This window comes from Carboxydocella sp. ULO1 (genome assembly GCF_002049255.1).
GTDB lineage: Bacteria > Bacillota.
The window spans coordinates 1-57,671 of the sequence record NZ_BDLQ01000031.1 but is presented as its reverse complement, the minus strand read 5'-3'; the positions used below and the strand labels follow the sequence as shown (position 1 = coordinate 57,671).

Genomic DNA, 57,671 nt, shown 5'->3' with positions numbered 1-57,671 from the left:
CTCCTCCCGTTATCGGACCAACAATACTTCCTATCCCATACAAACTGGTAAACAAAGCGTTGCCTGTGCCCATGTGGCTTCTGTCAACTCGGTCACCTATTATAGACAAGGCCGTTACATACAAAAGCCCCGCACTGCCACCGAGAATCAAGGTTCCCCCGTTCAATAATAGAGAAGTTTTAAACCAGGGGAAGGCCAGAGTACATGCCGTCAAACTTAAACCCGCAGCCAAAAGTATAATAAACTTGTTTAAACCCTTGACAAAGAATCCCACTAAGGGAGGTACTGCAATTCCCCCCAGCACAAAGATGGTAATAATTGTCCCCGTCTCAACACTGTTAAGACCTAGTTCACGGAGATAAAGGGACAGAAAAGAGGTTACCGTTGTTTCGGTTACTCCATAAAGAAAAGCAGCCAGTAAGGGAAGTTGGATTAACCCTAAAATTAAATAACTATCCACCTGTTTTTCTTTCTTATAGCTCGCCTTAATGTTCTCCACAAAAAAGAGGACCATCAACATGGCCAGGAGGGAAATGACAAAGGCTATTATAAATGGAAAATAATTACCGAACCTTTCCAATCCAGTCATTCCCAGGAGAGGCCCTACACCGATTCCCAAACCGGTAAATACCCCATATAAACCAAGGTTACGAATCCGGTCTTCCGGACTACTCAACAAGTTAATTATAGTTTCGGTTCCTACCCATATAGCAGCCCAGCCAATACCTTCAATAGCTCTTATTATATAATAAGAAATTATTGTTTTCGCAAAGGGAAAAATCAGCATACAAACCCCGTAGATAGCCAAACCTGTCAGCAGAACAACCTTGCTGCCGAACTTATCTACCAGTTTTCCGATGGGTACTGCAAACAGAGCTCCGCTCACCGACATAGTGGTTGCGATTAGCCCGATAGTTGTTGTACTTATGCCCTGGTCCCGCAGGGTCAGAGGGATAAGAGGAATAACTACTCCCATACCTATCCCCCCCACTGCTATACATAGATAGAGAGTTAACAATTGTTTCTGGATGTTAAAAAAGCTTTTATCCCCCACCTTGCCTCACTCCAATTAACCTTTATTTTACTGCACAAACAAATACCTTATCATAAAGAAAACCCGATCTTTTAAGTTTTAACTCAGTTATAGTAAGTCCAGTCTTACTATATAAGTCCTTGATTTCTTTTACAGAAAATCTCCTCTCACAAAGGCCTTTAGATTCCATCCAGTTACGTATGATATAGTCTAAATAGGCTGATCCCAAATTTTCTGCCGGAGTTACAAAAGTAATGATTGATTCCCCACCGGGTTTTAGAAGTTTCACAACATTTTCAAGGAAAACAAACTCCTTTCCCTCGGGAATATGACGGGTGGCTCCCACACTAAAAATGAAATCAGCCCTTTCTTCTAGTTTAGGAATATTTTCTGTAAAATCAGCCTTGAGCAACTTTACTTTAGTGGAATCTATCCGTTTACGAGCTTTAGCTAACATGTTATTGCTAATGTCCAAACCAATAACAAAATCGGCAATATTTAACAAAGCCTGCGTTGATAACCCAGTTCCACAGCCTAGATCAATAGCCAGAGAGTACCTCTTGTTATGCTTGATAAGAGTCAGACTTTCCATTATGTGCTTACGCTCTGAAAATGCCGCTTCGTAATATTGGGCGATACTGTCGTACATTTTTTCCACTGTAAATTCACTTTGCTGGGCAATAATACTCATAACCCTAAGTAATGGTTGACCTTTAATGTTGTTAATAAACTGCTTTATTAAAATCTCTGCTTCCTTCCTAGTTATTCCCTGGGGAATAAACGTAACCAATTGGTTAAACAAAACTTCATAATCCACATTCTCACCCGCTTCTTTTATTCTTTAAATAAATATCTATCGCCGCCAATAAAGTATCCATCTCATTTTGGGGACCAACAGTTATCCGTAACCATCCTTCCAATTCGCCGTTAAACCTACGAACAAATATCTCTTTTTCACAAAGAAAATTCCACAGCGCAATTGAATTTACAGGCGGTTTTACTAAAAGAAAATTAGCATATGAAGGAATCACGACAAACTGACGCGATATGAGTTCCCGGGCTAGATAATCCCTCATTTCTTTTGTCCAAGCAATTACTTTTTTAAGATGTTCCTGGTCTTCTAAGGCAATGTTAGCCGCTATTAAAGCCATACTGTTAACACTATAAGGAATTTTGAAGGAACGTAACCTATTGATTAGTTCACTGCAACCAATTATGTAACCAACACGTAAACCTGCTAAACCGTATGCTTTTGAAAAAGTCTTAATTACTATCAGATTAGAATAATTTTGGATAAAGTCCGTAACCGTAGTCTCGGAATATTCTCCGTATGCTTCATCAATTATAAAAAGAACATCCTTAAAACACTCAAGCAGTTTCCTGAGTTTGTTACGTGAAAACAACCTACCCGAAGGATTAACCGGATTGCTTAATAGGAAAACATTACTCCCTTTAATCATCTCGGTAAGATTTTCATCGTCTCGATCAACCAGGTCAAGAACTGGCTGTTTAAAAACTATTCCGTGGAGTTGTGATAAAATTCTATAGCCAGAAAAACAAGGTTTTGGAACCACAACGTATCTGTATGATTTAATAAAGCGAAAAAGGAGTTCCAAAGCCTCGGAGGAACCATTTGTCACCAAAATATTTTCGGTACGTACACTGTAGAATGATGACAGACTCTCAATCAAATCGATTGTTTCATTACTTGGGTATCTGTTTAATATTACTGGAAATGATAAATTCAATAATTTTGGTGAAAAGCCAAAGCGATTTTCGTTTTTGTCGAGTTTTACACTACCGATTTTCAATTGTTTCTCACCCTCTTAAACCAGTTAATGTATAGGACTCCCGTTATCTTCGGTTATTAAAAAGTTTTCTATTCCATAGTAATTTAAAGCGGTTTCACAACGAAATTCAAGGAGGATGTCTTTGTATGGCGATGGAGGTAAAATTTCGAGGTGGGTTAATGCTTCATCTATCAGCTTCTTTGCTCTATAAAAGTTGTATTCGAGAGCACCAGAAGATTTAATTTCATGTAGGGCTTTCTCTAAAGCAAATCTGTCTGGATTATTGCAACCAATTACTTTTGCTAGAAAAACCGGCTTAGAAAACGTACGAAGACAAAAAAGTACTGCCAGATTCATTCTACCTTCTTTGAGTTCTCTTCCTGACGGCTTGCCTCCCAGGTCTTTTCCATCAATAAAATCCAGTCCGTCATCAACCAGTTGAAATCCCGTACCAAGTTTTACACCATACTGGTATACTTCTTCTTGACAAGTGTTAGATGCCCCAGCCGCCAAAGCTCCCAGCCTAGCCGCCGCACCAAAAATTTCGCCTGTCCTGATCCGGGCTGTTTCTAGATAATCCTGTTCACTAAAAATCTCAAGAAGTGCTTTACATTTCTCAGCAGGGTCATTTAATTCTGCTAATATCAGGAAATTTTCTTTCTGCCTCTTTAGATACCCGGCCACGCCACCAAAACATGTTACGCTGTATTGAGAAAGTACTTGCAACATTGCCAGAACGGTTTCAGATGAAAATCCTTTGGCATGCAAGAGTGTTTTGAAGGCCAATGAGTGAAGAGTATCAGCAACCAGCATACCGATCGCTGCTCCAAATTTGCTGTATACAGATGGCTTGTTTCTTCTTATTTCGTTTTTGCAAATAATATCATCATAAACAATAGTAGAATTGTGTAGCAAAACTATAGCTGCAGCCGGGTATAACCCGTCTTCCGTTCTTCCGCCAAGACCTTTACAAATATTTAACAAAATAGCGGGTCTTATATTTTTGCTACCTGACATAACAGCGTAATAGCAGGCCTCTGTTATCGATCCTGGAAGATTTGCATCCCTGATTTCTTTTGTTAACAGATTTTCTACCGCCTCAATATCTTCGGTTAACCGCTGCAAAATTAACATCTTTCAAACCTCCTCCCTAAATAGGATTTTAATTTCTCCATACTTCATCATAGAATTTCACTTTGCTCGTATCCTAATTTATAAACTTAACCAGAACCGTAAAATAACCCTTCATTTTTGTACTAAATTGGTCTTTAAAAACTGGATATTAGACTTCCTTTTTGCTGCTTTTCCAGGCACAATGTAATCATGAGATTGCTTCTAGACAGATATTCTCCTCCTTGAGGCTTGACCCTTTATATAGAGTGACCTACAGCTCATGGTTTGCACTTTTTTCGCGTAATTTGCACATCCTATTGTTTCCCCTCCCATGTGCAGCAGAACGGGCGAAAGCGGCACTTTAGGTTTAGTGCTCATTCCCAGCGAAGTTGCTGACCGGCCATGATGCCTGGACCCCAGCAGCAATTTTCAGTACATCTGATAGATGATGCCACGTTTAAAAAATTATCGCTGCGCATTGGTTCTCTCCACGCAAATTAGTGTGTATGGTTGATGCTCTTCAGCGCAGCAACCAACTTTACATGCCCAGGGACAAAGGAGGGAATTCAAACTAGTAATCATCAAAAGCCCAGTTACATTTTTGCAACTTGTTTCCAGGTACTTTGGAAACAGGGTGGATTTATGTTATCTTTTTAAAAAACTGAATTAGAAAATTTCGACCTTATTGTCTTGAGATATTACCGTATGTCTAAACCCTAAACCCAAAAGTAAGTAATTTCTCCAAATATTCTTCTGGTGAGGCAGATTCCTGATAAAGTCTTTTAAAATATTTGGGATCAAGTATGTAATCATTGTTGTTTTTAATAAGGGTACAGATACTAGAATCTGTTGCACGCCCTAAATAAGTTAACACAATTCCCTGTGAAAAGCATGCATCGAGCAACTGTCTTCTTTTTTCTTCGGAAACTGTAAAAAGAAGTTCGTACTCCCCTGCTTCCCCAACCAGAAGTAATTCTGAAGGATAGCGTAATTTTTGACATAACTGTAAGGCTTGAGGCAGATATATTTCAGGTCTGTCTTCCAGACAAAAACCCACCTTGTTCACCATCATCAAATTATTAATAGCACTTAAGACACCATCACTGGTATCGGTGCAAGCAGAAGCATATTTTTTTATAAGCTTACCTGCTTCTACCCGCGCTCTAATCCTAATACCCCGAAAGGGTGAGAAATCAAGGTTTTTGATGGTACAGATGGCGGCGCCGTTAAATCCCCCTACATGCCCAGTCATATAGACATAATCTCCAGGCTTTACTCCTATTCTTGTTATGGCACCTCCCTGTTCTACTAAACCGAAAGCACACCCGGTAAGTTGCAGTTCCGCACCATAATTCAAGTCTCCCCCCATAATGTATGCTCCGAATTCCCTAACAGCGTCATTTGCTCCCTGGCTTATTTTTACAATATTATCAGCTGGAAAGTCCCTGGGTACTACAAGGGAGATAAGGATACCTGCAGGCTGGGCTCCTACTGCCGCCAAATCGCTGAAGTTGGCATTTACAACATGCCACCCTGCATTATAAGAATCAAATCCTGCCACAAAATCCTCTTTTCCTAACGTATCTATTGTTAATGCCAGTACTATTCCTTTACTAAGTTCAAGAATTTCAGCATCAGCACCAAAAGGTTTGTTATACTGATTAGGATATCTGTCCATATAATTCAGCATTCTGGTAATGGTATCAATCTCGCCTATTTTCCCAATTGTTTCATTTTTTTTCACACCAGCTCTGATACCTCCTTATTAATCAACTCTGTTCCGAAAGTTCGGTTTTTCCTCTGACAGTACCCTTCCCACATGGCCGCTCTAAATTTAGCTATTATCGCCGCCACATTTTCAGTTTTTTCCAATAATGAGCCAATTTGTACTCCTGCGGCTCCTGATTCTACTACTTTTTTTGCCTGTTCAATGCTTTTTATGCCTCCCGCATAAATAAGCGGTTTGGAAACATTAGCGACTATATCACTTATAGCCTCTACAGGAATATCCATGTGGCTGTTGGAACCCGAATCAAGAAGAATTATGTCCGAACCTGAATATTCCCCCGCTAATGCACAAAGAGTTGCCAAATACGATTTTCTTCTAGGTATAACTCTAGCACATGAAACCCAGCCAGCTGTTTCTCCATCTTCCATTAGTATGTAAGCTACCGATATGCTTTCAACATTCCATCTTTTTACATAGGGAGCCATTAGAACTCGGTACTGTACTGCCCAGTATGCATCGTTCGTATTCATAATAGACAGAAAATACGTTGCATCTGCATACTTTGTTATTGCCCCAGCATTACCCGGGAAAAGGATAAGCGGTATTTTTATCCGGGAATCCTTTATAGTTTTAGCCACTTCCGCTATTACCTCACCATCCGCTCCCGTAGAACCACCCAATAAGATAGCATCAGCTCCTCCTTCCTCAAGACCTTTGACGAAAGGTACTATACTCCTTTTATCAACATTGTCAGGATCCATAAGGCCCAAAAGCACAAACCCATTTTTTTTATCTGCTCTTTTAAATAATTTAACACCTTGCCTTCGCCCATATTTAACAACTCCCTGTATGCTTATTAAACATATCATAACAAAGCAGAAATAATTACTAACCCGGCCACTTCAAGATATGTAGCTAATCCCGTTAGAAAATAAAATAGTCTAAAATCTTCTCTTTTAGCATTAAGCATAGCCAAAGCAAAAGATACTACTGTATAGATGTGAATAGCTGATAAAGCTAAGCCGTAATTAAGTGGATGCCTAACATAGGGTACAGATAAATAAGTAACGAGCACAGTAAATATTGCAAGAATAAAAGCATATTTTCCCGCCGCAGCAACTCCTTTTGTAACAGCAAATGTTTTACTGCATTTTAATGAATCACCCTTAACATCAGGAATAGTGGCTAACCATGTAAAAGCGAGAAAAAAACCCAACATCACCACATATAAAAATATTGTTGAGAACCTGATTGTGTTGTTTACAGCATAATCCCCTAGGAAAAGGCCCAACCCGTTACTTGCGCTAATAATTGCTTCTCCAAAAGTACCTGTCAGTTTTAAATGTTTGGAGTAAAGAAAATTCAGGATACTTGTGGCGACTGCAATTAATCCTTCTACAGTGCCAAACACAATCCATAATGTCAATACGGCCGCAGTTGTAAGCAAGGTGGCAGCTATTATTACAGTCTGTGGAGTTATTTTCTCACTTGCTAGGGGACGGTTTGGCCTGTTTATTTTATCTATGTCTACATCAAAAAAATCATTTATCATAGCAGTAGCAACCATTAGGGCTAGGAAAGACACGGTTAGGAAAAAAAAACATTGCCAGGATATATACTGTCCAACTTGTATAACATTTTTGAAAGCGATCGCCCCCATGAATGGAACGAATGCGAGTGGAATTGTATTATGCAATCGTGATATCTTCAATAAAGCCCATAAAGTCTGCAACTTGGTAACCCTCCATTAAGTATACAATTGTCTGTCTTTACTATCATATATAAATTGTGCTCGACTCTCTTCATGAATCTTGTTAACCAATGTTTTAAAATTGGAATACCTGCGGATAATTTCTTGTATGTTAAATACCTGACGATTAGTCCCAGGATAGAAATACCAGTCATCTAGTTCCCGAAGCCTGGCAACCCCTTGAGGTGGAATACGCATGAAGGGGGCCATTTTAAATAAAGTCTCCTTACAGGTTTTGGTGTATTTACTGTAAGAAAATATCTCTTGTGCATATTTTCGTATCTGATCCCTGTGAAGTCCTGGTGAAGCAGATACAATTTGGTTATAGCCGTAGATCCCTTCATCTTCAAATGTTACACCCTCTTCTGGGGGCATTGCTTTTACTTGATCATAGAACTTAGTATTGGGTGGTATCCTTACGTCATAAGTTAGAAAAATATAACCTCCGGGGTTTCCGAGTGCCTTGGCCTCTTCATTCAGTTCCCAAATGAATTTACGTGTAATCTCTAAGTCTTCCTCAGTGTCACCAGGATAGCCCATCATCATGCTGAGGAATATGGGTAAATCATTTTTAGTTGCTTCTAAGAAAAGTTTGCGGGTGTTATTTATGTAATAATCGTAGTGATGCTTATTTTTTACTTTATTCATTCTCCTCAAAGTATCAAAACTGGCCGATTCAAACCCTAGCGCAAACCCTATAGCTCCGTTTTCCTTTAACATCGGTACATAAGACGCCTTTAACACGTCACTTCTAGTTTCAAAGATAAATTTAAGGCCCAATTCCCGGAAAATAGAAGAAAACTCAAATACCTCCCGATCTGTCCCTCCAAAAAGAGGATCAAACAGAAAAAGTGTATTCTTTCCACTTATTTCTTTGAGTCTCCTTATTTCTTCTCTTACATAGTCAGGTTTTAATAATCTACGGTGCGGCCTTATGTATTCTTCCACACAATATGAGCACTTATAACTACATCCTCGGCTCGAAATATAGCTCAGCAATGAATAAGCTTCAGGATGTCTTAGCAAAGATAAATCAATATAGGGCTTGATATTTAAATCAAAAAAAGGTGCCCTTTTTGTCTCAACAATTTTATCTCCTTCCCGCCACGCTAAATTTACATTTGATTTTTTACGGGGATCTTCCCCTGCCATAAGGCACTGTACAATTTGGGTACAAGCCTCTTCTCCTTCACCAACTACAATTAAATCTACCGGCCAGTCATAAAGTAACTCACGGTAATGAAGAGTAGGCATATATCCGCCAGCAAAAAGAAATAAATCAGGAAATTCCTGCCTAATTCTCCGGAGCATGTCCCTTGTATTTTCCATTAATACTACTCCTGTACAAGATATTCCTACTGCCATAGGAGACCATACCTTCAAATCCTCTATGAGTTTTGAGAAAACAATTTCTTTACCCTCACTGGTGACAGGAAATCCGTAGTCAACAGGCACGTCCACCACTCTAACCTCAACACCAAGTCTATCTTTGACCCAAGAGGCAAGTTCCAATATCGCTAACGGTGGTGCAGATGTATACGTATCTATCTTTTTATTTACAGGTTCAATAAAAACTATCACTTACATTCCTCCCTCATAAACTTTGCAATTTTTCCATTACATTTTGTTACTTTAATAAATGTATTTTACCTCCCCCAGAAAATATATGACTTTTTTAATAACTTATACCTGAATCCATGATTTATAATGCGTTTTCCAAGGCAGAAAAGGCGAAAAAGAAAGTTTAATTAAGACATGGTAGAATATTTTTTTAATCAAATTTCACCCCGGAGAACCTCGTAAAATTTCAGCAAAAATAAACAAATATCCATCGAGCCCTACATAACCCAAATTTTGGATATAGCAGAAGACCTGTGGAATGGCTTTATTCCGGAATGTTCCGCCCTTATGATTAAAAAATTGCTGTATCTGTTAGCACCGTTTAATTCCATAAATTTGTTCCTATGGATGATATAGACGTTTCACCATTTCGATAATTTCAGCACCAAAAAGGAAGGTGTTTCCTAGTGTCGTAAAGGTAATGATGGTTATACTAAACATTATAGAAAGATATTTATAACTATTTCACGGATTCAGGTTATGGATATTATACAATGATTTGGTTAAATTGTAAATATATGTGACAAAATGTGACAAAATATTACATATTCATTCTAGTGCTACTGATTATTTTAAAGTTCCCTAAAGACCCATTAAAACATTCCAAAATACCTTCAGTATCGTTGCATTAATTTCATGAATGGTAGTCAACTACGTTCTGGTCATCAAACATTATGGTATATATACCATTTATGTAATTATATATAATTCAAATCTCCTGTTCTTTGGCTAAAACGGCTAGTGGTAATAAGGGTAGCTCTATTCCACATTTTGTCAGCCATTTTCTTTTACAACACAATTAGGTCATAACTCAGGTTATTCAGAAGGTCTGTTTCTCCGTCCATTACTTACCTTACTGTTAACTCATATATTACTTCGTAATTTAGTCTTCGTCGTCCTTTGGACGTTCGCTTCTTCTGTTTACTTAGTTTTTTCCTAAATACCTCGTAGGGCTCATAAAGACAGGCGCAAACAAGCCTTTTTACAGTCAGCAGTGGGCCTTCACACCCTGTCCTTATTTGGATCATCTTCAATAAACAGTATGTTGCCAATGCGATATATAACTGATTTTCTACTGCCTGCTGACTAAGACCATATAAATGTTTGACGTGCAGGTGTTGCTTGAGCCACTTGAAGAAAATTTCAATCTGCCAGCGGTAGCGATATAACTGCCCGATTTCTTCGGCAGTCTTTTCAAAGACATTCGTTACAATTGTAATTTGATTCCCTTCTGTATCCGTTGTTTCAATCAGACGTACAGGGTGCTTCATTCTTGATGAACCCCAGCCCAGGATAGCTATGTAATCCCTGCTAATTTCGCTTTCCGGCGAAAGTGGCAATTCTTTTTGCACATACACCACAGCATTTGATTTGAGACGAGTTACGAAACCTATTCCTTTTTCACAGTAGTGACCGAATTTCTTGTAATCAACATAACCGCGGTCAAAAATATTAATTGCATCCTTCTTCAACTACCAGATTGTCCATTTCTGTCTTATCACTATGTTTTGCTGTGGTAATTGTTGCGCAATCCGGCAGGACCCCTTGCCCAAACAAATTAAGCCTGAGATGAAGTTTTATACCGCCTATCTCTTTACGGAATTCTGCCCAGCGATAACGGCTTAGACACAAGCTAATAACTGAGACATCAATTAGATAAATACGTCCCAATGAATTACGGATTTTCTGGAAACCAACTTTCTCTCCAATTTGCCATGTAAGATCTTGAAAGATTGTTTTAAAAATGCTTACTGGCAATGCGTTCAGCCTGCGGGATATCTGAGAATGACTTATAGAGTCAAGATCAATGCTTATACTTTAAAGATCGTTATTTAAGCTATTGCTAATATCCCGCAAACCTTTTAATTGTTCTAACTGGGCATAGGCCAGAAGATAGAATAGCTTAAGTGCTGTCAGTTTTTTAACGTATTTGTCAACACCTGCGTTATTAATAAGCTGAAAAATTTTTTCGTGAAAAATTGGCTGAAACAATGTCAATAACTTGTGAAAATGTCACCCCAAAATAGGGTTAATTATCGTCACAAAATGTCACCCCCTGCTAAGAACCTAACCTGGCTTTGGCAATTGTAGTTATTACGTTCGGTTAAGTCAAGGGTAAAGTGAACGGGCTTCGCCCGCCCTTGACTTAACCTCACTTCATAACTTTTGGCAAATCAAGCCCGGTTAAGGTTCCTAAAAATTAGATCCAGGCAAAGCTAAGCATACTTTCGGAGAAATATCTCTTCAAGCATTTTTAAAATATCCCTGTCACTGTCTTCGTAGGTAAGTCTTTTAACCAAATTGTGTCCATACTTAAAGTAATGCGTATCTGGAGGTATATAGGGCTTTCTCTCAGTAGCTTCAGTTTTTGGTTTTTGAGTCTTTTGCGGCTTAACATAGGGGATCGTTTCAAATACAGTGTTTTTGTATTGCACTTTTACGCCAAAAACCGGACTTATTAATACATCTATCTTCGTACGTGGCGGAATAGGATTGGTTTCTTTATAGATAACCTTAAAGTGCCTGTTATAGAAAGAAAATACGCCCCCATTATCGATGGTTCTTTTTTGTTTAACACATAGTATATGGCCAATATCAATGTTTTGGTCAAGCGCCCTATAAGCAGTTTCGGGCTCTAAAGCTTTCACCGCAAACTGACTGTTAAATTTCTCTATATATTGAGATAGGAACTCATTGGCTGAATCAATAGTGGTAATACCGGCTATTTTGAATTCAACAGGGAGCCTGCTTTGAAGAGTTTCCCATAGTCGCTCTACTCTACCTTTGGCCTGGGGTGAACGTGCTGGAATAAGGGTTATACCTAGTTCTTTCATAGCTCTGCCAAACTGGGTGTCGTTAACAACTTTGCCTTGCAATTGATCCTCAATCGTAAGCTTTGAAGCGTTTTAGGAGAGAAAAATTGAGTGTCTGTCTGCATAGATACTTGCTGGAATACCGTGCTTGTTAACGATTTGCCAGGTTACCTCAAAATATCCTTGCAAGCATTCATTCTTGGCCAGGTAGAGTCCTACTATTTTCCCGGTAGCATCGTCAATTGCACCATGGAGAGCAAACTTTTCATTAGTGCCAAACCATTCAAAAGGAGTGGCATTCATTTGTATAAGGAGGCCTTCCTGAGGCTTTCTCTTTCTGCGGCGATGAGGTTTAAATCTCCTTCGTTTCTTAGGACTGTTAATGCCTGCTTTGATCAAAATAGTGTGGAGACAGGAATAACTTATGGCTATTCCCTCGTGCTCCTCCAGAAGCTCCATAAAGTGCTTGAAATTGTCGTTCTTGTACTTATCGGATTGTTTCAATGAGATAATCTTGCTTTTAAGCTCGTCAGTGAGTGCATGCTGCGGCTTACGACCTGTATTTTTATGGATAAGGAACGCCGGCCCTTGTTCCATCACTCCTTTTTTAAGGCGCTTAATCTGGCGTTCACTTAGACCTAAGCTCATAGCTGCTTCACTGATTGATAATTTCCCATCAATTACAGAAGAAATTACCTTGTACCTATTTAGTTGTTCTTGTGTCATTAGATAACGCACCTCGTTTTTCATAGTGACATTTTATCAAAATACTCTACAAGGTGACATTATCACAAGATAATCACAAAAATTGGCTGAAACAATGTCAACCGTCAGTGAAAATGTCATAGTAACGCGTCAGTGATTTTGTCACTTTTTGATTATATACTAATCCTTTCACCCTGTTCTTGAATTTTACCTGGGCCGTTCATTTCATCAAGGGTAAAGGCCCAAGGGCCTTCGCTTCGCTCACCCTTGATTCCATTCACGGCCCAGGTGCACAGAGAATCAAGGGGTGAAAGGATATTTTAAATACTTATGGACAAATCAAGCTCGTTTTGGTATCTTCTTATTAGCGACTATTGGTTGTCGCCACGGATGGTTGGTAGCGGGCTTGTGAATTGAGGTCACAATGCCCGCGTTTTCTTTTAAAGGACTTTTTTGACGAATAGGTTTTTGGACTTCTTCCAGTAAGAATCTTTGTCCTTTGTATAAGACAAAATACGAGGGGGAAACAACAGCCATAAGGTCCAGGTAATAATTGATGAAGGAAGTCCTTGAGGAACTCTTAAAAGACTTCCCTTTTAAACCATCGCTTTGTTATGAGACACTGCTTAAGGTACCCTTTAAGCCCATAGCACTTTAAAATTCCGAGGTTTTTAATGGTGCTTTAAGACCACTAAAAAGAGGCATTTTGCCTGCTTAACAAGCAAGCAAAATGCCTCTTTAATAACTTCGACCGGATTACAGATTCAGGAAAGGCGCAATGATCAAGGAGATAGTACCGGTAACCTTGATCAAAGCGTTCAAGGAAGGACCTGCAGTGTCCTTGAAGGGGTCACCGACAGTGTCCCCGATAACAGCGGCTTTATGGGCATCAGAACCCTTACCACCATACTGTCCGGTCTCGATGTATTTCTTGGCATTGTCCCAGGCGCCACCGGAGTTAGCCATAAAGATGGCCAGCAACACCCCGGCCACAGTCGTTCCAGCCAGGAAACCACCCAGAGCCTTGGCTCCCAGGATAAAGCCAACAACCAGGGGACTGACCACAGCCAGCAGGCCAGGAGCGATCATTTGCTTAATCGCAGCCTTGGTACTGATATCCACGCAGCGAGCATAATCGGGCTTGGCTTTACCTTCCATCAGGCCGGGAATTTCCCGGAACTGCCGCCGCACTTCCCCGATCATTTCAAAGGCGGCAGTGCCCACAGCCTTCATGGCCAGGGCGCAGAAGAGGAAAGGTACAGCTGCACCGATAAAGAGACCGATAACGATAGTGGGCTCCAGCAAGTTCAGTGCAAATTCGCCCTGAATCTTGCCGGCAGATATTACCTTTTCAGCAAAGGCATTGAACAGCGCCAGGGCGGTCAGAGCCGCCGAACCGATAGCAAAACCCTTGGCCACAGCAGCAGTGGTGTTCCCAACAGCATCCAGCTTGTCGGTTTTCTTCCGCACTTCCGGACCCAGTTCCGCCATTTCCGCAATACCACCGGCATTGTCCGCCACCGGACCAAAGGAGTCGATGGCTACCACCATGCCGGCTGTACAGAGCATGCCCATAGCTGCCATAGCGATACCATAGATGCCAGCCAGGTTATGGGCAATAAAGGTCGCCGCTACGATGACCAAAATGGGCAACATGGTACTCTTAAGACCTACAGCCAGACCGCTGATGATATTAGTAGCCGGGCCGGTCTGGGAGGATTCTGCAATTTCCCTGGCCGGAGCCTTTTGATAGGAGGTGTAGTATTCAGTGATATAACCGATAGCAACATTGACCACCAGACCCGCTACTACCGCCAGGAAGATACCCAGAGGCATTCCCAGGGGGAAGGTATCGGATTTCTCGGTGAACTTGCCGAAGAATTCCGGTGAGCTGGCCAGGAACCAGGTAGCAATACCGGTGATGATATTGGTACCCCACAAACCTTTATTCAAGGCAGCCTGCGGGTTGCCATCGGGGCCCATCTTGACAAAGAAGCTGGCGATGATGGAAGCGATCAAACCAGCTGCACCCACCAGCAGCGGGAAGATAACGCCGGCGATTTTCAGCTCGCCTTCCATGGAAGTAGCCCCGATCAACATGGCAGCAATAGTAGTCGCTGCATAGGACTCGTAGAGGTCTGCACCCATACCGGCGGTGTCCCCTACGTTGTCACCAACGTTGTCAGCGATAACCGCCGGGTTGCGCGGGTCATCCTCCGGAATCCCGGCTTCTACTTTACCCACCAGGTCAGCCCCCACGTCAGCTGCCTTGGTGTAGATACCACCACCGACCCGGGCAAACAGAGCGATCGCACTGGCCCCAAAGGCAAAGGGGTCAATCAGTTCCGGATCACCATAAAAATAATAGAGAATGGACACACCAAACAGCCCCAGACCGGCAACGGACATCCCCATCACCGCGCCACCGCGGAAAGCCACGCTCAGCCCTTTGTCCAGCCCTTCGATACAGGCCTGGGTAGTCCGGGCATTGGATTTGGTAGCAATGGTCATACCGGCATAACCGGCCAGAGCGGAAAAGACTGCCCCTACCAGGAAGGAGACAGCATAGGATTGCCCACGAGTAAAGAATAAGGCCAGGAAGATAACAGCCGCAAAAGGAATCAGGGTTTTGTACTGCCGGTTGAGATAGGCCATTGCCCCTTCAAAAATAGCCTGGGACAGTTCTTTCATGCGCTCGGTTCCCTGGGGTTCTTTCAGAACACTGGCTGCCAGATAACCGGCAAAAGCCAAACCGAGCAAACCTGCTACGATAGCCCACACAGAATTGAGTAAAGACACCTGCACTCGCCCTCCTCGTCCCTATGTTCCTTGGGATTTTTCTACTTGGACAAGATAACCAGAACCAGTGAAGTCACCATGAAACCGATGGCTACAAAGGTGGTTAGCTTGTGCAGTAGTTCATCCAATCCCTTTTTCTTCCCCAGAATGGACTCGGCCCCACCGGCGATAGCTCCAGATAAACCGGCACTGCGGCCCGACTGGAGAAGAACAGTGGCGATCAAAGCCAGGGACAATAGTACGTGAACTGCTGTGAGCACACCTTTTAGCACATAATCACCTCCTATCCAAAGGACAGTAATAGCATGTTAAATTGCTGGCAACATTATACCACAACCTGTCAAAGATTACAATAAAGATAGCGGCCAATCGCCGTAATTTATCAAATATTCATACAATTGCTTTCCCGCTTGTAATTTTCTCCCTGAGCGGCTAAGATAATATTAATAAGCTGAAGCGGAGGGATAGCCTATGAAAAAAATCCTGGTGGCAGTGGACGGGTCGCGCCACTCTGATAAAGCCCTGAAAGCCGTCAAGGATTTATTGCGGCTCAATGATAGCCTGGCAATAACAGTTCTCTATGTTATTGATATTCCCAACAATGTTCTGGCCCATCAGGCCGGGGAAATCAGCCCCGCTGTCTTCGAGGAACAGGCTCGCATCAATGCTGAAACCGTGCTGGCCCGGGCCCGGGATTTCTTCCGCATTGATGGCTTTGAAGTACAAACCCTGAGCAAATATGGTCACCCGGCTACCGTTATCTGCAAGGTGGCAGAATATGAAGGCTATGATATGATTGTAGTGGGCAGCCGGGGGCTGGGAGCAGTCAAAGGCCTGTTTATGGGCAGTATCAGCAGTAAAGTAGCCCACCTGGCTCCCTGTCCGGTGCTGATCGTCAAGTAAAAAAACCGCTTATTCCGGTTTTTCCCGGAGTAAGCGGTTTTTTTGATACTTCAGGTAGACAAGAGTAAAGCCGATAAGCAAAAAGCTGACAACTATCAGGATATAACCGAGAGGCAGCTCTCCTTTAGTCAGCAGTCGCCCCAGACCAGCATACATCAAGGTCCAGGGCAATTTACCCAGGGCGGTGGCTGACAGAAACACCGGGACGGAAAGAGGGCTGAGACCGGCCAGAATGTTTATAACCGAGGAAGGTACCACGGGAAACAGGCGGCCGGTTAGAACAGCCATGAAGCCAAAAGCTGGTCTGGCCTGAAAGTGCCAGCCCTTTTTGTCAAGATAGGTCTGGGCCCACTGGTAACCCAGGAAGCGCGCCAGATAAAAGGGCAAAAGGCAACCCAGGACGGCCCCGCTCCATACCAGAAAAGCTCCCTGCCAGAATCCATAAGCCAGCCCGGCTCCGGAAGCGAGCAGAAAAAAGGGGATGACAGGCAACGAGCCCTGTAATAAAGCCAGCAAAAAAACTACTACCCTGCCCGCCCAGCCCCAACCCAGGACGGTAGCGGCCAGACGGGCCGCCGTCAAGTTTTTTAACCAGGGCCAGAGCCAGATGGCAGCAAGCAAAATAACTCCACTGACCAGCAAAACTGTTAACTGGCGGTTAGATAACTGGCGACCAGCCACCGAGCCACTCCTTCCGTATCATTGATATCAAACTGAGGTATATCCAGTTCAGGAAAAATGATATCTCCCACTACTGCTTTTAATTCCTGAGGCTGACAGATGAGATGTTGTCTTATCTCCCGGCGGATAACTTCCACCTTGGGCACCGGTTCCCATTTAAACCCTTCCAGCAGGATAATATCCACATCTGTTATCCTCTCCAGAATGGCTGCCAGGGGCGGTTCCGGCCGGTATTCCAGAAAAGCCGTCATTTCCGGGGAAGCACTGACCACCACCTGAGCCCCGGCCTCGGCGTAGCGGTAAGTATCTTTCCCAGGCTGGTCCAGCTGGGGACGATGGTGATGATGCTTAACCACTGCCACCCGGTAACCCTGCTGGCTGAGAAGGGAAACTATCTTGGTTAACAATGTAGTTTTGCCGGAATTGGAAGTACCGACAAAGGCCAGAACCGGTATTTTCATTCTATCACCTGCTCTGCATTGGTATAGATATTCATGCGGCTGCCGCGCACAAATCCGATCACCGTTATACCCAGTTCTTCTGCCAGCTGCAGGGCCAGGTCAGTAGGTGCTGAGCGGGAGACAATGGCCCCGATTCCCATTTTGGCCGCTTTCAGCAGGATTTCCGAGGAAATGCGGCCACTGGTCAGGAGGACTTTATCCTCCATAGGAATGCGGTGGCGGAAACAATAGCCCATAATTTTGTCAGCCGCATTGTGCCGGCCCACATCTTCACGGAAAAGCAAAATTTCCCGGCCCTGACAGAGAGCCGCACTGTGTACACCGCCGGTCAGGCGATAAAGCTCGGATTTTTGCTGCACTTCCCGCATCAGCTCTACCAGATCCTCAGCCTTGACCTGCAGGGGTATACGCTCCTGCCGGGCCAGGCTGTGATCCATAACATTGTAAAAGGTGGTTCCCTTGCCACAGCCGGTGGTGATAAACCGTTTCAGGAAAAGCTGTTCTGCAATCATGGGAGTGCGCAGGGTTTCTACCCAGACTGCTCCCTGTTCCTCATCCAGACGAACAGATAGCAGATCATCAGGGTTTTCCAGCAGCCCTTCTGCCGTTAGAAAGCCAAGAGCCAGATCCTCCTGATATTCGGGCGTGCAGAGCAGGGAAACCATCTCCTTGCCATTCAGGTAAATGGTCAGAGGTGATTCCCTGATTATTGGATCCTCCAGTTCTGTCCGTTCATGTTTTTGCCAGCGGATAGTAGTATGTACAGAGTAACGTTCACTCATGCCGCTTTTCCTCCTCTATCTCTCCTGCCAGCTGCCGGGCCTGCTGCCAGTCGGCAGGAGTATTGACATTGAAAAAGACCTGCTCCATTTCCGCCGGGTCGCCCAGGCGTTCCACCGGCAAGAACTTGACCCTAACCTGGGGGTAAAAGGCAATAATTTTCCGGATATCCCGCAGAAGACAGTCTTCAATGGCGGCAATACAATTGCGACTATAAACAGCAAACAGGGGCTGCAAATAATCACCATGTTGCGGCACCACCACATCATATCCCTCTGCTTCCTTGCGCAACCGCATCAAATGCTCCGTGCTGACAAAAGGCATATCACAGGCCACCACCAGGTTATAGTGGCAGTCTGAAACAGTTAACCCGGCATGGATGCCACTTAAAGGCCCTCGCCGTGGTATGATATCCGTCACCAGGAGGCCCTGCCAGTCAGGATAACACTCCGGTTCATTGCTGACCAGAATAATATCTTTCACTACTGGCAACATCGCCTGCCGGATGCGTTCCAGAAAAACTTTCCCCTGGAGAGGCAGGAGCGCCTTGTTTCTTCCCATACGACTGCTGCGGCCACCAGCCAGAATAATCCCATTAACCTGCATCGTCCTGTTCCACCTTCCCCCTGTTTTGTTTTCATTCTACCCTTAAACGGAAGCAAAAGCAAGGGACCCCTTTGCTCCAAGGGGTCCCTGTTAACTGGCTCTATTCCGGCTGAGCAAGTCTTTGTACTCCCGCGGCGAAACGGAACGGATGATAATCCGTCGCCCGCAGATAGCACACTCAGGGCGCAGGCGGCCATGCAAATCGCGTTTGTTGATGATTTTGCTTGTGTCATGGTGCTGATAACCGCATTTGCAGGTAATCATCTTCTAACCTCCTCTCCAAGCTGAAAGAGGGCAGGAGCCCTCTTTCAGCTCACCAGTTCTTCAAAATTACAATAGGCCAGATAAGCCCCCAGGACACCGGGAATGTTGACAATAGTCTGGCTTACCATTTCATGGGCATCATCTTCATTTTTGCTTTCCAGGACAATAATAATTTTTCCCGGCGGAAAGCAGCCATGCACCTCTACCCCGGGCAGAGCAGCCAGCTGCTTTGCCACCTCTTCCATCATCTCTTCCTTAACTTGAATGTACAATCCGGAAATCACCATCGCGTCCACCACCTTTATTTAATTGGGGACATGGCACTGGAGACAGTTCGCCCGGTCGGGATGGGGAGTGCGGGGGATTTTAACCCCGGCGGCATCTTTATGACAGAGTATGCATTTCCCTTCCCGTCCCTGCAGGGTATGGGGGATAGTGGGCGGATTTACTTTCGCCGGCGGCGGGCCGGCGATAAAAGGTTCCCAGCTGAGAGCGAAGGTAGCGCCGAACAGGATAGTAACCAGTATGGTAAAGATCATTGGTAGCAAGTATTTATTGCTGGCCATCTTCTCGCCTCCTTATGGCTATTGCCGGATCGGACTGAATGCAGGCCAGTTGACAGCACCCGCATCCGTCACATTCCTCCTGAATTACCGTGGGGTATTGAAAATCTGTTAAAATCAATGCTTTTCCCAACTTAGGACAACTCTCATAACACACACGGCACATTGCTCCCTGCCAGGCCAAACATCTTTCCGCATCCAGCCTGGCTATCAGGGTTTTTCCCACCTGGTTCGAAGCCAGGGCTCCGTTTTGACAGCTGGCTGCACATTGTCCGCAGAGATTACAGGCCTTGCCAGCTATAAATGCCAGGATCGGTGTGCCCACAGCTGTCCCTGCTTCAGGCCCCAGCTGGCGCAAACACCCCCGGGGACAGGCATTGACACACTGTCCACAGCGGGTGCAGGCTAACAAAAAGGCTTCTTCCGGTAAGGCACCTGGAGGCCGCAACCACAGGTCTTCCTGGCTGAGGAGCTGGACCAGAGCTTGTCTGGCCCAGTCCAGAGTTTTCAAACCCAGGGAGCTGAAAAATTGCCGGCGGTTGATCATGCTTTTTCCACCTTCACCGCACATTTTTTATAGTCAGGCTGTTTGGAGATAGGACAGAAAGCATCCAGAGTTAGAAGGTTAATAAGAATTTCCTCATCAAAGAAAGGTACGAAGACAGAGCCTTTCGGCGGCTTGCCCCGCCCGTCAATCATAGCGGGAGCGGTAATGGAACCGCGCCTGGTTGTCAACTTGACCAGATCGCCATTCTTTATACCCAGCCGCTCCGCATCCGCCGGGTTGATTTCCACATAGGCATTGGGCACCGCTTTTTTCAATTCCGGAACCCGACGGGTCATGGTACCGGTATGCCAGTGCTCCAGCACCCGGCCGGTACAGAGCCAGAAGGGATATTCGGCATCGGGCACTTCTGCCGGGGGCTCATAAGGACGGGCCCAGATAACAGCCCGGTCCCCTTCCTTGTGGTTACCATAGAATTTAATGCCTTCCCCGGGCTTGACATAGGGATCTTCCCCTTCCACATAGCGCCGTTTGGTTTCTTTGCCGTCCACTACCGGCCAGAGCAGGCCCCGGTGCTTGACATACTCTTCATAAGGAGCCAGGTCCTTGCCCTTGCCGATGGTAAACTGGCGATATTCTTCCCAGAGGGCTTTTTTCAACTCGCTTTCCCCTTCCGGATGAGCGCCATCATATTTGTCCACCCCGGGATAGTTGAAGAGGTCACCAAAGCCCAGCCGTTTGGCGATCTGGATGATTTGCCACAGATCGTCCCTAGCTTCGCCAGGAGGCAAAGTACACTTGGCCAGATGCTGGGTCCGTCGCTCGGCATTGCCGTACATACCTTCCTTCTCTACCCACATGGCTGCCGGCAACACGACATCGGCAAATTTGGTGGTCTGGTTGGGATAAACATCAGATACTACCAGGAACGCCTTGTTTTCTTCAAAGGCCTTGCGCCAGCGACCGGCTTTGGGAGCGGCAGCCAGGGGGTTATTGCACATCACCCACAGCACCTTAATCTTGCCATAGTCCACTGCCCGCAGCATTTCCGTAGCATGGAAACCCACCTGGGCCGGAATCTTTTCCATTGGCACATTCCAGATTTTCGCAGCAATGGCCCGGTGTTCGGGATTTTCCACCACCATGTCGGCCGGAAGGCGATGGGCAAAAGTACCGACTTCCCGGGCTGTACCGCAGGCACTGGGCTGGCCGGTCAGGGAGAATGGGGTGGCTCCCGGTTTACAGATTTGTCCGGTCAGCAGGTGGAGGTTATAGACCAGGTTGTTGGCCCAGGTACCCCGTACATGCTGGTTAAAGCCCATGGTCCAGAAAGACATAATGCGTTTGCTCTTGTCGGCAAAGAGATGAGCCAGCCAGCGAATTTTGTCTGCCGGAACGCCGCTTAATTGCTGGACATACTCAGGAGTATATTTGGCCACATAAGCCTTGTACTCATCAAATGTCATGGGCTGCGGCTCATCCTTGAATTTAGCCCCGTCTTCCAGACCATAGCCGATATTTTCTTTACCCCGTTTGAAGACACAATGCTTGCTGACAAATTCTTCATCATAAAGTTTTTCATTGATAATTACATTAGCGATCCCGTTCATTACCGCCAGGTCAGTACCGGGAACAAATTGCAGATATTCATCAGCAATCTCGGTAGTCCTGGTACGGCGGGTCGCGATATCGATCATTATCACGCTTTTGTCAGCCAGCTTGCGCGCGGTTACCCGGGAGAAAAGCACAGGATGCATTTCCGCCATATTGTTGCCCCAGGTGATAAAGACATTGGCATGTTCAATATCCTCATAGCAGCCCATGGGCTCATCCTTGCCAAAGGTGGTCATGAAACCGGCAACAGCGCTGGCCATACAGAAACGGGCATTGGGGTCAATATTGTTAGTGCCGATACCAGCTTTAAACAGTTTGACTGCCGCATATCCTTCCCAGACATACATCTGTCCGGAAGCCAGCATCCCTACGGAGTCTGGACCGTACTGATCAATGGCTTCCTTGAACTTCCGGGCCACCAGATCCAGGGCCTCCTCCCAGCTGGCCTCCACCAGCTTGCCGTTTTTGCGGATCAAGGGCTTTTTCAGCCGGTCTTCAGCATACAAAATCTTGCGGACAAAATAGCCTTTTACGCAGTTCAGCCCTTTGTTAACCGGTGACTCCTTGTCTCCCTTGTTAGCTACAACCTTGCCATCCTTGATCCCGACCATAATGCCGCAACCGGTACCACAGAAGCGGCAAGTGGCTTTACGCCATTCATCCACTTCTACCGTGCCTTTATCCAGGCCCACCTTTTCTCCCGGCTTTTGTGCTGAACAACCGGCAGCTGCCATTGCCGTAGCAGCAGCGATAGATTTGATAAAATCCCGACGGGATAAATTCATTGGTCTTTTCTCCCCTTTCGCTTCAGTTTCCAGCCATATTGCAGAGCTTGTTGCGGACAGACATCAATACAACTGCCGCAACGGGTACAGTCCCAGTCAGTAACCAGCGCTTCCTTCTGCACCAGAGGGCCGTTTAAAGTATCAGCTCCCATGGGACAGGCCCGGGCACAGGCCCGGCAATTCACACACTGGTCCTGCCGGTAGGTGACTACGAAGGGACTCAGTCGCCCCAGCAAGGCATAAAAGGCTCCAATGGGACAGAGACTACGACACCAGCCCCGCCGGTAAAGCAGTAACTCAAAAGCAAGCACCAGCAACAGGGGCACCAGTGCTCCTGCCAGACCAAAGGCCAGGGCCATACTGGTTTGACCCACTGGATTAAAGGGAGCAAAGGCCGGATAGCCCAGGATGGGGGTTAAAAGCAACACCAGCCCCAGCACCAGGTATTTTAAGCCATGGTCAAGTTTTCGCTCCGGCAGCCCCAGCCAGTGGCGCAACTTATCCAGCAGTTCTCCTGCGGTATTCACCGGACAAACCCAGCTACAAAAAGTCTTACCCCCCAGTAGCCAGTAGAAGGCTGTAATCAACAGTGCTCCCAGCAAGATTTTTCCTGCCAGCTGGCCCAGTAAAAGATACTGCAGCGCTGTCAGGGGGTCGGTCAGGGGAATACCCAGCAGGTTGGAAGCATTGATGTCACCGCTGAAAAATTTGAAACCAAATAACTGACTTAGTAGTAATCCGATCACCAGTACCTGCACCAGCCGCCGTAACCAGGTCCATTTCCTCATCTTGTTCACCGCCCCTCCGGGTCAACGACAATTGCCGCTTGTTCCACCGGACAGGAGTGTTCACAGATTCCACAGCCGGTACATTTTTCTTCATTGACCCAAACTTGAAAAATGGTATGATAGCCGGTTTTCCTGTTGGGCTGCAAATCCAGGTAAATTGCTTCATCCAGGAAAGGACAATTGCGATAGCAGATTTCACAGCGCATCCCCTGCCAGGATAAACAGGTTTTACGGTTTAAGCGAGCTACTCCCATGCGTACTGCTTTCCGTTCCTTGACCGGCTTTAAAGCTCCACTAGGGCAAGCCTTGATGCAAGGAAAATTAGCACAGAGGCGACAGGGATTTTCCCTGACAGCAAGATAGGGAGTGCCAACTCCAAAACCACTGCCTGGACCGGCAATCTTAATCGCTTGATAGGGACAGGCGGTGGCACATTGCCCACAACGTACACAAGTAGCCAGAAATGCTGTTTCCTCCAGGGCTCCCGGCGGACGCACCAGCCCGTTTTTATCTTTCAGCATGCGTAAAACGCCATAACCGAGAGCCCCGCCAATCAGCGCCCAGGCTTTATCCAGCATGGGCCTCGCCTCCTTTTTTTCTCTTACCAGGCCATAATGGTCAAGATAATGACTGCTACTACTGCCAGGCCCATTACTGCTGAAGCCACTGGCCGCTGGCTGGGCCGGCGATAAGGGCTCTTATCCAACCAGGGGATCAGAGCTAGAACTACGAATACCGCCCCGGAAGCCAGTAGTCCTAAAATCTTGGAGGGGATCAGTTTTAACATTTCAAACATCCAGAGATAATACCATTCCGGCTTGATATGTTCCGGGGTAGCCAGCTTGTTGGCCGGCTCGCCCAGTTCCCGGGGAATAAGCCCGGATAAAAAGAGGATGATACCGATAAAAAAGAGGGCAACCGCAACTTCAGTCAGCAAATGGTTTGGTATAAAGGGAATAGTGCCTTTTTTGTATTTGCTATTTGCCATTTTCCATCCCCCTTACAGTTCTTCCGATATACCCTGCAGCCTTACCATCAGGAAGTGCAAACCCATCAGGAGGATAGCCAGCAAGGGCAGGATAATGACATGGGCGACATAGAAACGGGTGAGGGTGAATTCAGTAACTTTCAATCCACCACGAGCCAAAATCATCAGGTATTTACCAATTACCGGTACTCCACCCATGATTTCGGTGCCAACCACTGAAGCCCAGTAAGCTACCTGGTCCCAGGGCAACAGATAGCCGGTAAAACCGAAGGCGAGAGTGAGCAGATAGAGCAATACCCCTACTACCCAGTTCAGTTCCCGCGGTTTTTTAAAGGAACCGGTATAGAAGACCCGCAGCATATGCAACATGACCAGCAAAACCATGATATTAGCCGCATAGTGATGAACAGAACGAATCATGGCCCCAAAGGAAACCTGCTCCATAATGAACTGAATACTAGCATAGGCCTCTTCCGGTGTGGGCCGATAATAAAGAGCTAGAATGATTCCGGTCACAGCCTGGATCAAAAAAGAGAGAAAGGTTAAGCCACCCAGACAATAGATGGGATTCAAGGCATGAGGCGGAACCGGATGTTCCTTGATCTCCTTCCAGGTTTCCAGCCAGCCGGTGCCAAAACGTTCGATCAACCAGGCTTTCATCGGTTACGCACTCCTCTCACTGACGATAATCTTGCCACCATCGACTTTAACTGCCAGCTGGGTCAGGGGAGCCGGCGGTGGCCCGGCCAGCACATTGCCGTTCAAATCGAATTTGCCGCCATGGCAGGGGCAATCAAAAACTTTTTGCTCCTGGTTAAAAATCACTACACAGCCCAGGTGAGTGCATTTGCGATAAAAGGCCTTGTATTCCCCTTCTTTCACCTGCACCAGTACCGCCGGAGCATCATTGTATTCAAATTCCTTCAGCTCCCCTACCTTTAACTCCCCTTCAGCTGCCACCTCCATTGGCTTGGGTGGAGTCCGCAGGGATTCAGGGGGATACAGATACTGGGTAAAGACTGAGGTGGATGATACTACAATACCAGCCAGCGGTATACCCCCCAGGAGGGTTAAAAACTTGCGCCTGGACATGTCCTGTTGTTTAGTCACGCCATTCTACCTCCTCATTGGGAAATACTGTACTTTTCCAGACATAGAGAGCAATACCGGAAATCATAAAAAAGATGCCACCATAGATGAAAACTCCGCGGCTATCACCGATTAGCCAGTATTTGCCCATCAGGCCAATGGTGGCAACTGCCAGTAAGGTGAGAAAAACCATCAGATTTGTTGCAGTACGCCACATTTTTTCCACTTTGTTCCCTCCCTTCACAAAGGTATGCAAACGCTGTTGTTTGCGGCCAACAACAAAGCAAAAGCCGTGCCAACCAGCCCGAGGCGGTTTAGCACGGCTTTGCATATTAAAATTGTGCTTATTAATGGAACTCAGTCCACCAAAATGGACACCTAAATAGTCTGGCCCATGTCTTCAATCTGTTCACAACCAAGTTTGATTGCAATAAAGGTACCGCTTTCCGTTTTCGCAATTACCAGTTGTCGGCAATGCTCCAGTATAAAAGGAAGTCCCCAGCCCAGGGACTTTTTGGTGGAAAAACCGCTGACCATGATGCTCTGCGGCAATTTTTCCAGCACAAAACCCTGGCCCTGGTCATTGGCAATGAGTACAATTTCCCCGGCACTATTTCGGCCCCACTGGATTGTCCCTTTCTCAGCGTGTTTGAGCATATTGCTAACCAGCTCAGAGAAGACCAGTTGATAGGTCTGTTGATATACCTGGTCCAGTCCCAGCTCCCCCAGCCAGTCACTGAATAACTGCCTTGACCAGCTTAAATGCAAACCATTTTCGATGGGCAGCTCCGCAAAACACTGCAGAGGTTTGAGAAATTGCTCGATCTCTTTTTCGTCAAGGAGTAATACTTTTCCACCAGTCGTATCCTTTAAAAAGTTTTGATAAATAGTCTGTATATGTTTCATTTGCCAGTCGTGCCGACCCCGGGGATTATAGGTTTTTTCCCACCAGTTAATAAAAGCGTTCACCACCCGGGAGTCCCACTGTTGACCCGCTCCTTTACTCAAAATGTCAATGGCCTGGGCCTGAGGCATTCCCGAACGATAGATTCGATCGCTGGTCATGGCATCAAAAGCATCAGCAACAGCGATTATCCTGGCACCCAAATCAATAGCTTCCCCAATTAAACCAAAAGGATAACCGCTCCCATCCCAGTGTTCATGATGTTGCGTAATGGCAGGGAGAATATCCCTGAACTCGCCGAAACTTTCCAGAATGCGGCCAGCAATCAATGGATGTTCTCTAATCAGTAGCAGTTCGTTTTCCTCTAATTTGCCTGGTTTATTTAAAACCTGGTCGGGAACCCCAATTTTACCTATATCGTGAAACAAGGCAGCAAGATAGATACTCTCCACCTGTTCCGACGGCAAATCCAGCTCACGGGCAATGATTTTAGCATATTCAGCCACATTCTGAGAATGATGTCTGGTATAACGGTCCCGCTCTCCCACTGCCTGCACAATCGCTTTCACAGCAGCTAATAAAACCTCTCTAACCTGAGTAGCAGAACTCCCAGTACCAATTTGTGTGAGAAATTTGACTTCCATTGGACTAAGAAAAACCACCTTTCAGGAAAATGAGCTAACTTTGCTTGCTCCACTACTGTGCAATCAGAAAGAAAACTGTCCATCTTTCAGGACACCTGTTATCCTTCCTCCACCTCAACCCGGGATTCAGGAATTAATTCAGTGAGCCGGTAGGATATATAACGGATAAGCAGCATGATACCTATTCCGCTGGCTACGGGCAGGAGCACAAACCACCAGCCCTGGCCTGTATCACAGGCCAGGAAGGCAGTAGCACCCCCAGGAGGGTGAAAGGTGTCGGTGACCAGCATTACCAGAAAAGCCAGAAAAACCGCTATCGCTACTGCATACCAGGTAGTGCCCAGGATTTTGGCTGTTGCCACTCCGGCCAAGGCAGACAGGACGTGTCCCCAGAAAGCAGTTTTCCCTTCGGCCGGCTGACCCTTTCCCAGGGCAAAAATCAGCATAGCCGAGGCACCAAACGAGGGGACAACCAGGGAAAAACCCTGATTTTTGGTCAAAAAAAGGAGAACAAACATGGCGATGCCGCCCCCTAGCAAATGGGCCAGTTGTCGTTTTTTATTCATCCCGTTCTCACCCCGGTATATTCTTATGCAAAAATTGTACCATTCTTTTTAGCCCAGGGTCAGCGACAACAATTTGGCAAATGATTTTTGACTAGTTCTTTAAGCCATTTACTACCACTTAAAAAGAACTCCCGGCAAATTTTGCCGGGAGTTCTGCCTTATTGAGCCGGTTTAACCGGTTGTGCCTTTTGCCCTTTGGCCATCGCCTGCTGAGCCAGTTCCTGGGTTTCTTTGGCCATCAGGATAGCTTTACCTAAAGTGTTAAGAGCCATATCAGGGTTGTGGAAACCGCGGGAATTTTCCGCCGCAATCCAGTCCCAGCGCCACTGGGCCTGCACTACCTTGCGCTGAGCCTGGGCAATCAGATTCTGATCTGCCCCGGGAGTAGCCAGAGCCAGTTTGATCTGGTCATGAGCCTTGGCAATTTCTTTGGAAGCAATAGTTTGCAATTCCCAGGTCCGGGACTGGATATCATGTACTTTCTGTTTCAGCCAGTCTGTGCCCTGGGTATGGCACTTGGTACAAGACTGTTCCAGAGTTTTCAAAGGACTGGTCCACCAGTGGGAAGAATATTTTTCCCCGGAAGCATCCCGCATGTAGGGCATATGGCAATCAGCACAGGCTACACCAGCAGTACCATGGGTACCGGTAATCCACCATTCGAATTCGGGGTGCTGTACCTTCCGCATGGGTGCCTTGGAATCAGGATGTTCCCAATCCTTGAAGCCCTGCTTGGCATCATAGTACTTTTCAATATCATCCACACCAAAACCATTATCCCAGGGGAAAGTTAATACTTTCCCTTTATCAAAATAATATTCCACGTGACATTGACCACAAACGTAGCTGCGCATTTCCTGGCGGGTTGCCTTGGTGACATCAATACCTCTTCTTTTCATCGCTTCGATGAAAGCAGGACGGGTAACTCTCAGTTCATTGGTTTTGGGATCATGGCAATCAGAACAGCCAATGGGATGTTTAGTCTGTTTGGCGATATCGCTGAACAAGGTATTATAATACCCATCTTCACCCAGTTTTTTGTAGAAAAGGGGCACCTGGGTGGATTTACAGGTCATACAGGTTGCCGGGGTATTGGGTTTTAAGCGCTTGGTGGAAGTTACATCTTCAACGGCATAAACATGACCCCGGTCTTCATTATAATCCTTGGAAAAGCCATAGCCAGCGAACAGCTTCTTGATTTCCGGCTCTGTATCCGCCTTGGGAACCTTATCAGATCCACCAAATTCTGTCATCCCGCCCTCTTTGTTTTTCAGATAGCTGGCATACTGCAGGGGATATTTATCCTTCCATAAAGATGAATCTACAGCTTCTTCCTCACTTAAGCCAACCCCACCCTGCTGACTGCTAATATTAGAACCACAGGCAGCCAGGGCAAAAATGCTGGTAATGGACATACCGATTAATAACCATTTTTTCGCCTTTTGCCACATATGTATCCCTCCTCTGCTATTTTTGCGTTCTGCCGTGGGGCAGACCCCGGTGACAGAAGGTACAATCCTGGCCGGAAAGTTTTTCCACGTGGGTCCGGCTCACCGTAGTGCGATGGCATTCAACACAGTTAGCCTGGATAACTGCTTTCGATTCCGGTGTCACTTTAATCTGGGCCGGTACATCCCCTAAAGTTACCGCCCAGACGTCTCTGAGGCCACTTTTTGCCTTAAAGGGGATTTTTGCCGCCAGGTTATGGGGGGCGTGGCACTCATTACATTTGAGCTCCCGGTGAGACGAGTTTTGCCAGGATTTATGGGCTTCTGCCATAACGTGACAACTGCTGCAAAACGCACCGCTGTCAGTATAAGCCATGCCGCCGGTAAACAAAACTACTAAAGCCAGCATCAGCACGGCTCCCAGCAAAATCCCTTTGCCTTGTTGTTGGAACATCCTTTTTCCCTCCTTCGCTTTGAGAAAGTTTTTCTCTTCACTTTATGTTATAGAATTACTCCAGGCAAATATTGAGTTAGCAAATTTTATGCCACTTACCGGTTGTAACCTGGCTACCGCCTCTTGAATAAAAAGTGTCCAAAAATGCGGAAAAGTGTCCGTTAATCAGGACACTTTTCCAGGCGACAGATTCCCAGTTTGAACAATGGCTGACGGCTGAGAGGGTTAACTACATTGCCGATCAAGTTGTTGCCCGCAGTTGGTTGCTGGTAATCGGCATCTCCGAAGTGAAAGGGCAGAAAAACCTGGCCGGGAGCAACGGTGTCACACAAGCGTGCCCGGGCAACGGCCGTCCCCCAGGGAGAAACAATCCGTACCTTTTCTCCTTCCTTGATGCCCAGGGACTGAGCGTTCAGCGGATTGATTTCCAGAAAGGGTTCTGGCGCTAATTGCTGAATCTCGGGAATGCGTTTGGTTTTGGTCCGGCTATGGTAATGTTCCATAATCCGGCCGGTATTTAGATAGAAAGGATATTCCTCAGTTGGACGCAAAATTTCCCCTGGTATATCCGTAGCAAAAAGCCAGGCCTTGCCCGCAGCCTGATTAAAATCACCGTAACTCTGGCTCTGTTCCGGATCAGTCCAGAAATGTCCATCAGTATAGAGCCGCTGCTGGCTAACACCCCCGGCCGGATAAGGCCATTGTACTCCCCGCTCCTGGCGGATCAAGCCATAGGTAATACCACTCATATCACAGGGCCGACCGCGGGACAGTCCTTTCCACTCCTCAAAAACCGCTTCCGGATCCGGCCAGGCAAAAGCCTCTTCAGCTCCCAGTCGTTTTGCTACCAGCTGAATGATTTCCAGATCCGTTTTGGCCATTCCCGGCGGATTCACCGCCCGTTCCGCCAGGTTCACCCGCCGTTCCGAGTTGGTATAAGTACCGGTTTTCTCGCCCCACTGAGCAGCAGGCAGGAAAACATCAGCATACTGCGCGGTTTCTACTGGATAAAAGATATCCTGCACGATGAGAAATACTTTTTCCAGCAAAGGCCGAACCCTTGCCTGCTCGGGCAGGGAAACCACCGGGTTAGTGGCAATATTCCACATTACCTTCAGTTTGCCCTCGGCTACCATGTCCAGCATGGTACCAATGTCATTGGTACCTGCGGGTAATTCTTCCGGCTTAATCCCCCAGTAAACAGCCACTTCCTGGCGATGCCGGGGATTCTGCCAGTTGCGGTAACCAGGCAGAAAACCACTGGCTCCCACCTCCCGGGCACTCATGGCCGCCGCCTGCCCCGTCAGGGAAAAAGGCGCCGCTCCCGGGCGTCCAATATGTCCGGTCAGCAAATGAAGAGTACAAATGGTGGAAACAGCCTCCACCCCGGCAGCACTTTGAGTAACCCCCTGGACAAAAACAGTGGTAGCTGCCTTGGCTTCAGCAATCCAGCGAGCCACCTGCTCAATATCCACTGCCGCCACCCCGCAAAGGGGAGCCACTTCTGCTGGAGAATATTTTTTCACGATTTCTTCTACCCGTTCCAGGCCGACCGCCAGCCGGGCTACTTCTTCCCGGTTAATTAAATTATCCCGGAACAGTACATGCAAAATAGCGTTTAGCAAATAGATGTTAGTACCTGGCCGTAGCTGCAAATGTAAATCTGCTACTCGTGCTGGAATGGTGCGGCGCGGATCAACTACTATCAAGCGGGCTCCTCGTTCCAGTCTGTTCTTGAGCATACGCCGCCACAGCTGTGGATGCATCTCCGCCGGATTACAACCGAAAATCAACAAACAATCCGCCAGGTCCAGATCTTCATAACAACCCGGTGGCCCATCAGCACCAAAAACTTTGATCAACCCCTGTACTGTCCCGCTCATACAGAGTCGGGTATTGGAATCAAAATTAGGTGTTTTCAGTACCCCCCGTGCCAGTTTGGTCAGGGCATAATTCTCCTCCAGGGTCAGCTGACCGGAACCATAAATACCTACTCCTTCCGGCCCTTGTTCCGCTATAGCTTCCCGTATTTTGTCGGCAACAACCTGCAAAGCTTCCTCCCAGGAAACCGGCACCAGCTGTCCGTTTTTGCGGACCATTGGCGTGGTAGCCCGTTCCGGATGCCGGAGAGTTCGCCACTGATAGGCTCCTTTTATGCAGAGCTGGCCCCGGTTGGTTGCACAGGCCTCATCACCACGGATCGCCACCGGGGTATCCCCTTCCAGTCCCAGCAAGAGCCCACAGCCTGTAGAGCAATACCCGCAGGTAGTGGATACCCAGCGCTCGGCTTTACCGCGCGCCAGATGCAAAGCCCGCCGGGTCAAATCCAGCATCATATCTTCCAGCGCTGACGGGGGCGGCACGGTACCGGTACTTTTATGCAATTGTCTGGCCGCATCCATCAATCGCTTAATCATGGTCCTCCTCCTTGCCGGACAAGCCATATTTCTTCAACTTCTGATAAAAGGCTGAACGCTGGATCCCCAGTAGCCGGGCCGCTTCCATCCGATTGCCTCTGGTTGCCTGCAGTGCCTGCAGAATCGCCTTTTTCTCCGCCCGCGCTACTACTGTTTCCAGGCGCAGGTCATTTTCTCCCAGCGGTCCACCCCCGGTAACCTGTTCCGGCAAATCCTGCAAAGTAAGCAGTTTCTGCCCTGGTTCCAGCATATTAAAAGCATATTCCAGCACATTCTCCAGCTGTCGCACATTCCCCGGCCAACTATAACTTAGCAAAAATCGTTCCAGTTCCTTGTCATAACCCTCTACTGAAGTCAGATACTTTTTGTTAAACTTCTCAATCAACATCTTAACCAGGGCCGGAATATCATCCCGCCGCTCCCGCAGTGGCGGCAACTGTAAAGTTATTACTGACAAGCGATAATAAAGGTCGCTGCGAAATTCCCCGGCCTGCATCATGGCTACCAGATCCCGATTGGTAGCGGCGATCAGCCGAACGTCCACAGGAATGGGCTTGTGTCCGCCTACGCGGACAATCTGGCGCTCCTGCAAGGCTCGCAGGATTTTGGCCTGCATGGCCAGCGGCATATCCCCGATTTCATCGAGAAAGAGGGTTCCGCCATGAGCCAGTTCAAACTTGCCGGCCTTACCGCCTTTTACCGCCCCGGTAAAAGCCCCTTCCTCATAACCAAACAACTCAGCTTCCAGCAGATTTTCCGGAATCGCAGCACAGTTGATACTGATAAAAGGCTGATCAGCCCTGGGACTGGCCCGATGTATGGCCTGGGCGAAAACCTCTTTTCCGGTACCGCTTTCTCCCAGAATCAGAACCGTAGCATCACCGCGAGCCACTTTGCGAGCCATATTCTTAACTTTCACCATGTGCGGATTTTCGCCAATAATGGCCACAAAGGGGTCTTCCTCATGCTTTAAAGCTGAAAGCTCACTCTGGTAAAAAAGCAGCTTCCGTTCCAGCAATTGATAGCGAGCCACCAGATCCCGGGTTTCGACATTTTCCACCGGCACCAGTTTGACCAGGCCGCCAATAATCAATTCACCGCAACGTAAAGGCAATTCAGAGAGGAAATAGACTTCATCATCCCTGGTCCAGGTTTCCCCGATCCGGGGCTGACCGGTAGCCAGTACCTGACCCATGTGACTTTCGGGAAAAAGGGTTTTAAGAGGCATACCCTGGATTTCAGCCAGATTGACACCGAACAGTTTTTCCCAGTACTGGTTGACGGTAATGATGACCCCATTGCTGTCCACTACCGCCAGCCCTAATAGAAGGTCACCCAGCAGCGTTTCATACATTTGAATTAAGAGTCGGGAAGCGCCTATTTCTTCTTCTTCCAGTTCCAGACAGCTTTTTTCCTGTTGTTCGATCACCGCCCAGACTCCCAGCAGTTCCCCATCGCGCCAGCAAGGTTGATAGGAGATCTGGATTGTTTCTCCAATATAGGTCAGCTCCCGACAGCGCAGAGACTGCCCTCCGGCCAGGACCTCAAAAATCCGGCTCTGGGGCATCATTTCACTGATCCGCCGTCCCTGCCAGAGCCCTTCCGGCCAGCCTAAACGCTGCAGGGCAGCAGATGTAGCCCACTGGATAAAACCATAACGGTCCACCCAGTAGGCAGGCAAGTCCAGCCCTTCACAAAGACCGGCCAGCTCGTCCAGTTTCAATTCCAAAGCTCTCACTCTCCTCTCCTCGCCAGTTCCCGCTTGAGCCAGAGTTCGCTGATTTTACCGAAAAATATCGGTTCACCATCAATGGCCACTACCGGAATTTTCTCCTTATACAGCTCAAACAGCTGCGGATCCATGGTGATGTCCACTTCTTCCACTTCCAGTTCCCAGTAACGCTTCACCCTGTCGATAATGGCTTTAGCCTTGTCACATAGGCAACAATTTTCTTTGGAATAGACAGTGATCTTAAACTTTTTATCCATTCTCATCTACTCCAGAAACTTGATTTTGTTTTTGACCCGTCCCCGTGCCTTGTCATAGTGGTAAACAAAACACAATATCACATAAAGCCCAAACAGCAATGCTGCCGAGCCCAGGACCAGACGCACCAGAGCTTCCGGCCAGGATGTCCCCGGCACCGCTGCCAGTAATACCAGCCCTTCTTTGACCTGATCCAGTCCGATAGCTCCCAGTAACGCAGCCCCAAATAACTTGGCAAAAGATAATAAGGTTTGTTTGCGGGTATTTTTGGCCATTTTTCATTCCTCCCTGCCTTAAATATAACCTAATTCGGTGAAAAAAGTCTATGCCTATGAAGAAAGAAAAAAAACCAGCTTGAGCCGGTTTTCGCAAACCCTTATTCCATGCCTGCCTGTTGCTTCAAAACAGCCAGCTTGCCGGAGGCAGCTTCAGCAAAACTTTCTGACTCCCGTAACTCTTTTAAAACCCCATTTAGTTCACTGGTTTTGGGCGCAGGAGATTTGGCCAGGCGCTGAACAAATTTCTCTACTACCTGATTGCGCAAATAAATACAGGTAGCGATATTGCCTTCCGCTTCCTCCATTTCCCGGGTAGTGGTTTGCAGGCCATCCAGTTCCTGCCTCAACTGCTGGTTCAAAGCCAGAAGTTTTTCGGCTTCCTGTTTGGTTTGGGCCGGTGTTGTTTTCCCATATCCCAGGGCCTTGATACTGTCAGTCAGCTTCTGATACCCTTCTGCTTCCTTGTTTATTACCCCGGAGAGAGTGGTAACAAAAGCTCTCAATTGTTCCTGGCTGACAGCCGCCGGTTGTCGTTCAGTTACCTTTTTTGGCTTGTCCCCACTACAACCAAATAAAAAAAGGACAAGCCCCAACCCAACGGTTACAGCCAGCGCAATCCGGCGCCAGTCCATCATATTCCCTCCTCGTAACAACTTGCACTTTCTCTCTTTCTCTTAATTGTATTTTCGACAGTTTTTTTCTTTTTCCTTCTTTTTTCTTAATCTTCTTCGGCAGGATAAGCTAATACCCGCAATTTGGTCAATCCCATGATTTCAGCGGTAAAACCTATCTCCACCGCACCCTTGATCTCTTCTTCCTCCAGATAATAAGAGCTGACCTGGGGTTCTTTTTCCTCAGTTAAATGCAATTCTTCCCCCTGTTCCAGCCGACCAGTAAGGTTCTCCAGTTCGATCTCACAGAGATAGTTGAGCCTCTCCCTCAGCAGCTCCGTTTTCTGGTTTTGCTCATAGGCATACCAGACGGTCAGCTCCAGATCACCATTTATAATCACAGTATCGCCAATTATAGAACCGGAAAAGTTATGATCTGCCGCCCAGCAGCCCAGGACTTTGCTGGCTGGATGCAGGGGCTTGAGCTGAAACTCCAGAATATGATTTTTCTCACCGCGGGCACAGACTGCCTGCACCATCACCTCCCGCAGTTGACCTTCCCATCTGCTACATTCCACACCAATCCCTCCTTCCATTACTATAAGATATATTTCTTTTTCTTCCCATCCATGCATAAAATGAGGGTGAAAGGAGGAATGGCGGCATGAGCCAGGAAGAGCAGCAATTTCGCAATCTGCTTCCCCCGGAAACCGAAACTGCTCTACAGTATGTCAAACAGCGGCTCTCGGAAACCATCAGCTTTCTCGGCACCCTTGCCTCCGCCTATTCATCTATGGCCAGTGCCGCCAATCAGCTCAGCGCCAACGCCTTCTCCCATCGCAGCGAAATCGATGAAGCTGTAGAGCGTACAGTGAAAACGGGAGAAATTATTGATAAGCTTTTAAAATTGCTTAAACTGCTGGTCAATGAATATCAGACCCTGGTTTTGCTGGACCAGGCTGAGTTCGCCAAAAACTTCCTTGACGATGACACATAAAAAGAAGGCAGGAATTATCCCTGCCTTCTTTTGGCTTACATCATGGGAGGCATGCCGCCACCGGGCATGGCCGGTTCTTCTTTTTTGGGCTCATCGGCTACCAGGCACTCAGTGGTGAGCAACATAGCAGCGATGGAGGCAGCATTCTGCAGAGCAGAACGGGTAACTTTGGCCGGGTCCACGATACCGGCACTGATCATATCTACATATTCACCGGTCAGAGCATTGAAGCCAATACCAGGATCAATGCTCTTGACTTTTTCAACTATTACGGAGCCTTCCAGACCGGCGTTATTGGCAATCTGACGCAGAGGCTCTTCCAGGGCCTTACGGACGATAGCCACACCAGTAGCTTCATCGCCTTCAGCCTCAATGGCAGCCAGAGCCGGAATTACATCCACCAGAGCGGTACCGCCACCGGCGACGATTCCTTCTTCCACAGCAGCCCGAGTAGCATTGAGAGCATCTTCAATGCGCAGTTTCTTTTCCTTCATTTCGGTTTCAGTAGCAGCCCCCACCTGGATTACCGCTACCCCACCGGCCAGTTTGGCCAGCCGTTCCTGTAGTTTTTCCCTGTCATACTCGGAAGTAGCATCTTCCCACTGTTTGCGGATCTGGGCCACCCGCTTCTGAATTTCTTCAGCAGAGCCAGCCCCATCCACAATCACGGTTTCTTCCTTGGTTACCTTGACCTGACGGGCCCGACCCAGCATGGACAGGTTAGCTGCATCCAGCTTGCGGCCCAGTTCTTCGGAGATAACCTGACCACCGGTCAAAATAGCGATATCTTCCAGCATAGCCTTGCGGCGGTCGCCGAAACCAGGAGCCTTGACAGCTACGCAGTTGAAGGTGCCCCGCAGTTTGTTAACCACCAGGGTAGCCAGGGCTTCCCCTTCCACATCTTCAGCGATGATCAGCAAAGGCTTACCAGTTTTCACTACTTGCTCCAGAACAGGTAGAATTTCCTGAATGGAGCTGATTTTCTTATCAGTGATCAGAATAAAGGGATCATTCAGCACCGCTTCCATACGCTCGGCATCAGTTACCATATAGGGGGAGATATAACCCCTGTCAAAATTCATCCCTTCCACAACATCCAGGGTGGTACCGATACCTTTGGATTCCTCAACGGTGATTACCCCGTCCTTACCCACTTTTTCCATGGCTTCAGCGATCAGGTTGCCGATTTCCGGATCAGCAGCGGAAATGGAAGCAACCTGGGCGATAGCTTCTTTACTTTCCACCGGACGGGCCATTTTCTTGATTTCCTCAACAGCAACGGCTACAGCCTTCTCAATCCCCTTTTTCAGGATCATGGGATTGGCACCAGCAGCCACGTTTTTCAAACCTTCGCGGATAATGGCCTGGGCCAGCACAGTCGCAGTAGTGGTACCATCACCGGCTACATCATTGGTTTTGGTCGCTACTTCCTTGACCAGCTGGGCACCCATGTTTTCAAAGGGATCGGGCAGTTCGATTTCCCGGGCGATGGAAACCCCGTCATTGGTAATCAGCGGGGAACCGAACTTTTTCTCCAGAACCACATTGCGGCCTTTGGGGCCCAGAGTTACCCGCACAGCTTCAGCCAGGGTATTTACCCCCCGTTCCAGAGCCCGACGGGCTTCTTCACCGAAAATAATCTGCTTCGCCACTTGCTAAACCCCCTTATTATTCGATTACAGCCAGGATATCCCGTTCATTCAGGATGAGATATTCCTCGCCTTCATATTTCACTTCAGTACCGGCATATTTGGAGTAGATCACCCGGTCACCTACTTTGACTTCCGGGGCTATCCGCTCACCATTTTCCAGCAGACGGCCATTGCCGACAGCTACTACTTCCCCTTCCTGGGGCTTTTCCTTGGCTGTATCGGGTAACACAATCCCACTGGCAGTTACTTCTTCCGATGCCAAGGGCTTAATGACAATTCTGTCTCCAAGCGGCTTAATCATCACTGAGAAACCTCCTCTTTATGTACTATTAGCACTCAATTAAATAGAGTGCTAACACATTCCTTATAATACCTGATTTTAGGCAAAAATGCAAGTTCTTTGCCCTGCATAAAATACAGACACATATTTTATTTTTTCGTGAAATTTCCTGTTGATTATCTAGCATAAAACTGGTAAATTGTATAAGGATATGTCTAATTACAGGAGGCAACCAGCCCATGGCCTTTGATTTTCATACTCTGCTTGCCAGTGAAAAAGCGCAAAATACTCCACCCAGCCAGACTGCCCGCTGGGTTCTTCCCCTTTTCCATGCTACCAAAGGCCCAGTTCTGGACCTGGGCTGTGGCAATGGGCGGGATAGCTTGTATTTTTTTGAACAAGGCCTGCAAGTGGTAGCTGTAGACATTGATGCTGAAGCTATCGGTAGGCTGGCTTTAAAAGCAGAGTTCGAGTGCCTGGTGGCTGATGCCCTTAATCTGCCCTTTCGGGAATTCTCCTTTGATGCCATTTACAGCTTTGGGCTCCTTCATGTTTTTACAGAAAGCATCGAGGAAAACCGGCAGCAGGTATTAGATGAGGCCTGGAGAGTGCTTAAACCCGGTGGAATTGCCGTTTTTACCGCCCTCTGGACCGATATCCCCGGCTGTGGCCTGCCCGAGCTTTGCTGCCTTACCGAAGCAGAAGTAGAACAACTGGTAGCGCGCAGCCCTTTTGAGTTAATGTCCAAACAAATTGTTAATGACCACTCCCTCACCGGCTGGGAAGGCATCTACTGGCGCCTGGTGCTGCGTAAACAAAAGCGTGTGCAGATCATAAAATAAACCCCGTGAGCCCTGGTACTCACGGGGTTGTTTGTTCTTTAATAGCCGCTTTAGCCAGGCCATAAATACCGCTAGCTGTAGCTGACCCAATAATCCCTTCTGCTCTGATTAAGCTTCTTGTCTTAGTATATGCCTGCCACTGGCATCTGGTTACTTTTTCCGACCGAACAGTTTGAGCAATAATCCCTGTTCCAGAATAACAGCATCAAAGGGACAGAGTTCCTGGCAACAATAGCAACGAATACATTGCTCATAGTCTACCATCGCTTTCCCATTTTCGATCTTTATGGCTTGCGGTGGACAATGCTGAGCACAACGGCTGCAACCGGTACACTTTTCATTCATAACCGGCCGATAGGTGAACTGATTCTGGAAAAAGCGGACCAGAAAAGGCGGGACCCGCCCATCCAGAGACTCCAGGTTATAGGGGGGCTGAAAATTCCAGCGTAACTCCCGGCCACTGCCTACCACTTCAATCCTCTTCAACCCCGGTACCAGCCCCCGGGCCAGAGCCAGCCGTGATACCGGCAATTCCTCACTGTTGAAACCCATCATCTGACCCATGACCAGGTCAACAGCAAAGCCATTAGTGCCGCCCAAAATCACTCCCGCTTGAATAGGCGAACCATTACGGGGGCCATTGCCTTCCATCCCAACAATTCCGTCTACCAGGAAAAAAACCGGCTTAACCAGCAGGGCCAGGTCAACCAGCATAGCAGCAAAATCGTCCCGTCGCTTCAGGCGCAGGTGAAACTGAGCTTTGCCTGGACCCACTATGCAGCCAAACAAATTCTTGACGGCCCCGGTGATGCCCATAAAGGAATGGGTCTTCATTTTGGCCAGAGAGATAACTTTATCCACCTGTTGCAGTTCACCGGTCAAATGGAACTTGCGGATTACTTTTCCCTCAGGAAAGGAATACTCCGCTGATTCGGCAAATGCCAGCAATTCCGCTCCTTCTTCCCGGCATACCCCGGCTATGCCGTTTTTTTCCGCCGCCTTCATGCCACTGCCAATTCCAGGACTATCTCCGACTAAAGGTATGCCACCGGCCCTCTTTACCTGACGAATTACCGCTCTTACTACTTCCGGATGGGTGGTTACTGCTCGCTCCGGTGGCAATCCCTCCAGCATATTGGGTTTGATGAGCACCCTCTCCTCCGGCTTAATCAAAGTTTCCATGCCACCAAACTGGTTTAGAACCTCCTGGACTCCCGCTTCCACTTCGATATAATCATAGGTTTTTGCCACTGCTGCCGCTACTTTCAATGATTTTTACCTCCTGCTTTATGAGATTTCTTTTAGTGTAGCACAATTGTTCAGTTTTAAACAAGGGGCATAACATTTCTCCAATATGGCACTCTCTCGCCTGAGGAAAAATTTTTTTAATTCCCAGAAACCCCCCTAAAATACTTTTTGAAAACGTATAATATGATAACCGAAAAGAGTAAAACCGTCGAAAGGCGGCGACACAAAGCTATAGGGGCTAAAGCTGCACAGCCATGCCAGCCAGCTGCCGGGCGAGCCTCCTTAATTTAACTGCTTGCTCGGGATAAGATTTTAAATTAAGGAGGGGTTCTTTATGAACAAACGTAAAGTCTTTTTTACCATGGCTCCAATCGCTCTCGCTACTTTAGTCCTTCTTGGTAGCGGCCCAAACCCGGCCAATGCCAAAGTAAGCAAAGACAAAAACCATAATGGTATACCTGACAGCTGGGAATTGCGCTATCATCTCAGCATTTATCGAAATTTGGCCAACACTGACCCGGACCGGGACGGCCTTACTGTTAAACAGGAATTTTACCTGGGCTTGAATCCGGTAAAAGCCGATACCGACCAGGATGGCATCAAGGATGGTAATGAAGACCTGGACCATGACAAACTGACGAACCTTCAGGAATACCTTGTTCACACCAACCCTCTAAACCCTGACAGTGACAGAGATGGTATTAAAGATAGAAACGAAGACCTGGACCGAGACAACCTTAACAACTATCAGGAATTTGTGATCCATACCAGCCCGCTGAAAGCTGATTCAGACGGGGATGGTATGAAAGACGGTGACGAGGATTTTGATAAGGACAGACTCTCTAATTCCCAGGAGTTTAGCATAGGCTCCAACCCCATCGATAGTGACTCTGATGATGATGGTATTATGGACTTTGATGAAGATGATGATGGGGACAAAATCAGCAATGGTAGAGAATTTGTATTAAAAGAAGATCCTAAAAATCCTGACACTGACCATGATGGTGTTCTCGATGGTGATGAAGACAATGACCATGATGGTATAAATGATGGAGAACAGAATGACGGAGAACATGATGACTGAAGAGAGGCCACATGGCCTCTCTTCTTTTTACACAGGGGTTATAGCTTTAAACAACGGGATATTATAGCAGCAGTGGAGATAGTATAATCTCATCCCCTTAATTGGTAGTTTAACCTAACAAAAAAGGACTTTCCCCCGGCTATGGAGAATTTGTTCACCCATACAGCCAGCAAAGGGGGATATAGGGGTGGATTACAAACATCTATTGGATATAATCCTGGCTAATCTGGATGAAGGAATCATTGTTACTGATACTAAAGCCAATATCATTTTTTATAACGAACCTGCCACCAATATCGGTGGAATAGACCCGGCAGCAGCTATTGGGAAAAATATTTTGGACGTCTTTCCAGGCCTCACCGAGGAAACCAGTACCTTTTACTATGTCCTGCGCCAGCGTCAGCCTTTGCTCAACCATGTCCAGCATTATACCAATTACCAGGGCAAGCAGGTAGCCACTGTCACTTCTACCATCCCTATGTTTGAAAACGGCCAACTGGTGGGAGCGGTAGAAATCTTTAAAGATCTGACCCAGGTAGTCCAGCTATCGGAAAAAATTCTAGCCCTGCAAAAAGAACTGGCAAGTCACAAAAAAACTGACCCTGCTCGGGGTAATGGTACCCGCTACACTTTTGCCGATATTATTACCAGGAACCCGATTCTGCAGGATATCCTCCACCGGGCCCGCAAGGTGGCCTGCAGTCCCTCGCCAATTCTCATATACGGTGAAACCGGGACTGGCAAGGAATTGTTGGTGCAGGCTATCCATAACGCCTGTCCAGAACGGCAGCGCCATGCCTTTATTGCTCAGAATTGCGCTGCTCTGCCACCCTCACTGCTGGAATCCCTGCTCTTTGGCACTTGTGCCGGCAGTTTTACCGGGGCCAAAGACCGTCCCGGTCTCTTTGAACTGGCCGATGGCGGTACCCTCTTTCTGGATGAGATCAACTCTCTAGATCGAGAGCTACAGGCCAAGCTCCTGCGGGTACTCCAGGATGGCGTAGTCCGGCGTCTCGGTGACACCAGGACCCGTACCGTTAATGTGCGCGTAATTGCCGCCAGCAATGAACATCCCCTCAAGTTATTAGAGGAAAAACGGCTGCGCCAGGACCTCTATTACCGCTTGAATGTGATTTTCTTTCATTTACCTCCTCTGCGGGAACGGCAAGAAGATATTCCTTTACTTGCCCAGCATTTTCTGCAAAAATACCGGCAAAAATTAAGAAAAAAGATCACGGGCCTAGCATCAGAAGTCCTGGAGCTGTTCTGGCAGCATAACTGGCCCGGAAATGTACGGGAACTGGAGCATGTTATTGAAAGCGCAATCAACCTGGCCGATGGTCCCCTGCTTACTCTGGCCGATTTACCCCGGGAACATCCCGGCTTGTTCGGACCCAAAAACCAGCCTCATTGGACTCAACCGCCCTTACCCTTGAAACAAGCCCTGCAAGACCTGGAAATCCGTTTGCTGCAATCAGCTTTGCAGCAGACAGATTACCAGCTAACCAGAGCCGCCCAATTACTGGGCCTTCCTAAACAAACCCTGCACAATAAACTGAAAAAATACGGCCTGCGTCCCAAAGACGAGACGTAATCCCATAGTTGGGACAGCCCCTGTACCATTTTTGGTACGGGGGCTTGTTTTTAGCCCGGTCTGCAGTCGGCATCTTTTTTGCTTATATATCCATTTGAGGTGATAAGATGAAATCCGGCCTGATTTTCAATATCCAGAAATTTTCCCTGCAGGATGGCCCCGGCATCCGGACTACCGTCTTTTTCCTCGGCTGTCCCCTGCGTTGCCAGTGGTGTCATAATCCTGAAAGCCAGAGTTTTCACCCCCGGCTGTTGCTTGCTACCCGGCGCTGTATTGGTTGTGGGCGTTGCCAATTCGCCTGCCCTCACCAGGCTACCAGGGAACGCTCTCTTTGCCAGCACTGTGGTCATTGTGCTACTGCTTGCCCGACCCTGGCCCGGAAGATGGTAGGACGCCGGGTTACTGTATCCGAAGTCATGGACACCATTAACCAGGACCGGGTTTTCTATGAGGAATCCGGGGGAGGAGTGACCTTTTCCGGCGGCGAACCCCTGGCCCAACCTGACTTTCTTCTGGCCCTGTTGCAAACCTGTCGTAAACAGGCCCTCCACACTGCTGTAGATACCAGTGGCTACGCACCTCTGGCCAGTCTGGAAGCAATCGCCCCTTACACCGACCTCTTTCTGTATGATCTCAAGCTGCTGGCTGAGGAGAAACATCGATATTTTACGGGAGTGTCCAACCAGCTTATTCTAAGCAATCTCAAATGGCTGGTACAACAGAAAAAAAACTTTTTCCTGCGCCTTCCCATCATTCCCGGTATCACTGATACTGATGAACAAATCACTTTATTACAGAGTCATTTGCAGGAACTGGGGCAGGTGAAACAGATAAATCTGTTACCCTACCACGCTCTGGCGCAGGACAAATACCGCCGTCTGGGCCAACCCTATCCACTGGAAGGCACTCCCGAACCTTCCCCTGAACAAATGCAGGCGATAGCAGAAGCCTTAAAACCCTACTGTGAGCAGATACAGATTGGAGGTTGAGTACAGTGAATGAACGGGTTGCCAAACTCCGCCAGCAAAGCCTGGAAGCCATCCCTACCCTTTCTACTGAACGGGCCGAAATCGTAACCGAGGTTTACCAGCAATACTCCGGCAAGGTTTCCATCCCGGTCCTGCGGGCTCTGGTTTTTCAGGCCCTGATGGAGCGCAAAACCATCTACATTGGCGAAGATGAACTAATTGTAGGCGAACGAGGCCCGGCCCCCAAAGCCACCCCCACCTACCCCGAGCTCTGCTGTCATACTCTGGAGGATTTCACCATCATTGACAGCCGGGAAAAAATCTTCTTCCGGGTCAGTGACAAAGAAAAACGTATTCAAGCGGAAAAAATCATCCCCTACTGGCAGGGCCGCTCCATGCGGGACCGCATTTTTGCCCGGATGAGCCAGGAATGGCTTGATTGCTATGAAGCCGGGATATTTACGGAATTCATGGAGCAACGGGCTCCCGGCCATACCGCCGGGGATGACAAAGTCTTCCGCAAAGGCTTTCTTGATTTTCTGCGGGAGATTGAACAGCAATTACAACAGGTTGATTACCTCCATGACCCCGAAGCCTATCGGAAACAGGAGGAACTTAGGGCAATGGCCATTTGCGCCCGCGCTATTATCCGCTACGCCGAACGCCATGCAGAAAAAGCCCTGCAGCTGGCAACCAGTGAACCCAACCCCCGGCGCCGCCAGGAGCTGGAACAAATCGCTGCCATCTGCCGCAAAGTCCCGGCTCAAGCTCCCTCCACCTTCTGGGAAGCCCTGCAGGCTTACTGGTTTGTCCATCTCGGTGTCATCACCGAACTCAATATCTGGGATGCCTTTAATCCCGGACGACTGGATCAGCATCTCTATCCTTTTTATCAAAAAGAAATAGCAGCAGGCACCCTGACTCCGGAACGAGCCAAGGAACTGCTGCAATGCTTCTGGGTCAAATTCAATAACCAGCCTGCTCCTCCTAAAGTAGGTATTACCCTGCAGGAAAGTGCCACCTACACCGATTTTGCCAATATCAATTGCGGCGGCTTGACTGCTGAGGGCGAAGATGGAGTCAATGAGGTTACTTACCTTATCCTGGATGTCATCGATGAAATGCGCCTGCTGCAGCCCAGCTCCAATATCCAGCTCAGCCAGAAAAACCCCGATGACTTCCTGAAACGGGCCTGTCAGATCATCGCCAAAGGCTGGGGCCAGCCCTCGGTCTTTAATGCCGATGCCGTCGTCGCTGAGCTGGTACGCCAGGGCAAATCTCTGGTAGATGCCCGCTGCGGTGGTACCAGCGGCTGTGTGGAAGCCGGAGCTTTCGGTAAAGAAGCCTACTGGCTTACGGGCTACTTTAACCTGGTTAAGATACTGGAAATCACCCTCAACAACGGCCTCGATCCTCGCACTGGCAAGCAGCTGGGGCCGAAAACCGGCGACCCCACTACCTTTACCAGCTATGAAGAACTGTTCCAGGCTTATAAACAACAGCTCCATCATTTCCTGGAGATAAAATTACGAGGAAATCAGATCATCGAAAAACTCTATGGTGAATACATGCCCGCTCCCTTTCTGTCCATTATAATAGATGATTGCATCGCCAATGCCAGAGACTATAATGCCGGGGGAGCCCGTTATAACACCAACTATATCCAGGGAGTAGGCATAGCTACCCTTACCGACAGCCTGGCAGCTATTAAAAAACATGTTTTTCTCGATGGTACCATTACGATGGAACAATTGCTCACCGCCCTCCGCCATAATTTCCGGGGGCAGGAGGATTTGCGCCAGCTCTTGCTGAACAAAACTCACAAATACGGCAATGATGATGATTTTGCCGATTCCATCATGCAGGAAGTATTTGAAGCCTACTACCAGGCAATTGAAGGACGCAAATCGGTCCGGGGGGCAACCTACCACATCAATCTCCTGCCCACTACCTGTCATGTCTACTTCGGGGCAGTCACCGGCGCTACCCCCGATGGACGGCGGGCAGGCGAACCCCAATCCGAGGGGATTTCCCCTGTGCAGGGGGCTGACCGCTTTGGCCCCACGGCTGTGATCAAGTCTGCCGCCAAAATGGACCATCTTCGCACCGGTGGTACTCTCTTGAACCAGAAATTCACCCCTGGCCTGTTGCAAACAGAAGAAGGTATTCATAAGCTGATGGCCCTGATTCGCGCCTATTTCCGTCTCAAAGGGCATCACATTCAGTTTAATGTGGTCAGTGCCGCCACGTTGCGAGAAGCGCAGCGCCAGCCGGAACGCTACCGGGATCTGATTGTGCGGGTGGCCGGTTATAGTGACTATTTTTGTGACCTCAGTGAAGCTTTGCAGAATGAGATTATCCAGAGGACTGAACATCAGCTGCTATAATCGCAGTAATGCTATCTTTTTTAAGATAAAAATATAAAAAGGGGCATTTGTCCAAAAGTTCTTATCTACTTCTGGACATGCCCCTTAATTGATTAATAAATGATAAGCGGTTTAATCACTCCATCTTCTTTTGTTTTCATCAGATGGAAGGCCTTTTCCAATTCACCAAACGAGAATTTATGAGTAGTTAAAGGCGTTGGGTCGATTTTTCCTGTCTCAATTAGCCTGAGTAAGCGGCTCAGGCGTATCCTTCCACCCGGGCACAATCCTGTTTTAATAGTTTTATCGCTCATCCCTACACCCCAGGCTAACCGGGGAATCATAACATAATCGCCCTTTGAGTGGTAACCCGCATTGGAAATGGTACCACCGGGTCGAGTAGCTTTTACGCAGGACTCAAAAATAATTTGCGACCCAACTGCATCTATCGCAGAATCAACTCCCTTTCCGTCTGTCAGCCTTAAAATTTCCTCCACCGGGTCTACTTTAGTGAAATCGACGATAATATCAGCTCCAAAATATTTAGCAAGTTCCTGACGTTTGGGGACAGCCTCCACAACAATAATTAGACCTGCACCAAGCAATCGTGCCCCTGCCGTTGCCATCAGTCCCACAGGTCCCTGTCCAAAAATTGCTACAGTACCACCTAATGGAATATCGGCATTTTCAGCTGCCATGAAACCAGTTGACATCATATCTACTGTGTAGACTGCCGCTTCATCACTGACAGAGTCAGGAATGATAGCTAAATTAGCATCGGCATCGTTTACATGGACGTATTCCGCAAAGGTGCCGTCCTTAACGTTGGCATATTTCCACCCACCTAACATGTCTGTACACTGAGAAGGAAAACCTCGCAAGCAGTTTTCACATTTAAAACAGGGTGTTATCGCACCAACAGCAACCCGATCCCCCTCTTTTACGCCCTTTACTTCGCTACCCACCTTGTAAACAACACCTACAACTTCGTGCCCGAGGGTAAGATTCTCCCTCTCGCCGATTGCACCTTCCACAGTATGGACATCTGAGGTACAAACCAAACCCGCAGTTGGCTTAATAATAGCATCGTTTGGACCTGGATCGGGAGGCACGGGTTTTTCAAGCCATCCAACTTCACCAATGCGCTTCATAACAAAGGCCTTCATAGTCTTCATTTTTTGTCACCTCACTATATTTTTCTCAAATCCCACTTCTCTTTATACTAAAGAGCATAACAGCTAATTTTCTGCTGTGCAAACATGCTTTAAGTCAATAGAAGCCGATCTGCGATTATGATAACTCAGCATGATAAAAAATTTCCTATTTTCTCAATTTTTAAAATATTAGGCGAATGATTGCAGTTATGATATCAAATTGGGTTTAAAAATAAACATAATAAAGGCCGCAGTTTCCGGTTATATTCCGGAAATGCGGCCTGGTTGGCTTTGTGGCGGAGGCGAACCATATACATTCGAAGCCACAACCTCAAAAAAGAGAAGTCGTCAACAAGGCTTCTCTTAATTTTCATATATGCTTTCTCTTTTCCAAGAAACTACTCGCTGCAATTCCGCTAAATTATTTAAGGTTATTTTAGATTAACTCATAAAGTTTTTCCCTTACTGCATCAATAATATGCTTTTTCACAGCACCAAACTTACTTATAACAATACTTTGAGATAATGTATAAATTTTATCCACCCTTATACAGGAATCCACCTTCAAGGTTCCCTCATCAAGGTCGCTACTGGTAAGCATTACAATATAATCCTTTGCTGTAAGGTTTGATGTAATAGCCGCAACCACTATATCTTCTGTTCTGCTGTTATAATTATCATTAGATAAAACAAGGACAGGGCGTTTTTTGTTGGAAGTCAAATCACTAAAAGGAATAGGAATTAATAAGATATCGCCCTGCCTATACATTGTTCCATACCTCATCATCAATATCATTGTTCCAAAAATCTATACTGCTCTCACTGGCAGACAATAAATCCTTGAATACCTGATTATCCTGCTTATTTTTTAAAAATAAAATAAAATCAATAACTTCTCGTATTTGACTTTCTGGAATTTCATCAATTAATTTTAATAAAATACTCTTAGCTGTATTCATAAATCTCACCTCAGAATTATTATACCACATTTAATCATCATCCTACTCTCATCTACAAAAATATATATATAATACAAAAATATGCTACACAACTAAAAAACAACTGAAATAAAGAATATTTTGAAGAAGAGACAGCATTAGTCGAATTAAGTTATGAAGAATACCTTCTCAGGCTGTTAGAAAGATTAAAAGAAACCAAACGATGGGTTCAAGAAAAGTATAAATATTAATATCTTTTTTAAAACTAAAGGGGGAATTTTTAACTGAAAAAAACACTTCTCTCAAACGCAGAATATTGATATTATGCTCATATAATACTTTGCTAAAATTATCTCAAATTTTTTCTTTTATCCTCTTTAAATTTCCTGACGATTGATATTTAAAAGGCATAGTCTTTCATATAACGGTTTGCGGGTATGTGAAACCCGTAAGGGTTTGGATGAGCAATAACGAACCGCGTACCCGCTGTTTTATGCTGCTGCGCCCATCTTGCTATCCACCATCATTTTGATGAGGCAATAATTATTAAGTACTGGAAAATAAAAAATACCTGCTTTTCTCCGATAACGATGAAGATAAAAAGCAGGTATTACAGGAATATGTTGATTCAGTAGTAGTTTTACACTCTAAGGATAACGGCTTAGACGTAAAACTTACTGTTAGGGTTTTCTATGGTGGAGGCGAGGGGAGTCGAACCCCTGTCCGAAGGCGAACCCACGCCAGCTTCTCCGAGCGCAGTCAGGTGTTTTACCTTTCGCTGCCGAAACGCCCACCGACAGGCTTTTCCGCAGCTATCTCGATTAATCTCGCCTCACCCCTCCGAGAATTGGGGCCAGGCCAGCTCCGTCAATGTGACCCCCAAGCCCTCACCCGGAGCCCAGAGGGTTGGAGGTTAGCTGAAATTAAGCAGCTAAAGCGTAATTTTCGTTGGCATTCGTTGTTTTCCCACCGTCTTGACGGGCAGATGGAACCCCGGCTCGCTACTGACGCTCATTCAGCCCCCGTCGAAACCAGTACGCCCCCTTATTGACGTTGCCGGTCGCGGAAAGCCCGTTCAATTTCCCGTTTGGCATCCCGCTCGGCCATGTCCTGGCGTTTGTCCCACAGCTTTTTGCCGCGGGCCAGGGCGATAGCCATTTTCGCTTTCCCCCGGGCAAAATAGATTTTCAGGGGGACGATAGTCAGCCCCTTTTGGGAAATGGCCCCAAACAGTTTCATGATTTCATGTTTGTGCAGGAGCAATTTCCGCACCCGGGTGGGATCATGATTGAAACGGTTACCCTGTTCATACGGAGAGATATGCAGGTTGTGGACCCAGGCTTCACCATTTTTGATCAGGCAAAAGCTGTCCCTAAGGTTGGCCTTGCCAGCTCGCAGGCTTTTGACTTCTGTGCCTTTGAGCTCCAGACCGGCCTCATAGACCTCCAGGATTTCGTATTCAAAGCGGGCCTGGCGATTTTCTGCCACTACTTTTTCCTGTTGCTTGTCTGCCATTACGGGTACCTCCAGCCTGATTTACAGGGTACATTATATTCTATTATATATACATATATATGTCAATAGAAAAAATCTATCTATGTCTATGCACTGTACCAGCCTGCCAGTTCCTTGCTATACTCAGGGCAGAACTGGAATTTCTCCGCCGCTGTCAGGATTTTTTCCAGGTAGCCGGGACGAGGCTGACCCGGGGTTTGATCGACTGCAATATAAACGAGGGCATGCGCCTCTATTTCCTCTATCCTTACCGGAATTTCCTGTTTATAATAATAGTTTTTCGCCACTCCTTCGAACCTGTCCAGCTCCTTTTCATCCTGTTCGGCCAGACTCCAGACAACTCCTTCTACAAAGCTGTTTTCGTCCGGGATAATACTGGCTACACCTCTTGAGTTAATTAAAAATTTATATTTTTCCAGGCGAGCCTTGCCGAGCAGGATAGCACTCTTACAGCGTTCAGCCATTTGCATCTCGTCCATATTGGAGCCGTAGGCAAAGTACAATCGTCCTGCCATAAGAATGGCCAGTTTTTGCGCTTCTGCGACAACTGCCAGCAAGATGGTCTGCAAATCCGCGCCGGCTGTTATGGCCGCCCGGGCCTGAAGAGTGAGCTGTCCATAAAAATAATATTTATTGCTGAAGTCGATAAAATCATTGCACAAATCGCGGAGTGTGTAAAATAGAGCGCTTAGCTCCCGGGCATGTTCAGAGATAATCAGAACCCTGTTTTTTCTGTGTAAACCCGACCAGTCCAGCACCAGGCAGTCATCGCCAGCCCACTCCTTCAGACTTTCAGTCAGCTTAGGAGCGATAATCACATCCGCCCCCTGCCACAAGTGCTCCCCTCTGGCCAGTTTGGGCCATTGTCCCTGCTGGATTTTTTCTGCAAGTTTTTTCAGTTCCTCAACTAACATCAGCCATACCTCCTTGTTTTTTTCTTAATTCTAACATTGCGGCTTCAGGTAGTTAAGGAAGCTCAGCTTCATTTTTCAGAGCGGGCAAACTGGATGCTGAGAATTTGAGCATAGTCGATTTCTACCTGCTGCTTTTCGTTTTGAACAACGATTCGATTGGTCTCATATTTTCCCTCTGAGTTTGCATAATTTACTTTGCCGGTAATCGTCCGGATCCCTGCCTTGGTATTATACTCAATCTTGCAGGGAGCACCGGATTTGAGAAAATAGGCCAGTAGCTGCTTCCTGCCGGAAGCGATAATTTCATCTTCAGCTCTGTAAACCAGTGCCGGGATCTCATCAAAAGAGATACCTACTTCCTTTGCTTTCCCGGCTATCCGTTGTTTGGCATAAGATGATAACTGCTGAAAAATACTATCAGCGATATAGTAAAAAATATCGCCGAATACCGAATTCCGGCCCATCAGCTTCAGACCGACTGTAAGTGCATAAACCTCGCTGAGATTCAGAGGTAAGAAAATTGGGTGTATAGTGGAATCATAGGTTCTCTCGCCGCGGTTCAATGTTATTTTCATCGAATAACCGAGAAAAGTAAAACCTGATTGTAGTACATTCAAATCATCGTTCAACGCTCTCTCTGATATATGAAAGTGTTCAGCGATTTCCCTTTTGGTGCGGGGTTCCTGTAAATATTTCAGTAAAGCAACCATACGTTCGCTTTTCTCCAGGGTGTTAAAGACAGGAAAATAATCTTCCGGCTCGATATCAAGCTGATACTTTTGACTGACAAAGTTAAAAAAATGATTTAAGATTCTGGTAAGCTTGCCCTTATCCCGTGTATAACTGCCAATCCTATCAGCGCATTTGGTTAGCAACTTCTCCAGATTCGCCTTAAGGTCAGCATCTAATGCTATTTCCTGCTGTAAAAAATTATGTAAGATTCGATATTCATCCCGAGCGTAATTGAGCCGTTTGTACTCTTGTAATGCCTGTTCTATAAGTAATCTTCATTACCAGTCACCCCTCTCTTTACTATTTTATCATATTTAACATAAAAAAAGCCGGGGGAAATTTTCCCCTCAGCTATCTGTCAGTGAGTCCAATCCATGAGCTTCATCTGATCCCCAAGTCTTTTTTTAATCGCCGCTATCATTGTCTCCTGGTGTGGACAGGCAAAGCCAATGGGATTACCTCTGGTAATACAGGATGCCAGTACAATAGCCTCGGCCCCCCGTTTAACCAGCATTTCCGCCCGGGTTACACTCTTTTTCCCCGGACAACCCCCACAGGAAACAAAACCGATCACTTCAATGGGTTCATTAATGGTACTGAAAACTCCTTTGTTCTCCCGTGCCACTGCAAAATCAGTGGAGCCAGGACACATATCTTCCGTTTGCTGGCAACGAATAATTCCCACTTTCATCTTACCGCTACCCCCTGTTTAATCTGATTGTTCAGCCTTGCCGGTAAATGCAAGCTGTTGTACGGGCAACTGGCTGTACAGATGGCACACTGGGTACAGTTCATCTGCTCAATGCCACTATTCAATGGTACTTTTGAAGGTTCAACTCCCATAGGGCAAACCCGATCACACGCACCACAACTGGTACATTTGCCCTCCTTTGCGATTTTAAACCGGGCAATTTGCAAGCGATCAAGGGTTTTCAGCAAAGTACCGGTGGGACAAATAGCACACCAGGATTTAGGACTATACCAGCCGACTACCAAAGCACCAATGGTAGGAACTAGGCAGAGTAGAAAGCCGGCAGCCAGCAAGCCCCTGGTAAAGCCAACATAAGTTACCCTGGAAATCAGAATAATGAAAACCAGGACACTGACCCAGTAGTAATTCATCCATTTGGGTACAGGTTTGTTTAAACTTACCTTGCTCAAAATTCTTTCCAGAAAAGCCGCCCGTGGACAGGCCCAGCCGCAAAAGGCCCGGGACCAGAAAAAAACACTAATGATCATCAATGGTAAGACAAAAAAAGGAATATAGGCTGCCCTGGGTGTTACGAAAAACAATACTCCATTCAAGGCGATGAAACCCAGGGCCAGAAACCACTGTATTTGGGCTCGCTTCGCCAGTACCTGCTTGATTTTTTCTTTCATGTTCTCATCTCCCCATCTTTTGCTTACTTTCATTTTAAAGTAAAATCATCTATAATAAAAATATATCTTTTCAATGTTATCAATTGATAATATCAATGACTATTTGTCATGTGTCAGGAGTGAGAGCATGAATTTAAATTATCTTAAAGTTTTTCATACCGTAGCCAAACACCAGGGGTTTACTAAAGCAGCGGAAGAATTGTTGATCAGTCAACCTACCATCTCTGTGCAAATAAAAAATCTGGAACAGGAGCTGGGCCTGGAATTATTCCAAAAACTCGGCCGTAAGGTCTATTTGACAGAGGCTGGTCGTACTCTATTTCATTACACCAGTAAAATTTTCAACCAGCTGGAAGAGGCTGAAAATGCCCTCAAGGACTTGAAAGGCCTGGGCAAAGGCCGCTTGCTGGTAGGAGCCAGTACCACCCCCGGCATTTATGTGCTGCCCCGGATTCTCGGCCAGTACCGCAAGCTCTATCCAGGTATAGAAGTAGTGCTGGAAATTAGCAACTCCCAGGAAATCGAGCAAAAACTGCTGCAACATGAGCTGGAAATCGCCTTCTGTGGCGGCGAAGTCATTGCTCATCCCCAAATCAAAGCTAAAACCATCACCTATGACGAACTGGTAATAGTTACGGCTATAGACCATCCCCTGGCCAGGGAAACTACAGTTACCCTGGAACAAGTACTGGTCGAACCCTTTATTTTGCGGGAGCCTGGTTCCAGTACGCGGATTGCCCTGGAGCAACGTTTGCAACTGCTGGGCAAAAAAATCAAAGTCGCCATGCAATTCGGCAGCCTGGAGGCGATTAAACAGGCTGTAGCTGCCAACCTGGGTATTTCCCTCTTATCCCGGTTTGTAATTGATCAAGAAGTCTGTGCCGGCAGTTTGCAGGTGATCAAAATACCCGAACTCACCATTCGCCGGGAAATCAAGCTACTGCGGCACAAGGACAGTAAAATCTCCGCTCCGGTCCAGGCTTTTTTGCGCCTGGTTAATGAAAACCTGGTTCCTAAATGCAGCACATAAAAAAAGACGATCTTCCCTTCGCGGAATGTTACCGACGAGAAGAAAGATCGCCTAAGAAAACTAATTTGTCCCAGTTCCTCTACTTCTCTTGCATCATTTTAAAAATCAACTGCTGAGCATAAGGGCTGCTATCAAACACAACAAAGATGGGGCTGCCCTTTTTCGTTACTATTTTGCCGTAATATTCAACCATCCCTTTGTTGACCGGCTGCTGCTGCCTCATGAGGTAGGCCCGCTCATCCTCCAGGTTGCACCAGTTCAAGAGTACCTTTATCTTCTGCTTATCCTCCACTGCCACGGTCTCAGCGGAACCAGCTTTTTTCACAATTATTTCGGACACATCCTCCGGGTTCAGGAACAGTTCTTCCATATAACCGTGTTTCTCCAGAAAAGCTGTAAAGTTTTTGAAGTCCTCATAATAATTCAAAGTATAGTAAACGTACTTACTCTCCCAGCTCGTCTTTGCGATAAATTCAAGCATCGCCAGGGTTGGCCGCTTGTTTTGCACAGCTGCTTCATAAGAGACATTTAACACATCCTTTTTCAGGGCCGCCAGAGCTTCGTCTATTTCCGCCCGTTTATAGATGCGGACACTTTTACCCAGATGATAGTTGCTTATATTTAGCTCGTCTATCTTTTTCACATCGGTTTTGAACAGGCGCCCGTAGATACTTCTCTTTGTTTCCTCAGAATTGAATATGGGGTAGAGAAACTCACGGTAGCGGTCCATGTCAATCATGTATGTCCGCTTAACCTTGCGGCCGCTGTCCAGAACATAAGTTATATCAGCTGTCATAACCCTTCTAGGCTCTTCTGGTCTGAAAGCACCGTCGGGTATCGGCCTGTTTAAAGATTTCTCCAGGTTCCGGTTCTCCTTTTCCAGCTTGATTATCTGCCGGTGGAGTTCACGCACCCGCCTGATGTTGTCCTGCCCTTTCAGACTTTCGACAGCCGGTACGCTATCCCTGTTCAGGCCGTTAAAGAACACTTCTTTTACCTCATCCTGTTCCGGGACATATTTTTGATAGCCATACAAGTCCAGTTTGACTGAAGCGAGAAGCACGATGAAGACAGCGCCGAAAACCACCATCCCCTTCCATCTCCTATAAAAGTGAAAGGACTTATAGGCGATCATGTCGGCGATGATATAACCCAGCACCCCGCCGATAAAATATCCCAGGTATAATGCTCCGGTGCTGCTTTCATTGAGTGCGCTAAAGTACAGGCCACCGGTCAGAGTCGCGCAGGTCGCCACTCCGTATATGAATACCCGGCGTATCCACCCGGCAGCCAGGGTTTCCCCGGCAGCCTCCACATGCCTTTTCCTGTAAAGGAAAAGGCTAATCAGACAGAACAACACAGCAGCTACCACATACCATATATATCCTGCCTGTGATTTAAACAGGAGCTGGTAATTCTGATAATCCAGGTATCTGACCAGAGGGGACAGCCACAGCACGGTGCTTTCATCAATGTCTCTCGGAAAACCGTATAACAACTTCCACAGGTTGAATTTTATCAGTAAATACAGTCCTAAAGGCAGGATCAGGCCAATAAAGGTTAATGCTCCCTGGAGCAGCACATTGCCGGTGAGCATGCCGACAAACACGGTAAATATATAGAACAATCCGGTCATTAATAAATTCAGGAACAACCAGAAAGCAAAAAGCTTACCGACGGAAACGGCATTGGCAAGATTGGCATCAACCGTCTCCATTAACGGGTCATATGCATAATGATTGGGCCACTGGACTTCCGTCACTCCAAAAACAGCCATAACTCCGTATAGCAACAGCCCGTTAATCAAGATCGGCAGCCAGATCAGGGTCAACCCCGCCAGGATGTTTTGCCAGTAAAGGGACCACCGTTTAATGGGCAGGCTATGGAAAAAGGTGCTGGCCCGTTCATTTTGCAGGTAATAGAACAGTATCAACCCGAAAATCACCGCCACGGCTATGCTGGTAAGGTGCGCAACAGGGTGGAACAAGATTTGGGACTGGAAACTTTTACCAGCAACCTCGACCCAGAGATTTCCCTGAATGGATTTTTCTCTGTTGAGCTCCATCCATAAAACCAGAGGCAGTTCTAGAAACAATGCCACGGCATAAAGGATTCCCAGCCATTTGAACCTCTTCACCGCGCTTTTAAACACAACCCATTTACTAGAGGATATTCCGGATGTCATAGCCAACCCCTCCCATCTCGTATACGAAGATTTCTTCAAAAGTTAACGGCAACACATCCAGCAGCAGGGGATTAAAAGCTTGCACCTGGGTTTTAATGGCCTGCTCATCTCCCCGCATAATCAACAGGTGAACACTACCTCTCTTTTCGTGGTACAAAATGTTTTCTGCCTTTAGCAATTCTTCCGGTATCCCTTCCGAAAAAGCGATCTGAACCTTACTAATCCCTCGTTTTAAGGTGTCTAGCTCACTCTCTATGATTATTCTGCCGTCGTGAAGAATCCCCATATAGTCGCAGATATCCTCCAGTTCCCGCAGGTTATGGGAGGAAATGAGTATGCTCATTTCACGCTCAGCTACATCGGCCAGCAGCAATTTTTTGACCCTGCTGCGGATCATGGGGTCCAGCCCATCTAGAGGCTCATCCAGGATAAGCACCCGGGGCTTTACGGAGAGAGCCAGCCAGAAAGCGACCTGCCGCTTCATCCCTTTGGACAGCCTGGTTACCCGGCGTTTAACATCAATGCCAAAAACCTCCGTCAGTTCAGTAAACCTGTCTTCATCCCAGGTCGGATAAACCTGTCGGAAAAAATCCGCTGTCTCCCTGATCGAATACTGGCTAAAATAAAAGAGATCATCGGGGATAAAGATTATGTTCTCCTTTACCCGGTTGTTTTCGAAGACCTGCTGTCCCTCCACCAGGATGCTTCCTTGGTCCGGCCGGTAAATACCAGCAATTAGCTTGAGCAAGGTAGTCTTTCCGGCTCCATTGGCTCCCACCAGCCCGTAGATCGACCCTTTGTGCACATTCAGGTCCAGGCCTTTGAGCACCTCAAGTTTGCCAAACTTCTTGACCAGCTGTCTTACTTCAATCATGTACCCTTTCCCCCTTTTCTGGTTTTTTCAACAGTCTCCCGGATTTCCTCGACGGGAACCCCCAGGTACAACAATTCGGCAATTACCTTTTTCAGTTGTTCCATAAGTTCTTCTCGACGCCGGCTGTTGTCAATTTTCTCTTTGGGCGTAACAAAACTCCCTTTCCCCGGGATGGAATAGATATAACCCTGGCGTTCCAGTTCCCGGTAAGCTTTTTGAATGGTGTTGGGATTGACAGTAAGCTCAAGGGCCAGTTCCCTGACTGAAGGGAGCTGCTCATCGCTCTTCAGGACGTTATGGACGATGAGCTCTTTGATTTTTTCCGTAAGCTGTTCATAAACCGGCATCCTGCTCCTGAAATCCAGTTGAAGCATCCTTATTCCCTTCCTTTCTCAGGCCCACTATCCGTATTAATACACATAATACAGCTAACTATATATTAGCACTATTTTTCCAGTTTGTAAATCGGGATTTTTTCTGGTTGCCTTTTTATCTCCCTAACTAATTTGGACACTGCGACTAATAGTTTAAAAAATGTTAGGAGGCGATATTAGTCATTAAGGATGCGCTGGAAACAGGAAATAATGCCATAGTAGCAAGAAGGCATGAGCTGAATCCTAATATGGTCAGCCGCTGGCCAAGAGAATACAAACAAGGCAAACATCAATCTGTGTCAGTGGGTCATTCAACTATTAATGAAATTTATCCTGATTACAAGCAGCTTGCTAAGGAAAATGAGCAGCTAAAGAAACTTCTTGGTGAAAAAGACGGGAAATAGCTATTCTTCGTGATAAGGAAAATCAAACAGATGCTGCCAGAACTCTGAACAGGTATGAAAACTTGAGATTAGGAGTATGTGTCAAAATTAGGGAGCCAGCTCGCAAAACAATCGAGTAGAAGGGGGTGATTAACCCCCGTCCTCTCACACCACCGTACGTACCGTTCGGTATACGGCGGTTCACCAAGCTTGACGAATGCGATGATAACGTTCAGTTAAACTCTTCAAACCCTGACTTTGCCAGTAGGCATTGTTCAGGGCGTTATTTAATTGTCGAGACATACGCCAGTAGCCTTTACGGGCATTAGCCATTATATGGACAACTCGCTCCGGTAGGCCCAAGGCCCGCAGTTCACGGTATCGGGTTCGGACACGTTTCCATTGTTTCCAGACGCACATCCGTAGCCTTCGCCTTAGCCACCCTTCGATTTCCTGGAATACGCTCGGCGTTT

The 57,671-nt window shown here is 46.9% G+C and carries 61 protein-coding genes, 1 other RNA gene, 1 pseudogene and 1 riboswitch (1 of these 64 running past the window's edge); of the genes and pseudogenes, 9 read left to right on the top strand and 54 right to left on the bottom strand.

Annotated features, from left to right (window positions below; all coding sequences use genetic code 11):
- From ULO1_RS06290 to secG, 13 genes and pseudogenes are all read right to left on the bottom strand, one after another.
- Positions 1–1,054, bottom strand: the 5' portion of a protein-coding gene (locus ULO1_RS06290; RefSeq protein WP_143325418.1) for an MFS transporter. The gene continues 164 nt to the left of window position 1, outside the view; only the first 1,054 of its 1,218 coding nucleotides appear in the window; the start codon lies at positions 1,052–1,054; the stop codon falls past the left edge of the window.
- A gap of 22 nt (positions 1,055–1,076) precedes the next feature.
- Entirely contained in the window at positions 1,077–1,850 is a 774-nt protein-coding gene (locus tag ULO1_RS06285) for a class I SAM-dependent methyltransferase (protein ID WP_079933189.1), read from the bottom strand.
- A gap of 4 nt (positions 1,851–1,854) precedes the next feature.
- Positions 1,855–2,844 carry a histidinol-phosphate transaminase gene (locus ULO1_RS06280; protein WP_079933188.1) on the bottom strand — a complete coding sequence of 330 codons (990 nt, stop codon included), beginning with the start codon at positions 2,842–2,844 and terminating at the stop codon, positions 1,855–1,857.
- Positions 2,845–2,868: 24 nt separating this feature from the next.
- Positions 2,869–3,957: a polyprenyl synthetase family protein gene (locus tag ULO1_RS06275; protein WP_079933187.1), complete on the bottom strand. Its 1,089-nt coding sequence runs from the start codon at positions 3,955–3,957 to the stop codon at positions 2,869–2,871.
- 688 nt (positions 3,958–4,645) lie between these two features.
- Positions 4,646–5,680, bottom strand: coding sequence for a thiamine-monophosphate kinase (locus ULO1_RS06270; protein ID WP_079933186.1), 1,035 nt, complete (start codon positions 5,678–5,680; stop codon positions 4,646–4,648).
- Positions 5,677–6,534, bottom strand: a complete 858-nt coding sequence (locus ULO1_RS06265) for a geranylgeranylglyceryl/heptaprenylglyceryl phosphate synthase (RefSeq protein ID WP_079933185.1) — start codon at positions 6,532–6,534, stop codon at positions 5,677–5,679. The genes ULO1_RS06270 and ULO1_RS06265 overlap by 4 nt, the downstream gene beginning before the upstream one ends.
- A complete protein-coding gene (locus ULO1_RS06260; protein ID WP_079933184.1) occupies positions 6,531–7,397 on the bottom strand; it encodes a UbiA family prenyltransferase in 867 nt (288 codons plus the stop codon). Before ULO1_RS06260 ends, ULO1_RS06265 begins: the two co-directional genes overlap by 4 nt.
- Positions 7,398–7,412: 15 nt before the next feature.
- Entirely contained in the window at positions 7,413–8,996 is a 1,584-nt protein-coding gene (locus ULO1_RS06255) for a B12-binding domain-containing radical SAM protein (RefSeq protein WP_079933183.1), read from the bottom strand.
- 887 nt (positions 8,997–9,883) lie between these two features.
- A pseudogene (locus ULO1_RS06250) lies at positions 9,884–11,033 on the bottom strand (IS4 family transposase).
- 218 nt (positions 11,034–11,251) lie between these two features.
- Positions 11,252–11,911: a hypothetical protein gene (locus ULO1_RS15135; RefSeq protein WP_242947905.1), complete on the bottom strand. Its 660-nt coding sequence runs from the start codon at positions 11,909–11,911 to the stop codon at positions 11,252–11,254.
- 30 nt (positions 11,912–11,941) lie between these two features.
- On the bottom strand, positions 11,942–12,574 hold the full coding sequence (locus ULO1_RS15130) for a helix-turn-helix domain-containing protein (RefSeq protein WP_242947904.1): 633 nt from the start codon (positions 12,572–12,574) through the stop codon (positions 11,942–11,944).
- Between the two features lie 735 nt (positions 12,575–13,309).
- Complete coding sequence (locus ULO1_RS06240; RefSeq protein WP_107752991.1) at positions 13,310–15,352, bottom strand: sodium-translocating pyrophosphatase; 2,043 nt, start codon at positions 15,350–15,352, stop codon at positions 13,310–13,312.
- Between the two features lie 41 nt (positions 15,353–15,393).
- Positions 15,394–15,624, bottom strand: a complete 231-nt coding sequence (gene secG, locus ULO1_RS06235; protein ID WP_078665915.1) for a preprotein translocase subunit SecG — start codon at positions 15,622–15,624, stop codon at positions 15,394–15,396.
- Between the two features lie 199 nt (positions 15,625–15,823).
- Between secG and ULO1_RS06230 the strand changes: the two genes are divergently transcribed.
- On the top strand, positions 15,824–16,255 hold the full coding sequence (locus tag ULO1_RS06230) for a universal stress protein (protein ID WP_078665914.1): 432 nt from the start codon (positions 15,824–15,826) through the stop codon (positions 16,253–16,255).
- A 9-nt stretch (positions 16,256–16,264) separates the two neighbouring features.
- Here the strand turns inward: ULO1_RS06230 and ULO1_RS06225 are convergent, their stop codons facing one another.
- The 25 genes from ULO1_RS06225 to cotE form a co-directional block, all read right to left on the bottom strand.
- Positions 16,265–16,936 carry a TVP38/TMEM64 family protein gene (locus ULO1_RS06225; RefSeq protein WP_078665913.1) on the bottom strand — a complete coding sequence of 224 codons (672 nt, stop codon included), beginning with the start codon at positions 16,934–16,936 and terminating at the stop codon, positions 16,265–16,267.
- Positions 16,903–17,397 carry a molybdopterin-guanine dinucleotide biosynthesis protein B gene (mobB, locus tag ULO1_RS06220; RefSeq protein ID WP_078665912.1) on the bottom strand — a complete coding sequence of 165 codons (495 nt, stop codon included), beginning with the start codon at positions 17,395–17,397 and terminating at the stop codon, positions 16,903–16,905. Before mobB ends, ULO1_RS06225 begins: the two co-directional genes overlap by 34 nt.
- Complete coding sequence (fdhD, locus tag ULO1_RS06215) at positions 17,394–18,179, bottom strand: formate dehydrogenase accessory sulfurtransferase FdhD (RefSeq protein ID WP_078665911.1); 786 nt, start codon at positions 18,177–18,179, stop codon at positions 17,394–17,396. Before fdhD ends, mobB begins: the two co-directional genes overlap by 4 nt.
- Positions 18,172–18,783: a molybdenum cofactor guanylyltransferase gene (locus ULO1_RS06210; RefSeq protein WP_079933182.1), complete on the bottom strand. Its 612-nt coding sequence runs from the start codon at positions 18,781–18,783 to the stop codon at positions 18,172–18,174. Before ULO1_RS06210 ends, fdhD begins: the two co-directional genes overlap by 8 nt.
- Before the next feature lie 90 nt (positions 18,784–18,873).
- Positions 18,874–19,047 (bottom strand): hypothetical protein, encoded by a 174-nt coding sequence (locus ULO1_RS14710; protein WP_159071806.1) that lies wholly within the window; start codon positions 19,045–19,047, stop codon positions 18,874–18,876.
- Between the two features lie 44 nt (positions 19,048–19,091).
- Positions 19,092–19,334 carry a chaperone NapD gene (locus ULO1_RS06205; RefSeq protein ID WP_078665909.1) on the bottom strand — a complete coding sequence of 81 codons (243 nt, stop codon included), beginning with the start codon at positions 19,332–19,334 and terminating at the stop codon, positions 19,092–19,094.
- Between the two features lie 18 nt (positions 19,335–19,352).
- Positions 19,353–19,613, bottom strand: a complete 261-nt coding sequence (locus tag ULO1_RS06200) for a hypothetical protein (RefSeq protein ID WP_078665908.1) — start codon at positions 19,611–19,613, stop codon at positions 19,353–19,355.
- Entirely contained in the window at positions 19,600–20,157 is a 558-nt protein-coding gene (locus ULO1_RS06195) for a 4Fe-4S binding protein (RefSeq protein WP_159446534.1), read from the bottom strand. Before ULO1_RS06195 ends, ULO1_RS06200 begins: the two co-directional genes overlap by 14 nt.
- The gene (locus ULO1_RS06190; protein ID WP_079933181.1) at positions 20,154–22,514 is read right to left on the bottom strand and encodes a molybdopterin-dependent oxidoreductase; all 2,361 of its coding nucleotides are present in this window, start codon (positions 22,512–22,514) and stop codon (positions 20,154–20,156) included. The genes ULO1_RS06195 and ULO1_RS06190 overlap by 4 nt, the downstream gene beginning before the upstream one ends.
- A complete protein-coding gene (locus tag ULO1_RS06185; RefSeq protein WP_079933180.1) occupies positions 22,511–23,302 on the bottom strand; it encodes a NapH/MauN family ferredoxin-type protein in 792 nt (263 codons plus the stop codon). The genes ULO1_RS06190 and ULO1_RS06185 overlap by 4 nt, the downstream gene beginning before the upstream one ends.
- A gap of 5 nt (positions 23,303–23,307) precedes the next feature.
- Complete coding sequence (locus ULO1_RS06180) at positions 23,308–23,880, bottom strand: 4Fe-4S dicluster domain-containing protein (RefSeq protein WP_078665904.1); 573 nt, start codon at positions 23,878–23,880, stop codon at positions 23,308–23,310.
- 23 nt (positions 23,881–23,903) lie between these two features.
- The gene (locus ULO1_RS06175) at positions 23,904–24,290 is read right to left on the bottom strand and encodes a cytochrome b subunit of the bc complex (protein WP_078665903.1); all 387 of its coding nucleotides are present in this window, start codon (positions 24,288–24,290) and stop codon (positions 23,904–23,906) included.
- Between the two features lie 12 nt (positions 24,291–24,302).
- Positions 24,303–24,950: a cytochrome b N-terminal domain-containing protein gene (locus ULO1_RS06170; protein ID WP_079906356.1), complete on the bottom strand. Its 648-nt coding sequence runs from the start codon at positions 24,948–24,950 to the stop codon at positions 24,303–24,305.
- Positions 24,951–24,953: 3 nt separating this feature from the next.
- The gene (locus ULO1_RS06165; protein WP_079933179.1) at positions 24,954–25,400 is read right to left on the bottom strand and encodes a ubiquinol-cytochrome c reductase iron-sulfur subunit; all 447 of its coding nucleotides are present in this window, start codon (positions 25,398–25,400) and stop codon (positions 24,954–24,956) included.
- Positions 25,393–25,605 (bottom strand): hypothetical protein, encoded by a 213-nt coding sequence (locus ULO1_RS06160; RefSeq protein ID WP_078665900.1) that lies wholly within the window; start codon positions 25,603–25,605, stop codon positions 25,393–25,395. The genes ULO1_RS06165 and ULO1_RS06160 overlap by 8 nt, the downstream gene beginning before the upstream one ends.
- A gap of 152 nt (positions 25,606–25,757) precedes the next feature.
- The gene (locus ULO1_RS06155; protein ID WP_079933178.1) at positions 25,758–26,927 is read right to left on the bottom strand and encodes an HD domain-containing phosphohydrolase; all 1,170 of its coding nucleotides are present in this window, start codon (positions 26,925–26,927) and stop codon (positions 25,758–25,760) included.
- Positions 26,928–27,025: 98 nt separating this feature from the next.
- A complete protein-coding gene (locus ULO1_RS06150) occupies positions 27,026–27,493 on the bottom strand; it encodes an HPP family protein (protein ID WP_079933177.1) in 468 nt (155 codons plus the stop codon).
- Positions 27,494–27,651: 158 nt separating this feature from the next.
- Entirely contained in the window at positions 27,652–28,944 is a 1,293-nt protein-coding gene (locus ULO1_RS06145; protein WP_079933176.1) for an ammonia-forming cytochrome c nitrite reductase subunit c552, read from the bottom strand.
- A gap of 16 nt (positions 28,945–28,960) precedes the next feature.
- On the bottom strand, positions 28,961–29,395 hold the full coding sequence (locus tag ULO1_RS06140) for a NapC/NirT family cytochrome c (protein ID WP_078665896.1): 435 nt from the start codon (positions 29,393–29,395) through the stop codon (positions 28,961–28,963).
- Positions 29,396–29,556: 161 nt separating this feature from the next.
- The gene (locus ULO1_RS06135; RefSeq protein ID WP_200803490.1) at positions 29,557–31,812 is read right to left on the bottom strand and encodes a molybdopterin oxidoreductase family protein; all 2,256 of its coding nucleotides are present in this window, start codon (positions 31,810–31,812) and stop codon (positions 29,557–29,559) included.
- Positions 31,805–33,550: a sigma 54-interacting transcriptional regulator gene (locus ULO1_RS06130; protein WP_078665895.1), complete on the bottom strand. Its 1,746-nt coding sequence runs from the start codon at positions 33,548–33,550 to the stop codon at positions 31,805–31,807. The genes ULO1_RS06135 and ULO1_RS06130 overlap by 8 nt, the downstream gene beginning before the upstream one ends.
- The gene (locus ULO1_RS06125) at positions 33,547–33,801 is read right to left on the bottom strand and encodes a glutaredoxin family protein (protein ID WP_078665894.1); all 255 of its coding nucleotides are present in this window, start codon (positions 33,799–33,801) and stop codon (positions 33,547–33,549) included. Before ULO1_RS06125 ends, ULO1_RS06130 begins: the two co-directional genes overlap by 4 nt.
- Positions 33,802–33,807: 6 nt before the next feature.
- On the bottom strand, positions 33,808–34,074 hold the full coding sequence (locus ULO1_RS06120; protein ID WP_079933175.1) for a DUF2627 family protein: 267 nt from the start codon (positions 34,072–34,074) through the stop codon (positions 33,808–33,810).
- A 101-nt stretch (positions 34,075–34,175) separates the two neighbouring features.
- Complete coding sequence (locus ULO1_RS06115; protein WP_078665892.1) at positions 34,176–34,709, bottom strand: hypothetical protein; 534 nt, start codon at positions 34,707–34,709, stop codon at positions 34,176–34,178.
- 86 nt (positions 34,710–34,795) lie between these two features.
- Positions 34,796–35,266 carry an outer spore coat protein CotE gene (gene cotE, locus ULO1_RS06110; RefSeq protein ID WP_159071804.1) on the bottom strand — a complete coding sequence of 157 codons (471 nt, stop codon included), beginning with the start codon at positions 35,264–35,266 and terminating at the stop codon, positions 34,796–34,798.
- Positions 35,267–35,352: 86 nt separating this feature from the next.
- Here cotE and ULO1_RS06105 point away from each other — a divergent pair, with 86 nt between their 5' ends.
- Entirely contained in the window at positions 35,353–35,685 is a 333-nt protein-coding gene (locus tag ULO1_RS06105; RefSeq protein ID WP_078665890.1) for a hypothetical protein, read from the top strand.
- 35 nt (positions 35,686–35,720) lie between these two features.
- Here ULO1_RS06105 and groL read toward each other — a convergent pair whose 3' ends face one another.
- Both groL and groES read right to left on the bottom strand, forming a co-directional pair.
- A complete protein-coding gene (gene groL / locus ULO1_RS06100; protein WP_078665889.1) occupies positions 35,721–37,337 on the bottom strand; it encodes a chaperonin GroEL in 1,617 nt (538 codons plus the stop codon).
- A 16-nt stretch (positions 37,338–37,353) separates the two neighbouring features.
- The gene (gene groES, locus ULO1_RS06095) at positions 37,354–37,638 is read right to left on the bottom strand and encodes a co-chaperone GroES (protein ID WP_079906344.1); all 285 of its coding nucleotides are present in this window, start codon (positions 37,636–37,638) and stop codon (positions 37,354–37,356) included.
- A 218-nt stretch (positions 37,639–37,856) separates the two neighbouring features.
- Here groES and ULO1_RS06090 point away from each other — a divergent pair, with 218 nt between their 5' ends.
- A complete protein-coding gene (locus ULO1_RS06090; protein ID WP_078665887.1) occupies positions 37,857–38,459 on the top strand; it encodes a class I SAM-dependent methyltransferase in 603 nt (200 codons plus the stop codon).
- Between the two features lie 150 nt (positions 38,460–38,609).
- On the opposite strand, the gene ULO1_RS06085 is transcribed toward ULO1_RS06090, so the two are convergent.
- A complete protein-coding gene (locus tag ULO1_RS06085) occupies positions 38,610–39,728 on the bottom strand; it encodes a DUF362 domain-containing protein (RefSeq protein ID WP_079933174.1) in 1,119 nt (372 codons plus the stop codon).
- Between the two features lie 167 nt (positions 39,729–39,895).
- Positions 39,896–39,980: riboswitch (cyclic di-GMP riboswitch) on the top strand.
- Positions 39,981–40,041: 61 nt separating this feature from the next.
- On the opposite strand from ULO1_RS06085, the gene ULO1_RS06080 reads away from it, so the two are divergent.
- The 4 genes from ULO1_RS06080 to hypD all read left to right on the top strand — a co-directional run bounded on the left by ULO1_RS06080 (position 40,042) and on the right by hypD (position 45,740).
- Positions 40,042–40,791 (top strand): hypothetical protein, encoded by a 750-nt coding sequence (locus ULO1_RS06080; protein ID WP_079933173.1) that lies wholly within the window; start codon positions 40,042–40,044, stop codon positions 40,789–40,791.
- 187 nt (positions 40,792–40,978) lie between these two features.
- Positions 40,979–42,385 carry a sigma-54-dependent Fis family transcriptional regulator gene (locus tag ULO1_RS06075; RefSeq protein WP_242947903.1) on the top strand — a complete coding sequence of 469 codons (1,407 nt, stop codon included), beginning with the start codon at positions 40,979–40,981 and terminating at the stop codon, positions 42,383–42,385.
- Positions 42,386–42,492: 107 nt separating this feature from the next.
- Positions 42,493–43,374, top strand: a complete 882-nt coding sequence (locus ULO1_RS06070; RefSeq protein ID WP_079933171.1) for a glycyl-radical enzyme activating protein — start codon at positions 42,493–42,495, stop codon at positions 43,372–43,374.
- Between the two features lie 5 nt (positions 43,375–43,379).
- Complete coding sequence (hypD, locus tag ULO1_RS06065) at positions 43,380–45,740, top strand: trans-4-hydroxy-L-proline dehydratase (RefSeq protein ID WP_079933170.1); 2,361 nt, start codon at positions 43,380–43,382, stop codon at positions 45,738–45,740.
- A gap of 92 nt (positions 45,741–45,832) precedes the next feature.
- On the opposite strand, the gene ULO1_RS06060 is transcribed toward hypD, so the two are convergent.
- The 9 genes from ULO1_RS06060 to ULO1_RS06020 form a co-directional block, all read right to left on the bottom strand.
- Positions 45,833–46,894 (bottom strand): NAD(P)-dependent alcohol dehydrogenase, encoded by a 1,062-nt coding sequence (locus tag ULO1_RS06060; RefSeq protein WP_376738156.1) that lies wholly within the window; start codon positions 46,892–46,894, stop codon positions 45,833–45,835.
- Positions 46,895–47,309: 415 nt separating this feature from the next.
- Positions 47,310–47,642: a type II toxin-antitoxin system PemK/MazF family toxin gene (locus ULO1_RS06055; RefSeq protein ID WP_079933169.1), complete on the bottom strand. Its 333-nt coding sequence runs from the start codon at positions 47,640–47,642 to the stop codon at positions 47,310–47,312.
- Entirely contained in the window at positions 47,635–47,832 is a 198-nt protein-coding gene (locus ULO1_RS06050) for a DUF2281 domain-containing protein (RefSeq protein ID WP_079906361.1), read from the bottom strand. Before ULO1_RS06050 ends, ULO1_RS06055 begins: the two co-directional genes overlap by 8 nt.
- Before the next feature lie 672 nt (positions 47,833–48,504).
- Positions 48,505–48,855: a transfer-messenger RNA gene (gene ssrA / locus ULO1_RS06045) on the bottom strand.
- Positions 48,856–49,326, bottom strand: coding sequence for an SsrA-binding protein SmpB (gene smpB / locus ULO1_RS06040; RefSeq protein ID WP_079933168.1), 471 nt, complete (start codon positions 49,324–49,326; stop codon positions 48,856–48,858).
- Positions 49,327–49,412: 86 nt separating this feature from the next.
- Positions 49,413–50,240, bottom strand: coding sequence for a gamma-glutamylcyclotransferase family protein (locus ULO1_RS06035; protein WP_079933167.1), 828 nt, complete (start codon positions 50,238–50,240; stop codon positions 49,413–49,415).
- 68 nt (positions 50,241–50,308) lie between these two features.
- Entirely contained in the window at positions 50,309–51,115 is an 807-nt protein-coding gene (locus tag ULO1_RS06030) for a hypothetical protein (protein ID WP_079933166.1), read from the bottom strand.
- Between the two features lie 215 nt (positions 51,116–51,330).
- Entirely contained in the window at positions 51,331–51,663 is a 333-nt protein-coding gene (locus tag ULO1_RS06025) for a CGGC domain-containing protein (protein ID WP_079933165.1), read from the bottom strand.
- Positions 51,660–52,352, bottom strand: coding sequence for a 4Fe-4S binding protein (locus tag ULO1_RS06020; RefSeq protein WP_159446839.1), 693 nt, complete (start codon positions 52,350–52,352; stop codon positions 51,660–51,662). Before ULO1_RS06020 ends, ULO1_RS06025 begins: the two co-directional genes overlap by 4 nt.
- A gap of 127 nt (positions 52,353–52,479) precedes the next feature.
- Here ULO1_RS06020 and ULO1_RS06015 point away from each other — a divergent pair, with 127 nt between their 5' ends.
- Complete coding sequence (locus tag ULO1_RS06015; protein WP_159446838.1) at positions 52,480–53,382, top strand: selenium metabolism-associated LysR family transcriptional regulator; 903 nt, start codon at positions 52,480–52,482, stop codon at positions 53,380–53,382.
- Between the two features lie 79 nt (positions 53,383–53,461).
- Here ULO1_RS06015 and ULO1_RS06010 read toward each other — a convergent pair whose 3' ends face one another.
- Genes ULO1_RS06010 through ULO1_RS06000 form a run of 3 tightly spaced genes read right to left on the bottom strand, consistent with a single transcriptional unit; the run spans position 53,462 to position 56,815 of the window.
- Positions 53,462–55,567, bottom strand: a complete 2,106-nt coding sequence (locus tag ULO1_RS06010; protein ID WP_079933162.1) for a DUF6449 domain-containing protein — start codon at positions 55,565–55,567, stop codon at positions 53,462–53,464.
- The gene (locus ULO1_RS06005) at positions 55,545–56,441 is read right to left on the bottom strand and encodes an ABC transporter ATP-binding protein (RefSeq protein WP_079906331.1); all 897 of its coding nucleotides are present in this window, start codon (positions 56,439–56,441) and stop codon (positions 55,545–55,547) included. The genes ULO1_RS06010 and ULO1_RS06005 overlap by 23 nt, the downstream gene beginning before the upstream one ends.
- Positions 56,438–56,815: a GntR family transcriptional regulator gene (locus ULO1_RS06000; RefSeq protein ID WP_079906330.1), complete on the bottom strand. Its 378-nt coding sequence runs from the start codon at positions 56,813–56,815 to the stop codon at positions 56,438–56,440. Before ULO1_RS06000 ends, ULO1_RS06005 begins: the two co-directional genes overlap by 4 nt.
- Before the next feature lie 173 nt (positions 56,816–56,988).
- On the opposite strand from ULO1_RS06000, the gene ULO1_RS05995 reads away from it, so the two are divergent.
- Positions 56,989–57,219, top strand: coding sequence for a transposase (locus tag ULO1_RS05995; protein WP_079906329.1), 231 nt, complete (start codon positions 56,989–56,991; stop codon positions 57,217–57,219).
- A 180-nt stretch (positions 57,220–57,399) separates the two neighbouring features.
- Here ULO1_RS05995 and ULO1_RS05990 read toward each other — a convergent pair.
- Positions 57,400–57,671 (bottom strand): group II intron maturase-specific domain-containing protein (locus ULO1_RS05990; RefSeq protein WP_278308212.1); only part of this gene is annotated, 272 nt, incomplete at its 5' end.

Excerpts from the sequence above, each read along its gene's own strand:
- ULO1_RS06275 (WP_079933187.1), bottom strand. The coding sequence starts at position 3,957 with ATGTTAATTTTGCAGCGGTTAACCGAAGATATTGAGGCGGTAGAAAAT.
- ULO1_RS06265 (WP_079933185.1), bottom strand. The coding sequence starts at position 6,534 with ATGATATGTTTAATAAGCATACAGGGAGTTGTTAAATATGGGCGAAGG.
- ULO1_RS15130 (WP_242947904.1), bottom strand. The coding sequence starts at position 12,574 with ATGACACAAGAACAACTAAATAGGTACAAGGTAATTTCTTCTGTAATT.
- ULO1_RS06230 (WP_078665914.1), top strand. The coding sequence starts at position 15,824 with ATGAAAAAAATCCTGGTGGCAGTGGACGGGTCGCGCCACTCTGATAAA.
- mobB (WP_078665912.1), bottom strand. The coding sequence starts at position 17,397 with ATGAAAATACCGGTTCTGGCCTTTGTCGGTACTTCCAATTCCGGCAAA.
- fdhD (WP_078665911.1), bottom strand. The coding sequence starts at position 18,179 with ATGAGTGAACGTTACTCTGTACATACTACTATCCGCTGGCAAAAACAT.
- ULO1_RS06210 (WP_079933182.1), bottom strand. The coding sequence starts at position 18,783 with ATGCAGGTTAATGGGATTATTCTGGCTGGTGGCCGCAGCAGTCGTATG.
- ULO1_RS14710 (WP_159071806.1), bottom strand. The coding sequence starts at position 19,047 with ATGATTACCTGCAAATGCGGTTATCAGCACCATGACACAAGCAAAATC.
- ULO1_RS06205 (WP_078665909.1), bottom strand. The coding sequence starts at position 19,334 with ATGGTGATTTCCGGATTGTACATTCAAGTTAAGGAAGAGATGATGGAA.
- ULO1_RS06200 (WP_078665908.1), bottom strand. The coding sequence starts at position 19,613 with ATGGCCAGCAATAAATACTTGCTACCAATGATCTTTACCATACTGGTT.
- ULO1_RS06195 (WP_159446534.1), bottom strand. The coding sequence starts at position 20,157 with ATGATCAACCGCCGGCAATTTTTCAGCTCCCTGGGTTTGAAAACTCTG.
- ULO1_RS06190 (WP_079933181.1), bottom strand. The coding sequence starts at position 22,514 with ATGAATTTATCCCGTCGGGATTTTATCAAATCTATCGCTGCTGCTACG.
- ULO1_RS06185 (WP_079933180.1), bottom strand. The coding sequence starts at position 23,302 with ATGAGGAAATGGACCTGGTTACGGCGGCTGGTGCAGGTACTGGTGATC.
- ULO1_RS06180 (WP_078665904.1), bottom strand. The coding sequence starts at position 23,880 with ATGCTGGATAAAGCCTGGGCGCTGATTGGCGGGGCTCTCGGTTATGGC.
- ULO1_RS06175 (WP_078665903.1), bottom strand. The coding sequence starts at position 24,290 with ATGGCAAATAGCAAATACAAAAAAGGCACTATTCCCTTTATACCAAAC.
- ULO1_RS06170 (WP_079906356.1), bottom strand. The coding sequence starts at position 24,950 with ATGAAAGCCTGGTTGATCGAACGTTTTGGCACCGGCTGGCTGGAAACC.
- ULO1_RS06155 (WP_079933178.1), bottom strand. The coding sequence starts at position 26,927 with ATGGAAGTCAAATTTCTCACACAAATTGGTACTGGGAGTTCTGCTACT.
- ULO1_RS06150 (WP_079933177.1), bottom strand. The coding sequence starts at position 27,493 with ATGAATAAAAAACGACAACTGGCCCATTTGCTAGGGGGCGGCATCGCC.
- ULO1_RS06145 (WP_079933176.1), bottom strand. The coding sequence starts at position 28,944 with ATGTGGCAAAAGGCGAAAAAATGGTTATTAATCGGTATGTCCATTACC.
- ULO1_RS06140 (WP_078665896.1), bottom strand. The coding sequence starts at position 29,395 with ATGTTCCAACAACAAGGCAAAGGGATTTTGCTGGGAGCCGTGCTGATG.
- ULO1_RS06135 (WP_200803490.1), bottom strand. The coding sequence starts at position 31,812 with ATGATTAAGCGATTGATGGATGCGGCCAGACAATTGCATAAAAGTACC.
- ULO1_RS06125 (WP_078665894.1), bottom strand. The coding sequence starts at position 33,801 with ATGGATAAAAAGTTTAAGATCACTGTCTATTCCAAAGAAAATTGTTGC.
- ULO1_RS06120 (WP_079933175.1), bottom strand. The coding sequence starts at position 34,074 with ATGGCCAAAAATACCCGCAAACAAACCTTATTATCTTTTGCCAAGTTA.
- ULO1_RS06115 (WP_078665892.1), bottom strand. The coding sequence starts at position 34,709 with ATGGACTGGCGCCGGATTGCGCTGGCTGTAACCGTTGGGTTGGGGCTT.
- ULO1_RS06105 (WP_078665890.1), top strand. The coding sequence starts at position 35,353 with ATGAGCCAGGAAGAGCAGCAATTTCGCAATCTGCTTCCCCCGGAAACC.
- groES (WP_079906344.1), bottom strand. The coding sequence starts at position 37,638 with ATGATTAAGCCGCTTGGAGACAGAATTGTCATTAAGCCCTTGGCATCG.
- ULO1_RS06090 (WP_078665887.1), top strand. The coding sequence starts at position 37,857 with ATGGCCTTTGATTTTCATACTCTGCTTGCCAGTGAAAAAGCGCAAAAT.
- ULO1_RS06080 (WP_079933173.1), top strand. The coding sequence starts at position 40,042 with ATGAACAAACGTAAAGTCTTTTTTACCATGGCTCCAATCGCTCTCGCT.
- ULO1_RS06070 (WP_079933171.1), top strand. The coding sequence starts at position 42,493 with ATGAAATCCGGCCTGATTTTCAATATCCAGAAATTTTCCCTGCAGGAT.
- ULO1_RS06060 (WP_376738156.1), bottom strand. The coding sequence starts at position 46,894 with ATGAAGACTATGAAGGCCTTTGTTATGAAGCGCATTGGTGAAGTTGGA.
- ULO1_RS06055 (WP_079933169.1), bottom strand. The coding sequence starts at position 47,642 with ATGTATAGGCAGGGCGATATCTTATTAATTCCTATTCCTTTTAGTGAT.
- ULO1_RS06050 (WP_079906361.1), bottom strand. The coding sequence starts at position 47,832 with ATGAATACAGCTAAGAGTATTTTATTAAAATTAATTGATGAAATTCCA.
- smpB (WP_079933168.1), bottom strand. The coding sequence starts at position 49,326 with ATGGCAGACAAGCAACAGGAAAAAGTAGTGGCAGAAAATCGCCAGGCC.
- ULO1_RS06035 (WP_079933167.1), bottom strand. The coding sequence starts at position 50,240 with ATGTTAGTTGAGGAACTGAAAAAACTTGCAGAAAAAATCCAGCAGGGA.
- ULO1_RS06025 (WP_079933165.1), bottom strand. The coding sequence starts at position 51,663 with ATGAAAGTGGGAATTATTCGTTGCCAGCAAACGGAAGATATGTGTCCT.
- ULO1_RS06020 (WP_159446839.1), bottom strand. The coding sequence starts at position 52,352 with ATGAAAGAAAAAATCAAGCAGGTACTGGCGAAGCGAGCCCAAATACAG.
- ULO1_RS06015 (WP_159446838.1), top strand. The coding sequence starts at position 52,480 with ATGAATTTAAATTATCTTAAAGTTTTTCATACCGTAGCCAAACACCAG.
- ULO1_RS06010 (WP_079933162.1), bottom strand. The coding sequence starts at position 55,567 with ATGACATCCGGAATATCCTCTAGTAAATGGGTTGTGTTTAAAAGCGCG.
- ULO1_RS06005 (WP_079906331.1), bottom strand. The coding sequence starts at position 56,441 with ATGATTGAAGTAAGACAGCTGGTCAAGAAGTTTGGCAAACTTGAGGTG.
- ULO1_RS06000 (WP_079906330.1), bottom strand. The coding sequence starts at position 56,815 with ATGCTTCAACTGGATTTCAGGAGCAGGATGCCGGTTTATGAACAGCTT.